Source organism: Aeromonas sp. R10-2 (genome assembly GCF_040908445.1).
GTDB lineage: Bacteria > Pseudomonadota > Gammaproteobacteria > Enterobacterales > Aeromonadaceae > Aeromonas > Aeromonas veronii.
In genome coordinates this window covers 45,310-93,188 of sequence record NZ_JBFODS010000028.1, presented here as the reverse complement: position 1 = coordinate 93,188, position 47,879 = coordinate 45,310, and the positions used below count along the sequence as shown (strand labels likewise).

General features: G+C 58.7%; 46 protein-coding genes and 4 tRNA genes. 20 read left to right on the top strand and 30 right to left on the bottom strand.

Annotation, left to right across the window (positions count from 1 at the left end; translation table 11 throughout):
• Window positions 1-4: 4 nt before the first annotated feature.
• The 17 genes from AB5Y97_RS06535 to ruvA form a co-directional block, all read right to left on the bottom strand.
• Window positions 5-80, bottom strand: a tRNA-Val gene (locus AB5Y97_RS06535).
• Window positions 81-97: 17 nt separating this feature from the next.
• Window positions 98-173: transfer RNA gene (locus AB5Y97_RS06530), tRNA-Lys, on the bottom strand.
• A gap of 36 nt (window positions 174-209) precedes the next feature.
• A tRNA-Val gene (locus AB5Y97_RS06525) sits at window positions 210-285 on the bottom strand.
• 31 nt (window positions 286-316) lie between these two features.
• Window positions 317-392 (bottom strand) — tRNA-Lys (locus AB5Y97_RS06520).
• A gap of 174 nt (window positions 393-566) precedes the next feature.
• Entirely contained in the window at window positions 567-1,367 is an 801-nt protein-coding gene (ybgF, locus tag AB5Y97_RS06515) for a tol-pal system protein YbgF (RefSeq protein WP_064339412.1), read from the bottom strand.
• Between the two features lie 158 nt (window positions 1,368-1,525).
• Entirely contained in the window at window positions 1,526-2,050 is a 525-nt protein-coding gene (gene pal / locus AB5Y97_RS06510; RefSeq protein WP_005313284.1) for a peptidoglycan-associated lipoprotein Pal, read from the bottom strand.
• Between the two features lie 49 nt (window positions 2,051-2,099).
• A complete protein-coding gene (tolB, locus tag AB5Y97_RS06505; protein ID WP_005335728.1) occupies window positions 2,100-3,425 on the bottom strand; it encodes a Tol-Pal system beta propeller repeat protein TolB in 1,326 nt (441 codons plus the stop codon).
• 95 nt (window positions 3,426-3,520) lie between these two features.
• Complete coding sequence (tolA, locus tag AB5Y97_RS06500; RefSeq protein ID WP_013723471.1) at window positions 3,521-4,654, bottom strand: cell envelope integrity protein TolA; 1,134 nt, start codon at window positions 4,652-4,654, stop codon at window positions 3,521-3,523.
• Between the two features lie 5 nt (window positions 4,655-4,659).
• Window positions 4,660-5,106 carry a protein TolR gene (gene tolR, locus AB5Y97_RS06495; protein WP_005335733.1) on the bottom strand — a complete coding sequence of 149 codons (447 nt, stop codon included), beginning with the start codon at window positions 5,104-5,106 and terminating at the stop codon, window positions 4,660-4,662.
• Window positions 5,106-5,795 carry a protein TolQ gene (tolQ, locus tag AB5Y97_RS06490; RefSeq protein WP_005335735.1) on the bottom strand — a complete coding sequence of 230 codons (690 nt, stop codon included), beginning with the start codon at window positions 5,793-5,795 and terminating at the stop codon, window positions 5,106-5,108. The genes tolR and tolQ overlap by 1 nt, the downstream gene beginning before the upstream one ends.
• Window positions 5,785-6,192: a tol-pal system-associated acyl-CoA thioesterase gene (ybgC, locus tag AB5Y97_RS06485; protein ID WP_005335737.1), complete on the bottom strand. Its 408-nt coding sequence runs from the start codon at window positions 6,190-6,192 to the stop codon at window positions 5,785-5,787. The genes tolQ and ybgC overlap by 11 nt, the downstream gene beginning before the upstream one ends.
• Before the next feature lie 105 nt (window positions 6,193-6,297).
• Window positions 6,298-6,609, bottom strand: a complete 312-nt coding sequence (locus AB5Y97_RS06480) for a cyd operon YbgE family protein (RefSeq protein WP_041202810.1) — start codon at window positions 6,607-6,609, stop codon at window positions 6,298-6,300.
• Window positions 6,596-6,712 (bottom strand): cytochrome bd-I oxidase subunit CydX, encoded by a 117-nt coding sequence (gene cydX / locus AB5Y97_RS06475; protein ID WP_005304933.1) that lies wholly within the window; start codon window positions 6,710-6,712, stop codon window positions 6,596-6,598. The genes AB5Y97_RS06480 and cydX overlap by 14 nt, the downstream gene beginning before the upstream one ends.
• 14 nt (window positions 6,713-6,726) lie before the next feature.
• On the bottom strand, window positions 6,727-7,863 hold the full coding sequence (gene cydB, locus AB5Y97_RS06470; RefSeq protein WP_005335741.1) for a cytochrome d ubiquinol oxidase subunit II: 1,137 nt from the start codon (window positions 7,861-7,863) through the stop codon (window positions 6,727-6,729).
• A gap of 11 nt (window positions 7,864-7,874) precedes the next feature.
• On the bottom strand, window positions 7,875-9,431 hold the full coding sequence (locus tag AB5Y97_RS06465; RefSeq protein WP_005335743.1) for a cytochrome ubiquinol oxidase subunit I: 1,557 nt from the start codon (window positions 9,429-9,431) through the stop codon (window positions 7,875-7,877).
• A gap of 934 nt (window positions 9,432-10,365) precedes the next feature.
• On the bottom strand, window positions 10,366-11,376 hold the full coding sequence (gene ruvB, locus AB5Y97_RS06460) for a Holliday junction branch migration DNA helicase RuvB (protein WP_005335744.1): 1,011 nt from the start codon (window positions 11,374-11,376) through the stop codon (window positions 10,366-10,368).
• Window positions 11,377-11,384: 8 nt separating this feature from the next.
• The gene (gene ruvA, locus AB5Y97_RS06455; RefSeq protein WP_150995693.1) at window positions 11,385-11,999 is read right to left on the bottom strand and encodes a Holliday junction branch migration protein RuvA; all 615 of its coding nucleotides are present in this window, start codon (window positions 11,997-11,999) and stop codon (window positions 11,385-11,387) included.
• A 260-nt stretch (window positions 12,000-12,259) separates the two neighbouring features.
• Between ruvA and AB5Y97_RS06450 the strand changes: the two genes are divergently transcribed.
• Window positions 12,260-14,269, top strand: a complete 2,010-nt coding sequence (locus AB5Y97_RS06450) for a methyl-accepting chemotaxis protein (protein ID WP_368157384.1) — start codon at window positions 12,260-12,262, stop codon at window positions 14,267-14,269.
• Between the two features lie 81 nt (window positions 14,270-14,350).
• On the opposite strand, the gene lysE is transcribed toward AB5Y97_RS06450, so the two are convergent.
• Window positions 14,351-14,959 (bottom strand): L-lysine exporter, encoded by a 609-nt coding sequence (gene lysE, locus AB5Y97_RS06445; protein WP_201946779.1) that lies wholly within the window; start codon window positions 14,957-14,959, stop codon window positions 14,351-14,353.
• Between the two features lie 206 nt (window positions 14,960-15,165).
• A complete protein-coding gene (locus AB5Y97_RS06440) occupies window positions 15,166-15,948 on the bottom strand; it encodes a LuxR family transcriptional regulator (RefSeq protein ID WP_005335753.1) in 783 nt (260 codons plus the stop codon).
• A 62-nt stretch (window positions 15,949-16,010) separates the two neighbouring features.
• Between AB5Y97_RS06440 and AB5Y97_RS06435 the strand changes: the two genes are divergently transcribed.
• From AB5Y97_RS06435 to AB5Y97_RS06410, 6 genes are all read left to right on the top strand, one after another.
• Window positions 16,011-16,661: an acyl-homoserine-lactone synthase gene (locus AB5Y97_RS06435; RefSeq protein ID WP_201946706.1), complete on the top strand. Its 651-nt coding sequence runs from the start codon at window positions 16,011-16,013 to the stop codon at window positions 16,659-16,661.
• Between the two features lie 201 nt (window positions 16,662-16,862).
• Window positions 16,863-17,762: a LysR family transcriptional regulator ArgP gene (locus AB5Y97_RS06430; RefSeq protein ID WP_201946708.1), complete on the top strand. Its 900-nt coding sequence runs from the start codon at window positions 16,863-16,865 to the stop codon at window positions 17,760-17,762.
• A 99-nt stretch (window positions 17,763-17,861) separates the two neighbouring features.
• On the top strand, window positions 17,862-19,898 hold the full coding sequence (locus AB5Y97_RS06425; RefSeq protein ID WP_201946709.1) for an exoribonuclease II: 2,037 nt from the start codon (window positions 17,862-17,864) through the stop codon (window positions 19,896-19,898).
• Between the two features lie 254 nt (window positions 19,899-20,152).
• Window positions 20,153-21,793 (top strand): sensor domain-containing diguanylate cyclase, encoded by a 1,641-nt coding sequence (locus AB5Y97_RS06420; RefSeq protein ID WP_127006090.1) that lies wholly within the window; start codon window positions 20,153-20,155, stop codon window positions 21,791-21,793.
• 4 nt (window positions 21,794-21,797) lie between these two features.
• Window positions 21,798-22,901 carry an EAL and HDOD domain-containing protein gene (locus AB5Y97_RS06415; protein WP_139741704.1) on the top strand — a complete coding sequence of 368 codons (1,104 nt, stop codon included), beginning with the start codon at window positions 21,798-21,800 and terminating at the stop codon, window positions 22,899-22,901.
• A 65-nt stretch (window positions 22,902-22,966) separates the two neighbouring features.
• On the top strand, window positions 22,967-23,557 hold the full coding sequence (locus AB5Y97_RS06410; RefSeq protein WP_005335771.1) for an HAD family phosphatase: 591 nt from the start codon (window positions 22,967-22,969) through the stop codon (window positions 23,555-23,557).
• A 132-nt stretch (window positions 23,558-23,689) separates the two neighbouring features.
• Here the strand turns inward: AB5Y97_RS06410 and hfq are convergent, their stop codons facing one another.
• Window positions 23,690-24,049 carry an RNA chaperone Hfq gene (hfq, locus tag AB5Y97_RS06405; protein WP_005335772.1) on the bottom strand — a complete coding sequence of 120 codons (360 nt, stop codon included), beginning with the start codon at window positions 24,047-24,049 and terminating at the stop codon, window positions 23,690-23,692.
• A 176-nt stretch (window positions 24,050-24,225) separates the two neighbouring features.
• Between hfq and AB5Y97_RS06400 the strand changes: the two genes are divergently transcribed.
• Genes AB5Y97_RS06400 through AB5Y97_RS06390 form a run of 3 tightly spaced genes read left to right on the top strand, consistent with a single transcriptional unit; the run spans window position 24,226 to window position 27,705 of the window.
• On the top strand, window positions 24,226-25,497 hold the full coding sequence (locus AB5Y97_RS06400; protein WP_201946711.1) for a paraquat-inducible protein A: 1,272 nt from the start codon (window positions 24,226-24,228) through the stop codon (window positions 25,495-25,497).
• Window positions 25,490-27,139, top strand: a complete 1,650-nt coding sequence (gene pqiB, locus AB5Y97_RS06395; RefSeq protein ID WP_005335774.1) for an intermembrane transport protein PqiB — start codon at window positions 25,490-25,492, stop codon at window positions 27,137-27,139. The genes AB5Y97_RS06400 and pqiB overlap by 8 nt, the downstream gene beginning before the upstream one ends.
• Entirely contained in the window at window positions 27,136-27,705 is a 570-nt protein-coding gene (locus AB5Y97_RS06390; protein WP_201946712.1) for a membrane integrity-associated transporter subunit PqiC, read from the top strand. The genes pqiB and AB5Y97_RS06390 overlap by 4 nt, the downstream gene beginning before the upstream one ends.
• Before the next feature lie 79 nt (window positions 27,706-27,784).
• On the opposite strand, the gene rlmD is transcribed toward AB5Y97_RS06390, so the two are convergent.
• Window positions 27,785-29,137 carry a 23S rRNA (uracil(1939)-C(5))-methyltransferase RlmD gene (gene rlmD, locus AB5Y97_RS06385; protein ID WP_042081561.1) on the bottom strand — a complete coding sequence of 451 codons (1,353 nt, stop codon included), beginning with the start codon at window positions 29,135-29,137 and terminating at the stop codon, window positions 27,785-27,787.
• Between the two features lie 274 nt (window positions 29,138-29,411).
• On the opposite strand from rlmD, the gene AB5Y97_RS06380 reads away from it, so the two are divergent.
• Window positions 29,412-31,136 carry a proline--tRNA ligase gene (locus AB5Y97_RS06380; protein ID WP_368157383.1) on the top strand — a complete coding sequence of 575 codons (1,725 nt, stop codon included), beginning with the start codon at window positions 29,412-29,414 and terminating at the stop codon, window positions 31,134-31,136.
• 92 nt (window positions 31,137-31,228) lie between these two features.
• Here the strand turns inward: AB5Y97_RS06380 and AB5Y97_RS06375 are convergent, their stop codons facing one another.
• The 3 genes from AB5Y97_RS06375 to AB5Y97_RS06365 all read right to left on the bottom strand — a co-directional run bounded on the left by AB5Y97_RS06375 (window position 31,229) and on the right by AB5Y97_RS06365 (window position 33,215).
• Window positions 31,229-31,909 (bottom strand): SDR family oxidoreductase, encoded by a 681-nt coding sequence (locus tag AB5Y97_RS06375; RefSeq protein ID WP_265773488.1) that lies wholly within the window; start codon window positions 31,907-31,909, stop codon window positions 31,229-31,231.
• A 128-nt stretch (window positions 31,910-32,037) separates the two neighbouring features.
• Window positions 32,038-32,670, bottom strand: a complete 633-nt coding sequence (locus AB5Y97_RS06370) for a TIGR04219 family outer membrane beta-barrel protein (protein ID WP_005354809.1) — start codon at window positions 32,668-32,670, stop codon at window positions 32,038-32,040.
• Between the two features lie 95 nt (window positions 32,671-32,765).
• Window positions 32,766-33,215, bottom strand: a complete 450-nt coding sequence (locus AB5Y97_RS06365) for a copper chaperone PCu(A)C (protein WP_368157382.1) — start codon at window positions 33,213-33,215, stop codon at window positions 32,766-32,768.
• A gap of 90 nt (window positions 33,216-33,305) precedes the next feature.
• Between AB5Y97_RS06365 and AB5Y97_RS06360 the strand changes: the two genes are divergently transcribed.
• Window positions 33,306-34,055: an enoyl-CoA hydratase-related protein gene (locus AB5Y97_RS06360; protein WP_368157381.1), complete on the top strand. Its 750-nt coding sequence runs from the start codon at window positions 33,306-33,308 to the stop codon at window positions 34,053-34,055.
• Between the two features lie 17 nt (window positions 34,056-34,072).
• On the opposite strand, the gene AB5Y97_RS06355 is transcribed toward AB5Y97_RS06360, so the two are convergent.
• On the bottom strand, window positions 34,073-34,501 hold the full coding sequence (locus tag AB5Y97_RS06355; RefSeq protein ID WP_005335785.1) for a DUF2753 family protein: 429 nt from the start codon (window positions 34,499-34,501) through the stop codon (window positions 34,073-34,075).
• 286 nt (window positions 34,502-34,787) lie between these two features.
• Between AB5Y97_RS06355 and AB5Y97_RS06350 the strand changes: the two genes are divergently transcribed.
• Entirely contained in the window at window positions 34,788-35,447 is a 660-nt protein-coding gene (locus AB5Y97_RS06350; RefSeq protein WP_368157380.1) for a CatB-related O-acetyltransferase, read from the top strand.
• Window positions 35,448-35,541: 94 nt separating this feature from the next.
• Here AB5Y97_RS06350 and AB5Y97_RS06345 read toward each other — a convergent pair whose 3' ends face one another.
• The gene (locus AB5Y97_RS06345; RefSeq protein ID WP_075115998.1) at window positions 35,542-36,249 is read right to left on the bottom strand and encodes a ParB-like protein; all 708 of its coding nucleotides are present in this window, start codon (window positions 36,247-36,249) and stop codon (window positions 35,542-35,544) included.
• A 184-nt stretch (window positions 36,250-36,433) separates the two neighbouring features.
• Here AB5Y97_RS06345 and AB5Y97_RS06340 point away from each other — a divergent pair, with 184 nt between their 5' ends.
• From AB5Y97_RS06340 to AB5Y97_RS06330, 3 genes are all read left to right on the top strand, one after another.
• On the top strand, window positions 36,434-38,038 hold the full coding sequence (locus AB5Y97_RS06340) for an ABC transporter substrate-binding protein (protein ID WP_368157379.1): 1,605 nt from the start codon (window positions 36,434-36,436) through the stop codon (window positions 38,036-38,038).
• 118 nt (window positions 38,039-38,156) lie between these two features.
• Complete coding sequence (locus tag AB5Y97_RS06335; RefSeq protein ID WP_013723462.1) at window positions 38,157-38,456, top strand: hypothetical protein; 300 nt, start codon at window positions 38,157-38,159, stop codon at window positions 38,454-38,456.
• A gap of 137 nt (window positions 38,457-38,593) precedes the next feature.
• Complete coding sequence (locus tag AB5Y97_RS06330) at window positions 38,594-40,153, top strand: methyl-accepting chemotaxis protein (RefSeq protein ID WP_368157378.1); 1,560 nt, start codon at window positions 38,594-38,596, stop codon at window positions 40,151-40,153.
• Window positions 40,154-40,216: 63 nt separating this feature from the next.
• Here the strand turns inward: AB5Y97_RS06330 and dusA are convergent, their stop codons facing one another.
• The gene (gene dusA / locus AB5Y97_RS06325) at window positions 40,217-41,203 is read right to left on the bottom strand and encodes a tRNA dihydrouridine(20/20a) synthase DusA (RefSeq protein WP_019445726.1); all 987 of its coding nucleotides are present in this window, start codon (window positions 41,201-41,203) and stop codon (window positions 40,217-40,219) included.
• Window positions 41,204-41,340: 137 nt separating this feature from the next.
• Here dusA and zur point away from each other — a divergent pair, with 137 nt between their 5' ends.
• Genes zur through AB5Y97_RS06310 form a run of 3 tightly spaced genes read left to right on the top strand, consistent with a single transcriptional unit; the run spans window position 41,341 to window position 42,485 of the window.
• Window positions 41,341-41,799, top strand: a complete 459-nt coding sequence (gene zur / locus AB5Y97_RS06320; RefSeq protein ID WP_330125467.1) for a zinc uptake transcriptional repressor Zur — start codon at window positions 41,341-41,343, stop codon at window positions 41,797-41,799.
• Window positions 41,789-42,250: a chemotaxis protein CheX gene (locus tag AB5Y97_RS06315; protein WP_005335807.1), complete on the top strand. Its 462-nt coding sequence runs from the start codon at window positions 41,789-41,791 to the stop codon at window positions 42,248-42,250. Before zur ends, AB5Y97_RS06315 begins: the two co-directional genes overlap by 11 nt.
• A 4-nt stretch (window positions 42,251-42,254) precedes the next feature.
• A complete protein-coding gene (locus AB5Y97_RS06310) occupies window positions 42,255-42,485 on the top strand; it encodes a hypothetical protein (protein WP_040066994.1) in 231 nt (76 codons plus the stop codon).
• Window positions 42,486-42,558: 73 nt separating this feature from the next.
• On the opposite strand, the gene brnQ (AB5Y97_RS06305) is transcribed toward AB5Y97_RS06310, so the two are convergent.
• The 3 genes from brnQ (AB5Y97_RS06305) to AB5Y97_RS06295 all read right to left on the bottom strand — a co-directional run bounded on the left by brnQ (AB5Y97_RS06305) (window position 42,559) and on the right by AB5Y97_RS06295 (window position 46,491).
• The gene (gene brnQ, locus AB5Y97_RS06305) at window positions 42,559-43,836 is read right to left on the bottom strand and encodes a branched-chain amino acid transport system II carrier protein (RefSeq protein WP_274161131.1); all 1,278 of its coding nucleotides are present in this window, start codon (window positions 43,834-43,836) and stop codon (window positions 42,559-42,561) included.
• A 448-nt stretch (window positions 43,837-44,284) separates the two neighbouring features.
• Window positions 44,285-45,589: a branched-chain amino acid transport system II carrier protein gene (gene brnQ, locus AB5Y97_RS06300; RefSeq protein ID WP_040067130.1), complete on the bottom strand. Its 1,305-nt coding sequence runs from the start codon at window positions 45,587-45,589 to the stop codon at window positions 44,285-44,287.
• Between the two features lie 191 nt (window positions 45,590-45,780).
• Window positions 45,781-46,491 carry a tRNA1(Val) (adenine(37)-N6)-methyltransferase gene (locus AB5Y97_RS06295; RefSeq protein ID WP_274161121.1) on the bottom strand — a complete coding sequence of 237 codons (711 nt, stop codon included), beginning with the start codon at window positions 46,489-46,491 and terminating at the stop codon, window positions 45,781-45,783.
• A 119-nt stretch (window positions 46,492-46,610) separates the two neighbouring features.
• Here AB5Y97_RS06295 and srmB point away from each other — a divergent pair, with 119 nt between their 5' ends.
• Window positions 46,611-47,834, top strand: coding sequence for an ATP-dependent RNA helicase SrmB (gene srmB, locus AB5Y97_RS06290; protein ID WP_005335816.1), 1,224 nt, complete (start codon window positions 46,611-46,613; stop codon window positions 47,832-47,834).
• Window positions 47,835-47,879 lie beyond the last annotated feature (45 nt).

Here is a 47,879-nt window from a genome sequence, read left to right as displayed (position 1 = left end):
AAACTGGTGGTCGTTACTGGGATCGAACCAGTGACCCCCTCCTTGTAAGGGAGGTGCTCTCCCAGCTGAGCTAAACGACCTGGGATTCTTGAAATGATGGTGGGTCGTGCTGGATTCGAACCAGCGACCAATTGATTAAAAGTCAACTGCTCTACCGACTGAGCTAACGACCCATCTAAATCATTTTTTTAAACTTTTTACTGCAAATATGGTGGTCGTTACTGGGATCGAACCAGTGACCCCCTCCTTGTAAGGGAGGTGCTCTCCCAGCTGAGCTAAACGACCTGGGAATTCTGTCTCCACCGAGTGGAGAAAATGGTGGGTCGTGCTGGATTCGAACCAGCGACCAATTGATTAAAAGTCAACTGCTCTACCGACTGAGCTAACGACCCTCACCACGACCAGTTCCGACTGCATTACTGCTTCGGCTCTGACGGCGGCCTATATTACGGATTTAAATTTCCGGTGCAACAGAAAATTCGTAATTTAAATCCGTTTGCTCACTGTGCGTACAAATGCAGGCTGTTTTTACAGTAGCGTTACGAAAACAGTGACATACAGCAATGTTACAGCTTGGCCAGACTCTGTTTGGCCAACTGGGCCGGCGAGGTGTTGGGATAGCCCTTGATCACCTGCTCATAGAAGGATTTGGCTTCCGCCTTCTTGCCATCCAGCTGCGCCAGCATACCCAGCTTCAGCAGCGCATCGGCTCGCTTGGGGGATTTGCTGTATTTGTTGGCCACGGTCGAAAACTGGGCCGAGGCACCGGCTCTGTCACCCTTATTGAACAGCAACTGGCCGAGCCAGTAGTGTGCATTGGGAACATAGCCCGAATTGGGGTACTGCTTGATGAAGCCCTGGAAAGCCGGAATGGCTTTGTCATAGTTCTTCTCTTTGAGCACCATGTTGACCGCTGCGTCGTAAGCCTGATTCTCATCCTGATTGGTTGAGTAATTGGCGGCAGCAGCCGGTGTGGCAGCAGCAGGGGCCGGGGCGGCTGGAGCAGCTTGCTGGCTGCTGGCAACCTTGTCGAGCTCCTGGTAGAGCTGACGCTGGCGCTCTTGCGACTGTTCCATCTGGTAGGTCTGCTGCTCCAGCTGACCACGCAGCTCGGAGACCTCCCCTTGCAGGGAGTCGACCTGTTGCTGCAATTCAGCTTGCAGTCGCAGACGGGCATTGAGGGTGCGCTCCAGCAGGGCAACCCGATCTTCCAGGCTACCGGTGGGCACGATGGCGCCGTTGTTGCCGCTAAGGACAACCCCACCACTTGAGTCACCGCCCAGATCGCTGACCGGTGCCGCAGCTTGCGCATTCAGAGCAACCATTACGGCCAGCGCAACGACAGCTTGCTTGTACACAGATTTCATTCGGATCAAACCTTAGCGTTTAGTACAGATAAAACGGCCAGCGCCATCGTCGCTCGCATATACAGATTTCATTCGGATCAAACCTTGGCGTTTAGTGCAAATAAAACGGCCATCGAAATGGCCGCTTGCATATAAACGAACTTCGTTCGGTTTAAACCTTAGTAAACCAGAACCGCGCGGCGGTTTTTGGCAAAGGCATCCTCGGTGTGGGACAGATCCAGCGGCTTCTCTTCGCCATAGCTGACGATGGAGAGCTGCTCGGCCTGCACACCCAGGGTTTGCAGATACTTGGCAACAGCCTTGGCACGACGCTCGCCCAGGGCGATGTTGTACTCCGGAGTACCGCGCTCATCGGCGTGACCTTCGATCAGGACTTTAACGCTCGGGCGCTCGCGCAGGTAGCTGGCGTGGGCATCCAGCAGATCAGCGTACTGACCCTGGATATCGTAACCGTCGAACGGGAAGTAGATCACGTTGTCACGCTGCAGTGCTTCGAACTTCTGACGCATCTGCTCTTCCGGGGACAACATGCCGTTGGCGCCGCCGGTTTGTACACCGCCCATGCCGTCGGTCATACCTGATTCAGCGCCAGCGGCGTCGGAATCAGAAGAAGAACTACAAGCGGCCAGGGTGAACAGTGGCAGTGCGATGGCCAAACCCTTGAGCAGTTTATTGAGTTGCATGCTATTTCCTTAAACCTTTATAACAAAACAAAAAACAATTGGATTTTTATCAATTCAAGAAGGGCGACCAAGCTGGTGCACGAATTTCACCGCTACTGGTCGGAAGCACAGCCTTGAAGCGACCATCAGTCGACACCAACGCGAGACTCTTACGACCCTGATAGATGGTGGCATAAATGATCATGCTGCCATTGGGAGCCACACTTGGCGACTCATCCAGAGCACTCTGGGTAAGGACCAACAGGGCATTGTTTTCCATGTCCTGACGGGCAATACGATACTGTCCCTGAACACGGGTCACCATCACCATGATTTTGCCATCAGGAGTAATGGATGCACCCTGGTTGGATTCACCTTCCCAAGTCATCCGGCGAGTCATACCAGTCGCCAAATTTACGCTATAAATCTGGGGTTTGCCACCACGTTCAGAGGTGAACAACAAATTTTGCCCATCCGGCATCCAGGAGGGTTCGGTGTCGATCACACGGCTGGTTGTGACGCGGGTCAGCTGCTTGCTAGCGACATCAACCACATAGAGGTTTGGTGAACCATCTTTGGAGAGAACGATAGCCAGACGACGACCATCCGGAGACCACTCCGGCGCCCCGTTGATACCGCGGAAACTGGTGATCAGGCTGCGCTGCTGGGTGTAGATATCCTGCACGTAGATTTCGGACTTCTGGTTCTCGAAGCTCACGTAAGCCAGCTTGCTGCCATCCGGCGACCAGGCTGGAGACATCAAGGGCTCGCGGGAGCGCAGCAGGGTCTTCTCGTTGTAACCGTCGTAGTCAGAAATACGCAGCTGATACGGGAACTGGGTACCCTGCTGTACGGAGACGTAAGCCAGACGGGTCAGGAAGGCACCGCGCTCGCCAGTCAGACGCTCATAGACGATGTCGGAGATACGGTGGGCAAACTGGCGCATCTGGGCACCCGGGATGGTCGCCATACGGCTATCCAGGATGTAACCGTTGCTCTCGCCACCTTGTGCCTTGGCCAGCTGGCCTTTCAGCACATCGACCAGCTCGAAGTTGACCTTGTAGGTGCCGTCACCGACTGCCGAAATGGAACCTACCACCACGGCTTCAACCCCTTGGGAGGCCCAGGGAGCGAAGTTGATCTCGCTGCTGCTGCTCGGGGTCTGCGGCATCTGGCCACGGGCCAGCGGCTTGAACTTGCCGCTGCGCATCAGGTCGTTGGAGACCACTTCCGCGATGTCCTGCGGCAACTGCCCGTTACCTTCCCACTTGAAGGGGGCGACAGCGATGGGGCGTGCGCTATCAATACCGCCGGTGATGACGATGTCCAGGGCCGCCTGGGCACTCTGGCCCAGCAACAAACAGCCAACCAAAGCAAAAAATACTTTTCTGATCATGGCTTAAATACTCGGTTCCAATATAGATGAGAGGTTAAATTCCTTTCTCGGCGAGAGGTTGCCAACCGGAGGCAAGCAACCTCGTTTTATCACGCTTAGATACTCGGTTCTAACTTCAGGTTAAATTCCTTCAACATCTCGAATGCCGCAGGATCCTTGGGCACAGGCAGTTGATTGGCTTTCAGAACAGCCGCCTTACCGGAACGACAAACCGCCGGGTCACCCTGGCCGTTATCTACCGATATGACAAAGCCACTGCTCGCAAGACGTACGCCGATAGTACATGTTTTACCCCGCATGGTGGGATCCAAAATCATATACCGCTCAACAGTGGCCTTGATGAGCGCCGCATATTTGTCGACTTCGCCCTGGGCTGCTGCAGATGCCGCCTGACTGCGGGCATTGGCCTCAGCCGACAGCTGCTGCTGCATCATCTCTTCCATCTCTTTTTGCAGCTTGGCCTGCTCGGCGGCTTTACGCTTGCGCTCAGCCGCGATCTTGGCCTGCTTTTCGGCCTCGGCCTTGGCTTTCTTCTCTGCGTCAGCTTTTGCCTTTTTCTCAGCCTCTTCCTTGGCCTTCTTCTCGGCCTCGGCTTTGGCTTTTTTCTCTGCTTCTGCCTTGGCTTTCTTCTCGGCTTCAGCTTTGGCCTTCTTGTCAGCTTCCGCTTTCTTGGCCTTGGCTTCTGCCGCCTTGGCCTTCTCTTCGGCCTCTTTCTTCTCTTGTTCCTTTTTCTTCTTCAGCGCCAACGCCTTGCTCTCGGCTTCCGCCGCTTTACGCTCGGCTTCGGCCTTCTTGGCCTTCTGCTCTTCCAGCTTGCGGGCTTCCTCGGCTTTTTGGGCCTTCTCTTCCGCCTGCTTCTGCTCGGCAACCTTCTTCTGCTTCTCGGCCTCGGCCTTGCGAGTCGCCTCTTCGGCCTGCTTGCGCTTGGTCTCGGCGATGCGAAGCTGCTCCTGTTTCTGAGCCAGCTCGCGCTTGGCGAGATCCGTGTCTTCCTTATCCTTCTCTTTCTCTACCTTTTGTGGCTTGGGCTGAGATTTCTGCTGCTGGATCTGCTTGGCCTGTTCGTTGAGGAAGTTCTCATCGAGCATGACGGCATTGACGATCTGCCCCTTCGATTCGGGCCGTTTCGGTTTGCTGAAATCGAGCCCGACAAACAGGATGATGCCGATGATCAGGTGCAGCAGAAACGACGCGATGAGATAACCGGAAATACCACGCTTCACATCCATCTCCGTTAGTTCACCGGATCTGTCATCAGGCCAACCTGAGGCACACCCGCATTCTTGAGGGCCACCATCAATAGGATCACCTCTTCGTAGCGCACGGCCTTGTCACCCGCGACCACCACGGGGGCATTCTGGTTGATCGCCAGATAGCCCATGGCTTTTTCGGTGATGTATTGCTGCATCGCCTCTGGCGTGCCACTTGGCACCGGCTCGTCATCGGCTTCGCCAGCCTTGATAACATACTCGCCTTCGGTATTGACGCTGACGATGAAGGGCGGCTTGGCATCTTCCGGCAACTGCTCGGACTCAGCCTGTGGCAGATCCACTTTGACCCCTTGCGTGATCACCGGCGTGACCGCCATAAAGATGATAAGCAGCACCAGCATGACGTCGATATAGGGAACCACGTTGATCTCGGCCACCTTTTTGCGCCGGATCCGCTGATAGGTTTGCATTACTGATCACCCTGCTGCTGTGCAATTTGACGGTTCAGAATGGTGGTGAACTCGTCCATGAAGTTGGCGTAGGCGTTCTCCAGCCGCTCTACCTTGTTGGAGAAGCGGTTGTAGAAGATAACCGCCGGGATAGCGGCAAACAGACCCATGGCGGTAGCGATCAGCGCTTCCGCGATACCCGGTGCCACCATCTGCAGGGTGGCCTGCTGCACCTGACCCAGGGCGATAAAGGCGTTCATGATCCCCCATACGGTACCGAACAGACCGATATAGGGGCTGATGGAGCCGATGGTCGCCAGCACCGGCAGATTGGATTCCAGATCATCCACCGCGCGGGAGAGGGAAACGCGCATGGCGCGGTAGGTACCATCCATCACCGCATCCTGACCACGGGCACCGGCCTTGAGCAAGCGGGCATACTCCTTGAAGCCGGAGTAGAAGATATCTTCCATGCCTTCGATATCATCGCGGCGGGAAGAGGACTCCTGATAGAGGCGATTGAGATCGACCCCTGACCAGAAGCGATCTTCAAACTGTTCCGATGCAAGATTGGCCGCCTTGATCGCCTTTGAACGCTGGATAATCAGCGCCCACGAGACAATAGACATGCTCATCAGGGTCATCATGACCAGTTTTACCAACAGGCTGGCTTGCCAAAACAGGCCAATAAACGAAATTTCAGCGTGCACTTAACAGCACTCCCTTGATTTTTTCAGGTATAGCTACAGGTTTCATTTGCGGATGACTGACACAGGCTATCTGTACCATGGCCTGGGTGATCAGTCGTCCATCAGCCGCCAGGATCTGCTGCGAAAAGCGCAGGGATGCGCGTTTCACTTCAATCACTTGCGTTAATACATTCAATAGTTCATTAAAACGGGCCGCCGAGCGGAAATCGATCTCAGTTCGGCTCACCACGAAGGCATATCCCTCCTGCAGCCAGACGTCCTGTTCGACCCCTTTGGCACGAAGAAACTCGGTGCGAGCACGTTCCATAAACTTGAGATAATTGGCGTTGTAGACGATGCCCCCGGCGTCGGTGTCTTCGTAGTAGACACGCACCGGAAACTCAAAGACTTCCCCCATAACAATCTGTGATCCATTCGACAGTCAGATGGGGGGCTATCATAGCGCAGGGCTGAATAGGAAAGAAGCAGGGGGAGACAGGGAAATCCTGCCTCCCCCCGTTTTTTATGAAAGGAAATATGAATGTGTCAGCCAGAGGCCATACAACAAACTGGGCCAGGCGAGCCAGGGGTTGAACAGCACACGTCCGGGCAGGCTTTTCAGATGAAAGCCAAGCCCGTTAAGTACGCCACAACAGACGGCCCACATCAGCCAGGGAGCAAGCCAGAGACCATGCTCGCTGGTGTTGGCCGCGATCAGATTGGGGGCCTGTAAAATAGCGACGGCCAACAAGGCCGCCGCGAGTAACATCAACCCCTGCCACGGCTGCCGCTCCAGTGGAGCGGCCAGCCTGGCGAGTCGATCACTTGTTTTCATCGATCTGACGATCCATGTTCTCGGTGTGTTCCAGCCACAGCGCATTGATGATGCCAAATGCACAGGCCAGCAACAGTCCCAGGATCCAGGTGAAATACCACATTGTCAGCGCACCTCTTAATAGAGAGATTGTTGGTTATCTTCGATGTGCTTGTTGGTTACCCGGCCAAACATCTTGATGTAAGTCCAGATGGTGTAACCCAGCACAATCGGTACGAAGATCGCTGCGGCCACAGTCATCACCTGCAAGGTGTTGAAAGAGGCGGTAGCATCCCACATGGTCAGGCTCAGTGACGGCTCAAGGCTTGAGGGCATCACGAACGGGAACATGGAGAAACCGGCAGTGAGGATGACCCCGGCAATCGCCAGCGAGGAGCTGGTAAACGCCAGCCAGCCGATGTTCATGCGGGCAAACAGCGCAGTCAGCAGGCTCATGGCCAGGCCCAGTACAGGGGCAGCCACCATCCACGGATAGAGGGTGTAGTTGTTCATCCAGGCACCAGCCTGCAGGACAACTTCCTTGTTCATCGGGTTGGATACTGCGTCAGTCGCGGCAGCCTTGACGATGACATACCCTTCCATACCGCTTACCCACCAACCCGCGGCAGCAAACAGCACCAGAGTCAGCAGTGAGCAGATCATGGCGGCAGTGCGGGAACGCGCCAGCACTTCACCGTCGGTCTTCATCATCAACCAGGTTGCGCCCTGGGTGAGCAGCATGAACAGGCTCACCAGACCAGCCAGAATGCCGAACGGGTTAAGCAGACCAAAGAAGTTGCCGTGATAGGTCAACATCATGAACTGGTTAAACTCGAACGGAACGCCTTGCAGCAGGTTGCCAAAGGCCACACCAAAGACGATGGGCGGTACGGCGCTGCCGGCGAACAAGGCCCAGTCCCAGTTGCTGCGCCATTTGGCATCAGCACGCAGGGAGCGGTACTTGAAACCGACCGGACGCAGGAACAGCGCCATCAAGGTCAGGATCATCGCGATGTAGAAGCCAGAGAAGGTCGCGGCATACACCATCGGCCAAGCGGCGAACAAGGCGCCACCGGCAGTGACCAGCCACACCTGGTTTCCTTCCCAGTGCGGCCCCATGGTGTTGAGCATCACACGGCGCTCGACATCTTTCTTGCCGACGAACGGGAGCAGTGCGCCTACCCCCATGTCGAAGCCGTCAGTGATGGCAAAACCGATCAGCAGCACGCCGACCAGAGCCCACCAGATGACACGCAGAGTTTCGTAATCAAACATGGTCGCTCTCCTTATGCCTTGATCTGTTCAAAGTGATACTTGCCAGTCTTCAGGCTGCTGGGGCCAAGACGGGCATACTTGAACATCAGGTACATCTCGATAACCAGAAGTACGGTATAGAACAGGCAGATACCGATCAGAGAGAACCAGATCTCGGCTGCAGGCAAATTGGATGCAGAGAGGGAAGTCGGCAACACCTCTGCAATGGTCCACGGTTGGCGACCATATTCAGCAACAAACCAGCCAGCTTCGATAGCGATCCACGGCAGCGGGATACCCCACAGTAGACCCTTGAGCAGCCACTTGCGCTTGCCGATCTGGTGACGGGCACTGTCATAGAAGGCCATACCAATCAACACCAGCATCAGCATGCCGACGGCAACCATGATGCGGAAGGCGAAGAACAGCGGCAGTACCTGCGGGATGGAGTCATCCACGGCGGCCTTAATCTGCTCGTCGGTAGCATCGGTCACGTTGCTGGTGTAGCGCTTGAGCAGCAGACCGTAGCCCAGATCCTGCTTCACTTCGTCGAAACGAGCGCGGGTCTCGTCAGACTTGTCACCGGATTGCAGCTTGGTCAGCAGGTCGTAAGCGGTCATACCGTTACGAACGCGCAGTTCGTGCTCGCTCTTCAGATCCTTCAGACCGGTGACCTGACCGTCCAGAGAACGGGTCGCGATAATGCCCAGCGCATAGGGGATCTTGATGGCGTAGTCGGTGCGCATCTCTTCCTGATTCGGAATACCGAATAGGGTAAAGGCAGCCGGAGCAGGTTCAGTCTCCCACTCAGCTTCGATAGCGGCCAGTTTCACCTTCTGCACTTCACCTGTCTCGTAACCGGATTCATCACCGAGGATCAGCACGGACACGATGGAAGCCATACCGAACGCAGCGGCAATGGCGAAGGAGCGACGGGCAAACGCCACATCACGATTCTTCAGCAGGTAGTAGGAGGAGATACCCAGCACAAACATGGCGCCACAGGTATAACCAGCCGCCACAGTGTGGACGAACTTGACCTGAGCAACCGGGTTGAGCACCACGTCAGCGAAGCTCATCATCTCCATCCGCATGGATTCGAAGTTGAACTCGGCACCGACCGGGTTCTGCATCCAGCCGTTGGCGACCAGGATCCAGAGGGCGGAGAGGTTGGTACCCAGCGCCATCAACCAGGTGGCAGCCAGATGCTGATGCTTGCTCAGACGATCCCAACCAAAGAAGAACATACCGACGAAGGTGGACTCCAGGAAGAAGGCCATCAGCCCTTCGATAGCCAGCGGGGCCCCGAAGATATCGCCGACATAATGGGAGTAGTAAGCCCAGTTAGTCCCGAACTGGAACTCCATGGCCAGACCTGTGGTGACCCCCAAGGCAAAGTTGATACCAAACAACTTACCCCAGAATTTGGTCATGTCCCGGTAGATGGTGTTGTTGGTCATCACATAGACGGATTCCATGATCGCCAGGAGAAAGGCCATTCCCAGCGTCAGGGGTACAAACAAAAAGTGATAAAGGGCCGTCGCAGCGAACTGGAACCGCGATAGGTCTACCACATGCTCAGCAATCATGATGTTTCCTCACCGATTATTGGCACGGCTATTTTAAGTTTTAAGCACAAAGCTTCCGTTGGAGGTTATCGAATGAGCCTTATTGGGACGTGTCACAACAAAACGCGTTCAGTAACCACTGGCATTAACAACAAGGCAATACGAGAACACAAATAAAGCTAATGTTTAACAATTCCAAAACAATCAGCCTAAATTTATTCTCGCCCATGATGACCGGGTTTTTATATCACCTTTATTTGATTGAAATCAATGTAAAAGGACCCGCCATACATGGCTTTGAAAGGCATTTTTAATCTATTTCACGATTATTGACGCGAGCCAGATCACAAAACACGATAAAGCGTAAAACATTGATTTAAATCAATTTAAGAATTTAACATCCCGCCGCTCGGTTTAATTTGAAAAGCGTGAATGACGCGCCTTTTTCCATGTTATCCGAGTCAGGCAATCTGATTCGAAAACTCAATTTAAAATTGCAAAGAATGCATACTCATGCGAACCAATTTCATCAATAAAGACATTAGATAAACTAATTTGAAGAGTGCAATTTTTCTTGTTTGCCGGGGTCGATTCGAACTCCTACAATGCGCCTCGCAGTGAGGGCATACCCTTGGATACAGGCCGGTTAATCCGGGTTCACGGTACGTATTCGACGATCAATTTGAACCTGTCTATTGGAATCGAAGATGAAAAAGTTTGTTGCTAAAACCATCCGTTACTACAAGCTTTCCTTTGTTCAGCTCTATCAACTGAACCGACTCTGAGAGCTCGCGACGGCTCACCTGTTTATTTTCCGGTCTGTGTCCAGACGCACTCACTGTCTGTGAACATCCATCCTGAATTGTCTTTGCCCACCGCATCCGCCGTGGGCTTTTTTTTGCCCGGATAATAAAAAACCGCCTTTGACGGCGGTTTCATGTTCAAACGACTGTTTTTACTTCTCATCTGGTCGCTGAAGACCGAAATGAGCGTAGGCTCGTGTGGTCGCAATCCGTCCTCTGGGTGTACGTTGCAGATACCCTTGCTGGATCAGATAAGGCTCCAACACATCTTCGATAGTATCTTTCTCTTCCCCGATCGCGGCGGCCAGATTATCGAGACCCACCGGGCCCCCCATAAACTTGTCTATCACAGCCAACAATAACTTGCGGTCCATGAAGTCGAAGCCTTCATTATCGACATCCAGCATGTCCATGGCGCGGGCAGCAATGGGGCCGTCGATCCGGCCATCGGATTTCACTTGGGCAAAGTCGCGCACCCGCCTTAACAAACGGTTAGCAATCCGCGGCGTGCCGCGAGAGCGACGGGCGACCTCAATGGCACCATCTTCCGTCATGTCTAGCCCCAGACAACGGGCGCTGCGGGAGACGATATCGGTCAGGTCTTTGACGTTGTAGAACTCCAGGCGCTGGACGATGCCAAAACGATCCCGCAGCGGGCTGGTGAGTGAACCTGCCCGGGTGGTGGCGCCAATCAGGGTGAAGGGAGGCAGATCCAGCTTGATGGAGCGAGCTGCGGGTCCCTCCCCGATCATGATGTCGAGCTGGTAATCCTCCATCGCCGGATAGAGCACCTCTTCCACCACCGGGCTGAGACGGTGGATCTCGTCGATGAACAACACATCGTTCGGTTCAAGGTTGGTGAGCAGCGCCGCCAGATCCCCCGCTTTCTCCAGCACCGGGCCGGAGGTGGTCTTGATATTGACCCCCATCTCGTTGGCGACGATGTTGGCGAGGGTGGTCTTGCCCAAGCCCGGCGGGCCGAAGATCAGCAGGTGATCGAGCGCTTCGCCCCGCTGACGGGCCGCTTCGATAAAGATCTCCATCTGTTCGCAGACGGTATCCTGACCGGTGTAGTCAGCCAGCTTCTTGGGGCGGATCGCCCGGTCAATAATGTCATCCTCACGGGCAGCACTGGCCGAGATGAGGCGGTCTGCTTCAATCATCAACTACCTCATACCAGGCTACGCAGGGATTCACGGATGATATCTTCCACCGACATCCCCTCTTTGGCGATCTTGCTGACAATCTGACTCGCCTGCTGCGGCTTGTAACCGAGGGCCACCAGCGCACTGGCCGCCTCCTCGGTCACATCCGGTGCCCGCAATTCGGGCTCACTGGCTGGCAAGGTGACCATGGCCGGGGAGAAGAGGTCGTGACTGACCCAGCCTTTGAGGCGATCCTTCATCTCCACCACCAGCCGCTCGGCGGTCTTCTTGCCGACTCCCGGCAGTTTGACCAAAGAGCTTATCTCTTCACGTTCGACACTCAGCACAAACTGGGTAGCTGTCATGCCGGAGAGAATAGCCAGCGCCAGCTTGGGGCCGACTCCGTTGGTTTTGATCAGCTCGCGGAACAGTGCCCGCTCCTGTTTGTGGTTGAAACCATAGAGCAAATGGGCATCTTCCCGCACCACGAAGTGAGTATGGATGGTCGCTTCCTTGCCGATCTCCGGCAAATCATAGAAGCAGCTCATCGGCATCTGCACCTCATAGCCAACCCCGCCCACTTCCAGCAGGACCTCGGGGGGCTGCTTTTCAATGACAATGCCTCTCAAGCGACCAATCACGGCTCTCTCCTCACCAATACAACTATTCGTAAATTGGCTCATAGCATAAAGAATAACTGGATAAGTATCCAGCATAGGGCAGCAACACCCGCGTAGTCAGAGAGGCTTTTTATCCAATTTTCCACCATGCTTGATCGGGTGCAGCCAGTGCACGGGATGTTTCAGCGCCGCACCGGCCCCCGAGCGAGGGATAAACCACTACACTAAACCCGTTCGGAACCGAAACTGGTGCCAATGTCGATACCAAGGAAGGCCATCACATGAAAATTGTTACCACCTCCAATCTGGGTCTTGCCATATTGCTAGGCTGTACGCTGGGCATGGGGGTCGTTGGCTGGTATGGCAGCCAGCGGCTAGCCAATCTGCTCTCCTACGTACTGGGCGCCGCCTGGCAGACCGCCGACGGTGCCATGGAGTGCTCCATAGAGCTGGGCAACCAACAGCTACAGATTCAGAAGATGCAAAACGGAACCCCGCTCAATCGCGCCGAACTCGATGCTGCCAAGGCGGCGACCGATGACGCGCTGGCCCGGGTCAGCCAGGGGCAGCTCATTGATGGTGCAGCCCTTGCCACCATGGAACAGCACAAGCAGGATTATCAACAGCAACAAGAGAAACTGCTGGCGCTCTATCACGCCTATACCGAGGTGGATCAGGCACTGCATCACAACGCCGATCTGATGGCCCGCCTCTCGACCCAGCTGGAGGTGGTCGGCGATGGGGCAGTCGAGGCGCTGACCCAATCCCCCGACCAGACCATTAGCTGGAACAGCGGCCTCTCCACTCGCTGGGAAGCGGCCGACGGGGGTATGGAGTCCAACATAGGCTTTTTGCGCCAACTCTATGCGCTGGAGAAGATGCGCAGACAAGGAGTCACAGAGGCGATCCAAGCCGAGTTAAAAGAGGCGACCGATTTCTACCACGAAGCGGTCGACAGCATGCTCGGCACCGGGCTGTTCGATATCGAGGGAACCGGCGAATTTGCCGGCAAGACACTGTCGGCAGAGTATCGCGCTCTGTTGGCCCGGCATCAGCAACTGATGGGACAGTGGGTCGATGCGCTCGGCAGCTATCAGGCCCAGCAGTCCGCCTATGAGGTCAGTGCCGATGAGCTGCGACAACAGCTGGTTGCCATCGAGGAGAGTGGCGATGCCACCGTCGAGGATCAGGTGGCCCAGCTCAACGGCATCATCAGCCAGATCCGAATCCTGCTGCTGGGTGGCCTGTTGCTGAGCCTGATCATGGTCACCCTCTGCGGCTTCTGGCTGACCCGCAAACTGGTAACCCCGCTGCTGCAAGTGGACAAACGAATGCAGGATATCGCCGCCGGCGAGGGGGACCTCAACGCCCGCATCAACCTGCAACGGGATGATGAGATAGGCTCGCTGGCCAACAGCGTGGATCGTTTCATCGAGAAATTGCAGAAGATGATCAGCTCCACCATGGACAACAACCAGCACATCAGCGAACACGTTCACACCTCGGTCAACCGGGTGGAGGCAATCAGCCAAAGCAGCCGCCAGACCGCCGAACATGCGCTGGCCCTGCACCACGACAGTGAGCAGATGGTGCAAGTCGCCACCGGTATCTCGGACAACTGCAGCATGGCGGCCCACAATGCCAACGAGGTGCGCCAGCTGACCACCGAGAGCAGCCAGTATGTCGCCTCCGCCAGCGCGGGCATGCAACGGGTGGTACAGGAGGTGAGCGAGTGTGCCATCGCCATCAACTCCCTCAAGGAGCAGGCGGGTCAGATTGGCCAGATCATCTCCACCATCAGCGGCATCTCGGAGCAGACCAACCTGCTTGCCCTCAATGCGGCCATCGAAGCGGCCCGCGCGGGGGAGATGGGGCGTGGCTTTGCGGTGGTTGCGGACGAGGTGCGCACCCTGGCCAATCGCACCGCAACATCAAGCGCCGAAATTAGCCAGGTGATCAGCAGTATCCAGCAGCAGACCGAGACCGCCTATCTGATGATGCAACGCAACCTCAAGACGGTGGAGTCCGGCATGCAGGACTCCGAGAACACCAAGCAGATCCTGTTCAAGGTGGAAGGCGCCATCGACCAGCTGGCCGACATGGTGCAGCAGGTAGCCGTGGCTACCGGGCAACTGTCACACACCCTGAGCCACTCCTCTGACAAGGTCTCCGGTATCAGTCTGCAAGCCAGAACCGGCGAACAGGAGGCACAGGAGTGCCTGCAGCTCGCCTCCTCGCTCCATCAAGCCAGCCTGCTGCAACAGCGCCTGCTCTCCCAGTTCAGGGTCTGACCCCTTTCAATAGCAAAGATGCCACTCATGTGAGTGGCATCTTTTTGTTACCGGTCGCTCATTCCTGCCGCCTTAACTTCCTCAACGTCCTATGGCCAGTTGAACAGCCAGGCTCAGCATGATGATGCCAACCAGCAGATCGATCCCCTGCTGCACCCGGCCGCGGGCCAACCAGGGCGCCAGTGCCGCAGCCCCCAGCGCCAGCGAGTAGAACCACACCAGCGAGGCCAGCATGGCCCCCGCAGCAAAGGCCGGACGCAGGGACTCGCTCACCTGACTGCCAAGGGAGCCGAGCAGCATCAGGGTATCGAGATAGACGTGGGGATTGAGCAGCGTAACTCCCAGCGTCATCGCCAGCACGCTTTTGGCCCCCATCTGCTGAGCAGAATCGGCAAGTCCATCCCCCTTACCGCGCCAGGCACTGAGCAGGGAACGGCCACCAAACCAGCCGAGAAACAGCACGCCACCCCAGGTGAGTAGCGCCATGCCGAGGGGGCTGGCGGCCAGCACATTGGCTCCGCCAAATACGCCGATAGCAATCAGGGTGAGATCGCAGAAACTGCAGAGCGTGGCCGTCAGCAGATGGTGATTGCGATGGATGCCCCGGCTCAGCACAAAGGCATTCTGGGCGCCGATGGGGATGATCATGGCCAGACCGATGGTGAAGCCTTGCAGTGTCGTTGCGAGCATCATGGAGAGCACCGTTCGAAATGATGAATGAGCGGCACTATAGCGATGGAGGTTCCTTCTTAGAAATTCATTGATTTACTGATTGATTCATTTTGCTAATAAAAACCGGCATACCCGCTGCTGTTCCAGCCCTTGTCAATTACCGGATCTGACAATTGTGACCCTCAGAGTGCGGCAGGAGAATCTGTTGCGCCTGCGGGCTCAGCCTACTGCAGCAATCTGGGGAAGTTGGTAACCACGACTTGCTCCAGATTGGGCAGCAACAGCCCCGTACTAACCCCTTTGGCAATGGCCTGATAGCGGTTCATGGAGCCGGTTTTGCGGGTGACCTGATTGAGATGGTAATTGACCGTGCGCTCCGTGATCCCGAGGATGCAGGCGATCTCGCTAGAGGTCTTCCCTTCGCTGGCCCAGAACAGGCACTCAGTCTCGCGCTCGGTCAAGGGGTCTTTCCCCGCACTGTCCATCATGCTGAAACGCACCACCCGAATGGCCGCCTCGAAGATGTAATTGGACATCCAGGAGAGGATCGGCGAGGACTCCAGCAGCAGGTCGCTCGAGGCCCGCTCGGAGGTGATGAAGGAGAGGATCCCGTTCTCCCCGGCAGCGCCGTGCAGAGGGAAGGAGATGCCGTTACGCAAACCGAACTCGGCTGCCAACCCCATCACGTCCATGGTTCCCTCCTGCAGAAAACTGGCCCGCTCATCGAGGCGGTTCCAGTAAATGGGCAGCGTCTGCTTGCGTGCCAGCCGGATCACCGGATCGCACGCCAGCATGTTGTTTTCGGTATAGGCCTGAACCCAGGAATCGGGGCACTGGTTGAACAGCACCACCTTGGGCCTTTGCATCGACATCGGCAGGATCAGGGCGAAGCGATAGTAGTCATAGCCCATCCCGAGCGTAAAGCGACCGATCAGTTCGGCCAGACGATTGCCGTCCGTCACCGAAGTGAAATGTTCGAGGTACTCAAGCAGTTGGTCTCTGTTCATATGAAAGCCCCCTTGGCCAGACATGTGATTATAACGGCGAATAGCAAGATAGAGGGTCCATAATGTTGGTTTTTAAAGGAAAATTGAGAGAACATCCACGAAACGAGGTGGAGAATGAACTCTATCGCTTTCGAAATCGCGTCTTTTCCGACCGGCTAGGCTGGGATGTCGAGTCTCATCGGGGCCTGGAGCGTGACAGCTTCGACACGCCAGACACCCATTGGGTTCTGATCGAGGACGAACAAGGGCTGTGTGGCTGTATTCGTCTGCTCAACTGTGCCGATGCCTATATGCTGCCCACCATCTTCCCCACCGCCCTTGCCGGTGAAAGCGCGCCACGCACCCCCGATGTCTGGGAACTCACCCGTCTGGCTATCGATGCCCAGCGCGCACCGCGCATGAGCAATGGCGTCAGTGAACTCACTTGTGTCATCTTCCGCGAGGTCTATGCCTTCGCCCATGCCCACGGGATCCGCGAGCTGGTCGCCGTCGTCAGCCTGCCGGTGGAGCGCATCTTCCGCCGACTTGGCCTACCCATCGAGCGGCTCGGTCATCGTCAGGCGGTCGATCTGGGGGCGGTAAGGGGCGTTGGCATCCGCTTCCATCTGGATGAGCGCTTCGCGCAGGCGGTCTCCCAACCTCTGCTGGGCCATTATCAAACCAGCCATTATCCACAGCAGCAACCGTCACCAGTGTTGGCAGTTCACTCATAAAAAATCCCGGGAAAACAGACCCGGGATAAAGATGTCGCTACGATCTGCGCAGGGCTACCCCATGCGGCACCAGAGAGTATCCTCCCTCAATGGCCTGACCACTACTGTCAAAGATCACAGCGCAACGCCCCTTCCACCGCCCATTGTTGTCCCCTGCCGAGTGACGTAGAGTCAGCCCTTGGGCAACGGAAGGGGGAGAAGATGAAAGAGCTGGATTACAAACTGCTGCGGGCGCTGGATGCGGTACTGCAAGAGCAGAACTTCGATCGGGCGGCCAAGTCGCTCCATATCACCCAGTCGGCCATCTCCCAGCGGATCAAGCAGCTGGAACAGCAGTTTGCCGAGCCGCTACTCATTCGCAGCCAGCCGCTGCAGGCCACGCCACTCGGCCAGAAACTGCTGGCCCACTATCGGCAGGTACACCAGCTCGAACTCGAACTGGCGGGGGAGCTGACTCCCGATGAGCCGCAGGGGCCAATCCGGATCAGCATCGCAGTCAACGCCGACAGCCTGGCCACCTGGTTTTTGCCCGCCATTGCCCCCTTGTTGAAACAGCACCCCATCGAACTCAACCTGCAGGTCGATGACGAGAGCCGCACCCTCGACAAGGTCCGCGAGGGTCAGGCCTTTGGCGCGGTCAGCCTGCATCCCCAGCCGCTGGCGGGTTGCTGCGTCGACGAGCTCGGTGAGATGAACTATCTGCTTACCGCCAGCCCCGCCTTCGTAGCCCGCCACTTCCCTCGCGGCCTGACTCGTGAGGCGCTGGCCAAGGCACCGGCGGTGGCGTTCGATCAGCGCGATGACATGCATGTGAGCTTTATGAGGGAGCACTTCGGGCTGGAGCCGGGCGGTTACCCCTGCCATACGGTCCACTCGTCAGAGGCCTTCGTCGCCATGGCCGAGCAGGGGTTGGCCTACTGTCTCATTCCCGAATTGCAGATAAGAGGCCAGCTCGCAGGCGGGTCACTGCTCAACCTCAGTCCCGACCACGTCCTGACGGAACGCCTCTACTGGCACCGCTGGGTACTGGAAAAAGGGGTTCACAAGCAGCTCTCCCAACGCCTTATCGACCATGCCAGATCGCAGTTGAAACCACGCTGAGCAGGCCATTCACCTTGGCTTTGCAGGGCTAAAAACGTATAGTGCTGGGCGATCCTTCATCAGGTCTCCACCCAGGTTTTCACTTCAGGTTCCTCACTTATGTTCCAAGACAATCCGCTGCTGGCCCAGCTCAAGCAACAAATCCGCGAAAACATCCCGAAGAAAGAGGGTGTGATCCGCGCCTCGGACCGGGGCTTCGGCTTTCTGGAAGTCGATGAGAAGACCAGCTATTTCGTGCCGCCTCCCTACATGAAGAAGGTGATGCACGGTGACCGGGTGACCGCCCTGATCCGCACCGAAAAAGAGAAGGAAGTGGCCGAGCCGGATACCCTGCTGGAGCAGTCCGTCACCCGCTTCGTGGCCCGGGTCAAGATGTTCCGCGACCGCCTCAACGTGGTCGCCGACCATCCGCTGATCAAGGATGCCATCAAGGCCCGCGTCAAGAAGGGCCTGGATGAGAAAGAGTTCAAGGAAGGTGACTGGGTGGTGGCTACCCTCAAGCGCCACGCGCTGGTCGATGGCAACTTCTCGGCCGAGATCATCCAGAAGATCGCCGCCCAGGAAGATCACAATGTGCCCTGGTGGGTGGTGCTGGCACGCCACAATCTGGCCCAGGTCGAGCCAGCTGATTTGCCGGAGTGGAAGGTGATCGAAGAGGAAGAGCTGCCCCGTCGCGATCTGACCGCAGTCCCCTTCTTCACCATCGACGGTGCCAAGACCAAGGATATGGACGATGCGCTGGCCATCACCAAGCTGGACAACGGCTGGGAGCTGCTGGTCGCCATCGCTGACCCGACCGCCTATGTGGCCGAAGGGAGCGAGCTGGACAAGGAAGCCGCCCAGCGCGCCTTTACCGTCTACATGCCGGGCCGCAACGTGCCGATGATCCCGCGCACCCTCTCCGACGAGCTTTGCTCCCTGAAAGAGGGCGAGGAGCGCAACACCCTGTGCGCCCGTCTGCTCATCGCCGAAGATGGTCTGCTACTGGAGGAGACCGAGTTCTTCGCCGCCCGCATCTGCTCCCACGCCCGTCTCAACTATGACGACGTCTCCGACTGGGCCGAGCATGGCAAAGAGCTGTCTATCGACGCAGGCGTACTGGCCCAGCTGCCGCTGATGAAGGCGATGACCGAAGCACGCATCGCGTGGCGCACCGAACATGCGCTGGTATTCCCGGATCGTCCCGACTACGACTTCGAGCTGGGCGAAAATGGCGAAGTGTTGGCCATCCACGTCGAGCCACGCCGCATCGCCAACCGCATGGTGGAAGAGTCGATGATCGCCGCCAACATCTGCGCCGGTCGCGTGCTGGGCAAGAGCGTCGGTTACGGCATCTTCAACGTTCACACCGGCTTTGACGAAGAGTCCCTCGACGGCGCCATCGACCTGCTGAAGAGTGCCGAAGCCCCGTTCGAGCGCGACGAGATCGCCAGCCTCTCCGGCTTCTGCGCCCTGCGCCGCTGGATCGACAACCTCGACACCCGCTGGCTGGATGGCAAGATCCGCCGCTTCCAGAGCTATGCGCTGATGTCCTCCGAGCCGGGCGCCCATTACGGTCTGGGTCTGGATGCTTACGCCACCTGGACCTCCCCGATCCGTAAATACGGCGACATGGTCAACCATCGTCTGCTCAAAGCCGTCATCGCCGGCAAGACCCCGGGTGAGCGCCCGAGCACCGAGCTTACAGAGCATCTGACCGCCTGCCGCCGTCTGCACCGCATGGTGGAGCGCGACATCGGCGACTGGCTCTATGTTCGCTACCTCAAGGCCGATGCTGGCACCGACAAGGTGTTCAACGCCGAGATCATCGACGTGATGCGTGCCGGTCTCAAGCTGCGTCTGCAGGAGAACGGCGCCGTGGTCTTCCTGCCTGCTCGCCATATTCTCGACAACAAGGATCGACTGGAGTGCAACTGGGACAACGGCCGCGTCTATCTGGACAAGACCGAAGTGGTCTATGAACTTGGCCAGATCATCGAGGTAAAGCTGACCGAAGCGGTGGAAGAGACCCGTTCTCTCATCGCCAAACCGGCGGTAGATCTGGTACCGGGTCCGGCACCGGAAGCCCCGGCGACCGAGAGTGCGCCAGCCGATAGCAGTGAAACGACCGCTGAGGCTGCCCCCAAGGCAGAATAAGCCGCGCAGAATCATCTGATCTGCCCGAGAGCCCGCCATCGTGCGGGCTCTTTTTTGCCCGGCATCCCGCCCTACAAGCTGCCATAGATACCGTTATGGCACACAGTTCTAGCCACGATTGGCAGAGAACGCAGTGAATGTCTCCACCAGCAGGGCTGAAAGCAACGGTTATGTGCGCCGCCTCTCCTTTCTGACATATTAATCAAGGAGAAATATGTCTATACTCGCTTGGGTACAATCCAAGGGATATTGGTATGCAGGAATGGGACCCGGAACACTTCACCAACTTCGCTCAGTTATGCGAAGTGAGCCTCGCCACCATCCGTGAAAAGACCGATGCCGAACGCCTCTACCTCTGGCTAAAAGCCCCCGAACCGCAGCTCTACAGCTTTCAGCTCGATCAGGGGCTGACCACGCTTGATCTCGCCCATCTCGGCCAACTGACCCTGCCCCACCACCTGATCGACAAGGCGATGGAGAAGGGACAACTGGTGATCGAGCAGCTCCCACCACCGCCTGATCCCGGCGAAAATGTGGAGCCGGCCCAGCCGCAGTTACGCGCCTGTTTCCCTCTCAAGCGTCACATGAAACTGGAAGGGGTCATCTATCTGGAGACCCGCCGCCGCATCGATCGCCTCTCCTCCCACCAGCGTCAGGGCATCCAGCTCCTTATCCACTATCTGACTGCCGAGCTCAGCAATCACCTGCTCTCCAGCCAGGTCAATCAGGAGCGGGACCAGCGGCTCCATACCCAGACAGATCTGGTACAGAGTCAGGCACTGCAAGGCTCCTTCCTCACCATGTTGCAGGCGCTGCACATGGTCAGCGTCACCCTCTCCCGCAGTCGCAGCGAGAACGATCTGCTGCGGGATGCCGTGCTGCTGGCCCGCAAGGAGCTGCAATTCGATCGGGTTGCCATCTTCCTGATCGAACCCGATGGCAAGACCATGCGCGGCACCTGGGGCACCAGCGAAGAGGGCGAGCTGATGGATGAACACAACTTCATCAGCCCCATTCCTGATCACCCCACGGTGCAAGAGGCGCTCAGGCGCAAGGATTACGTGCTGGTGATGGAAGATACCCCCCTCTACTACGAGAAGCAGCAAGTGGGCCGTGGCTGGAACGCCATGGTATCGCTGTGGGATGGCACCACCCCCATCGGCTGGATCGCCGCCGACAACCTGCTCTGGCACCGTCCGCTCAAAGCCTATCAGAGCGAGATCTTCAAACAGTACGCCGCCATTCTGTCACAACTGCTGATCCGCCAGCGCACTCAGGAGCAGCTGGAAACCCTCAACCGCCAGCTGGAGGCCCGGGTCGCCGAGCGCACCATGCAGCTGGCCGAGACCAACCGTGCGCTGGAGGAGGCCAATCACCGCCTCTCCCTGCTGTCGCTGGAAGATCCCCTCACCGGCATCGCCAACCGGCGCCAGTGGGACATCACCATGCAGCGGGAGTGGGAGTGGGCACGGCGCACCCAGAACCTGCTGGCGGTATTGATGATCGACGTCGACGAGTTCAAGGCCTACAACGACCACTTCGGCCATGCCAAAGGGGATCTCTGCCTGCAACAAGTGGCCCATGTGCTGCGGGATGCAGAGCGGCGCTGCACCAATCTGGTCGCCCGTTACGGCGGGGAGGAGTTCGTCATTCTGCTCTGCGCCCCCCAACCCGGTGAGGCCGAACAGCTGGCCGGGCGGATCCACGATGGTCTTGCCCGCTTGAAAATGCCCCATCCCGCCTCGCGGGTTGCTGATTTCATTACGGTTAGCATAGGCTTTAGCTATCTGGTTCCCTCCCTGGACGGAGCATGGCAGACACTGACCGAACAGGCTGACCAGGCGCTCTACCACGCCAAGTCACAAGGGAGGGCCCGCACTCTGGCCTATCGGTGATCCCATGCTGTTGCGTCGCTACCCCATCTTCAATCGTCGCCTGGCTCTGGTGGCCTACGGCATCGACTATCAGCTCAGTTCACCGGCCGAATGGCCTTCACTGGCGCAACATAGCCGCCTGCTGGCGCAGGGGCGTCAATATCTGGTGCCCTTCACCCACGAACAGCTCGATGAACAGCGTCCCCTGCTGCTGGATCAGGACGCGATCCCGCTGGTTGAAGCCTCCAGCGAACGCCAGCCCAACTCGTTCCCGGTGCTGGAGCAGTGGCGCGACAGTCGGCGCAGACTGGCGGTACATGGCGCCAACCGGGATCCGCGCTGGCTCGGCGCCAGCCGCCTGCTGGTGTACTGGATGGGGGAAGAGGGGATCTGCCAGCCCACCGAACACAAGCGGATGGCGCTGAACATCGAAACCTGGGCGGATTTTCTCCCGCTGCGGGAGGCGGGGGTCGACTTCTTTGCCGGCGGCTTTCTCGCCCGTCCCGAGCTGGTTAATCAGCGGGCCAACCAGCCCGATATGGCGCTGGTACAGCAGATCCTTCAGCTCATCTGCCACGAAGAGTTCTCCTTCGCCCAGGTAGCCCGCCTGCTGGAGCAGGATGCCTGGCTGCCCGGCCTGCTGCTCACCTACGTCAACGCCCCCGGCTTCGATCATGCCGCCCCCATCACCTCGGTACCCCGCGCCCTCTCCTATCTGGGGGAGCAGGAGATCCGCAAGTTCGTGCTGATCAACGGTCTGGCCCGGGTGAGCCAGCACATGCCGGAGGCCTGCACCCGCATGGCCATCGCCCGCGGCCGCTTCTGCGAGTTGATTGCCCTCACCGCCCTCGGTAAAGCGGAGGCAAGCTGGGCCTTTCTGGTGGGACTGGTGCTCGATGGCTCCCTGCTGTCGGAGCCGTTGATGGCCCACCTGCCCAAGAGCGTGCAGCGCGCCATCGAACTGCACGAAGGGCCACTCTTTCATCTGTTTCAGCTGGTCAGCACCTATGAACAGGGCAACTGGGCCCTGCTGGAACAGCTTGCCCCCAAATATCAGCTCGATCCGGCACAGCTCACCCCCGTCTATTTTCAGTCACAAATGTGGGGGCAAGCGTTTCTCACCAGCTAGGTGATGGCGAGGCGGGGAGCCACTGGCTAGAATGGGCTCCCTTTTTTCAGAGACTGACCCGTACCATGACCCTTTCCGGATTCCAAGGCCTGGTCTTTGACCTTGATGGCACCCTGGTCGACTCCATGCCGCTGCACCTCGCCGCCTGGGAACACACTGCCCGCGAGTTTGGCTTTCACTTCGACGCCGACTGGTTCTATGAGCTGGGGGGCATGCCGAGCCGCAAGATAGCCCTGCTGGTCGCACAGGAGCAGCAGATCCCCCTCGATCCGCTCGAAGTCACCCGCTGCAAGACAGCCCACTATGTGGCCAACCTGCACAAGGCGACCGTCTTTCCGGCCATGCAGGCGCTGGTCGAGCGCTATCATGGCGTCATCCCGATGGGGATTGGCACCGGCTCGCCCCGCGTCAACGCCGAAGCGGTGCTGCGCAACACCGGGCTGGATCGCTACTTCTCTGTGGTGGTCACCGCAGACGATGTGGAGCTGCACAAGCCCAATCCGGACACCTTCCTGCTGGTCGCCAGCAAGCTGGGGGTCGAGCCATCAGGCTGTCTGGTGTTTGAAGATACCGGTATCGGGGTACAGGCCGGAGAAGCGGCGGGTATGCAGACCTGCATGGTCAAAGAGGGTCAACCGGTTGGCATAACCGCGTAGTGCGGAAAAAAATATCGCCCAGCAAGGGGCGATAACCGGAACCAGCTCTCATACGGGACATGAATGAAAATGAGAGCAGGTTCCGTCAGCCGCTGACGCAGAGCGCGTCAACGGGGCGCGCGGGGCAGACGATTACTCGTTGTTGCCGCCGCCCTGATTGTCGTCATAACGACCCGGCGCACCGTGGGGGCGCGGCGCCATGGAGACACGTGGCTTGCGAGCACGCTGGATATTCACCTGCGGACGGCCGGTGTGCATGGCGATGGTGGAGATCTTGGCCTTGTAGACCAGCTGCTGGTTACCATGAGCATCGGTCAGCAGCACGCTGTACTGGTCGAACCCACTGATGGTGCCTTCCAGCTTGATGCCGCTCACCAGAAAAATAGCGACCTGACTGCGGTTCTTGCGCAACCAGTTGAGGGCAGAATCTTGCCCGTTCCCAAGGGAGAAGGCTTGCTCAATCGTGGAGTAGCTGGGGGATTCAGTTGTCATAAATTATTGTCCCGCGGAAAAAAAGTGGCGTTTGATTGTGCTAAATGGGCACTGGCTTGTCAAAGTCATTCTCACTCCCGCCAGCAATAGCGGCCTCCGGGGGCTGGTCGCTGACCAGCACAACTGCGATAATCGCCAGCTCTGGCTCTACCACGGGCCTTATCTGGGGTTTTATCTTGCATCCGGTTTCACACCAACACCACACCACCTATGTCCATGATGCCACTGCCTGCGAAGAGTGTGACCTGCTGATACCGGCCACACCGCTCGAGGTGGGACAGGCCAGCTGCTGCCCCCGTTGCGGACACACCCTGAGTCGCCACCTGCCACAGCAGGAGTTGCGGCCGATCTCCTACGGGTTCGCGGCACTCATCATGTTCGTGCTCGCCAATGCCTTTACCTTTATGTCCTTCTCGGCCAAAGGGGTGGGCCAGGAGATGACCTTTTTGCAGAGCATCACCACCCTGGTGGATGAGGGCTATCTGTTTCTCGGCGCGGTACTGAGCCTGACCCTGATCGGCCTGCCGCTGGTCTATATGGGATCCATCATGCTGGTGCTGTGGCGGGTCGATAAAGATCTGCACAGCAATGCCCTGCGCTCCCTCGGCCGTCTGCTCTGCCGGATCAAACCCTGGCTGATGGTGGATGTCTTTCTGGTGGGGGTGCTCATCTCGCTGGTCAAGCTGATGGGGATGGCCGACATCAAGATGGGGCTGTCATTCTGGGCTTTCGTCGGTTACACCGTGCTGCTCATCAAGATGATCTCCTCGCTTGACCAGATGTGGCTGTGGCAGCGGCTGTTCGGCCCGACCGAGGCGCGGGATATCGACCCGGAAGCGGGCGCGCTGGAATCCGGTCTGGTGGGTTGCCATATCTGTGGCGCCCTGAGCGAGGCGGGTAGCCACAGCTGCTCCCGCTGCGGCGGCAAGCTGCATACCCGCAAGCCGGGCGGCCTGAACCGTACCTGGGCGCTGCTGTTTACCTCCGCCATTCTCTACATTCCGGCCAACGTCTATCCCATCATGGATACGGTGTTTCTCGGTGATGACAGCCCCTCCACCATCCTAGGCGGTGTGGTGCTGCTCTGGGCCATGGGCTCCTACCCCATAGCGGCGGTGATTTTTTTCGCCAGCGTGGTGGTGCCGCTGGTGAAAATACTGGCGCTATTCTGGCTTTGCTATATGGTGCAGCGCGGCAATGTCACCTCCCCCCTCGGCAAGCTCAAACTCTATCGCATGACCGAATTTGTCGGACGCTGGTCGATGATCGACGTCTTCGTGGTGGCCATTCTGGCGGGCCTGATCCGGCTCGACAATCTGATGGCCATCTACCCCGGCCCTGCGGCCGTCGCATTTGCAGGTGTGGTACTGATCACCATGGTCGCCGCCATGAGTTTCGACTCCCGCCTGATCTGGGATTTACAACAAGGAGAACGCGAACGTGAGTGAGCGTAAAAAAAGGTGGAAACCGGGCTCTGACTTTCTGAGCTCTGCCGCCGCAATCTGGATGGTGCCCCTGCTGGCACTGTTCATCGGTCTCTGGATGCTGTTCCAGCACTGGTACTCCCAGGGCCCGAGTTTCACCCTGACAGTCGCCACTGCCGAGGGCATAGTCGCTGGCAAGACGGTGATCCGTTCCCGCGAAGTGGACGTCGGCCGCATCGAGGCCGTCGAGCTGAGCGATGACTACAGCCATGCCGTACTGAAAGGACGGCTGACCAATGCGGCCTCCGGCATGCTGCGCGGTGACAGCCAGTTCTGGGTGGTCAAGCCCAGAGTGGGCCGTGAAGGAGTATCGGGTCTGAGCACCCTGCTCTCCGGCGCCTATATCGAGCTCGCCCCCGGCAAGAAAGGTCGGGCGCGGGACGAATACGCCATGCTGGACAAACCGCCGCTCGCCTCCCTCGATGCCAAGGGGCTGCGTCTCACCCTCAGTAGTCGCGACACCCGCGCGCTGGGGGAAGGCTCCCCCATCAACTATCAGGGCTTCACCATAGGTCAGGTAGAAGAGGCGAAGTTCCTGCCCGAGAAGAGCGAGATGCAGTATCAAATCTTCATCCACGCCCCCTATGACATTCTGGTGAGCAGCAACTCCCGCTTCTGGATGACCCCGGGCTTCGAGGTCTCCATGAGCAGCGAGGGGATGAAGGTGAAGATGGATTCGCTGGAGAGCCTGATCGATGGCGGCATCACCATGGGTCTGCCACCCGGCTGGGCCCCTGGCGAACCGGTCAAACAGATGGAAGGGTTCACCCTGTTCCAGGATGAGGCGAGCGTGCTGGCCGGTAGTCTGGATCAGTTCATCGACTACGTCTTCCTGTTCGATGACAACGTGGGTGGCCTGCACCCGGGCGCGGCGGTGCAGTATCGCGGCATTCGGGTCGGTACCGTCATCTCCGCCCCCTACCTCATCGAGGACAAGGGCGTGCAGATCTTCAAGAGCCGCCAGATCCCGGTGCTGGCTCGCATCGAGGTACAGCGCCTCTCCCACCGCTATGCCAAGGCGGAGAAGGATCAATGGCGCGCCCTGTTCGGCAAGCAGTTCAAGGAGGGGTTGCGTGCCAGCCTCAAGACCTCGAGCCTGCTGACCGGCGGCAAGATCATCGACCTCAACTTCTATCCGGACGCGCCACGTTTCGAACAGGCCAAGCTGGCCGGTTATCAGGTCTTCCCCACCGTGCAGGGCGGGCTGGATCAGATCGAGCGCAAGGTGAACCTCATCCTCGACAAGTTTGTCGACATGGACATGGCAACCACCCTGACCAAGGTCAACGGGTCACTCACCACCCTGGATGGCACCCTGAAGAACATCAGTGCAGTCAGCGCCAACCTGAACAAGCTCACTGCCAAGGATTCCACCCAGCAGCTGCCCGCCTCGCTCAACGAGAGCCTCAAGCAGTTGCAGGAGACCTTGCAGGCCTATGATGCCCAGTCGCAGACCAATCAGGATCTGCGTCAGTCGGTGCAGACCCTCAATCAGTTGATGCGCGAACTGCAGCCGCTGGTGCACTCCCTCAACGAACAGCCCAGCTCGCTGATCTTCGATCGCGCGCATCCATCGGACCCTGAGCCCAAGCGAGGCAAACAATGAAAAAAGAGATCCTGACGCTGGCCCTGCTGGGCCTGCTGGCGGGTTGCAGCAGCCAACCAAGCCTGCACTACTACTCGCTCGATGCCGATAGTCAGCAACCCGTGACGGCCCCGGCCCAACCGCAGCACCAGCTGGTGCTGCGCCCGGTGGCGCTGGCCAGCCAGCTCGACCGGATCAGCCTGGTCTATCAGCTGGAAGGGCAAGAGCTGCACTTCACCGAGTACCATCGCTGGGCGGGTGCGCTGGACGATCAACTCAACCAGCTCACCCTCAATGGCCTCTCCAACCGCCTGCCGGGCTGGGTGGTGCGGCAGGATGGCGCCCGCAAGGGGCCGGTGCTGACCATTCTGGTGGAGCGCTTTCAGGGCCGTCATGACGGCAGCGCCGTGCTGAGCGGCCGCTGGCGCCTGCTGGCGGAAGATGGCACCGTGCTGCGCGATGCCCCCTTCCGTCAGGAGCGGGTACTGCCGGCCGATGGCTATAACGCGCTGGTGAACGAGCTGGGTCAGGGCTGGCAACAGCTGCTCGACCAGATCGCCGCCGAGGTGCGCCAGAGCGCCAGCTAATCGCCCATCCGCCGATTGCAGAGATAAAAAAACGACGCCAGCTGGCGTCGTTTTTTTATGGGCAAGAGTCGGGGGCGACTTATGCCTTGGCGGGCAAGCTCAGGCGGGCAACCGCTTCCACATGCATGGAGTGCGGGAACATATCGACCGGTTGCACCTCATCCAGCACGAAGCCCTGCTTGACCAGCCAGGCGAGATCGCGGGCCAGGGTCTGCGGGTTGCAGGAGACATAGACCAGACGACGAGGCGCCATGGCGACCAGGGTCTGCAGCACCGCCTTGTCACAGCCTTTGCGCGGCGGATCCATTACCACCACGTCAGCGGTCACGCCTTGGGCGTGCAATTCGGGCATCAGCTGCTCTGCCTTGCCGACGTGGAATTCGGTGTGCTCGATGCCGTTGAGGGCGGCGTTGCGACGGGCATCGCTGATGGCGCTCTCCACCGACTCGATCCCGACGACCTTGGCGGCCTTGCCAGCCAGGAACAGGGAGATGGTGCCGATACCGCAATAGATATCGAACACCGTCTCGTTGCCGGTCAGCTCGGCATACTCGAGGGCGCTGGAGTAGAGCACATCGGTCTGGGTCGGGTTGTTCTGGAAGAAGGAGAGCGGCGAGATCTCGAACTCGAGCTCATGGATCTTGTCGCGGATCACCCCTTCGCCGAGCAGCACCCGGTTGGTGGCACCCAGAATGCGGTTGGTGCGCTCATCGTTGATGTTCTGCACCAGGGTAGTGACCGGCAGATCGCTCAGGGCGGCCAGCAGCTCGGCTTCGAACGGCAGCTCCTCGCCCAGGGTCACCAGCACCACCATCAGCTCGCCGCTCTTGAAGCCCTTGCGGGTCATCAGGTTGCGCACGCAGCCGCTGTGGTTTACTTCGTCATAGGCGGCGATGTCGTGCTCGCGCATCCAGTTGCGCACCCGGGCGTTGAGCTCGACGTGCAGCGGATCCTGCACCGCACAGTCATCGGCGGTGATGAGATCGTGGGAGTGCTTGCGATAAAAACCGATCTCGGCACCGGCATCGCAGCCACGCACCGCATATTGCGCCTTGTTGCGATAGGCGAACGGGCTTTCCATGCCAAGGATATCCTTGACCGGGGTGTCACCCAGCCCGACCTGCTCCAGTGCGCTCTGCACCAGTGCTTGCTTGAGCTTGAGCTGGGCCGGATAGGCCAGCGGACGTACCTGACAGCCACCACACTCGGTGTTGGGGCAGAAATCGGCAACCCGATCGGCAGAGGGCTGGAGCAGCTCGGCAACCTTGCCGTGCAGATAGTTCGGCTTGACCTCGGTCAGCTCCACCAGCGCCTGCTCACCGGGCAGCAGACCTTCGACAAACAGGGGGCGATCGAACAGGCGTCCTTTGCCATCTCCTTTGTCGGTCAGTTCCAGGATCTCGATCTGGTGTTGATGTCCCACTAACGGCATGAGCGGCTCCAAAAGTACTAAAAATGGGGGGTGATGAACGCAGCAAAGCCATGCCCATCGAGAAAAGGTGGCAGAGTTTAGCGGAGATCCGGCCAAATTGCAGGCATAAAAAGCCTGCTTGTTGCAATGGTCATTGCCCCTGGCCATCTGCCGGGCGTTGTCACCTTTCGGGTTGCGGCAAATTTAGCCCTTGGGCCGCAACGCCCAGCCTGTTAAAATTCCGCCCTTGAAATTATCCTGGGCCCCGCGCCCGTTCTAGCTAAGGTCTACCGCGATGCGTACCAGCCAATATCTGCTTTCCACTCTCAAGGAAACCCCCTCCGACGCTGAAGTTGTCAGCCACCAGCTGATGCTGCGCGCCGGGATGATCCGTAAACTGGCCTCCGGCATGTATGCCTGGTTGCCAACCGGTCTGCGGGTACTGAAGAAAATCGAGAACATTGTTCGCGAAGAGATGAACAATGCTGGTGCCGTCGAAGTCTCCATGCCGGTGGTTCAGCCTGCCGAGCTGTGGCAGGAGTCCGGCCGCTGGGATGACTACGGTCCCGAGCTGTGCCGTCTGACCGACCGTCACAACCGTCCCTTCGTACTGGGCCCGACCCACGAAGAGGTGATCACTGCGCTGGTGCGTTACGAAGTGAACAGCTATAAGCAGCTGCCGCTCAACCTCTACCAGATCCAGACCAAGTTCCGCGACGAAGTGCGCCCCCGTTTCGGCGTGATGCGCGGCCGCGAATTCCTGATGAAGGATGCCTACTCCTTCCACATCGACAAAGAGTCTCTGGTCGATACCTACGAGAAGATGCACGCCGCCTACTGCAAGGCGTTCACCCGCATGGGCCTGAACTTCCGTCCGGTGCAGGCCGATACCGGTTCCATCGGTGGTACCGGTTCCCACGAATTCCAGGTGCTGGCCGAGAGCGGTGAAGACTTGATCGCCTTCTCCGACAGCTCCGATTACGCCGCCAACATCGAGATGGCCGAAGCGCTGGCACCGGCTGGTGAGCGCGCTGCCGCCACCGCAGCCCTGACCAAGGTTGCCACCCCGAACGTCCACACCATCGACGAAGTGGCCGCTTTCCTGAACGTGGCACCGACCACCATCGCCAAGACCCTGCTGGTACTGGCAGAGGAAGATGAGCACGGCAAGCAGGCCGTCATCGCGCTGGTACTGCGTGGCGACCACGAACTGAACGAAATCAAGGCCGAGAAACTGGCTGGCGTGGCCAACCCGCTGACCTTCGCCAACGACGAGCAGATTAAAGCTGCCGCCGGTTGCGATGCAGGCTCCATCGGCCCGGTCGGCTTTGCCGGTCGCATCATCGTCGATCGCAGCGCCGCACATCTGGCGGACTTCGTCTGCGGCGCCAACGAGACCGGCTTCCACCTGACCGGTGCCAACTGGGATCGTGACATCGCTACCTACGAAGTTGCCGACCTGCGCAACGTGGTGGAAGGCGACCCGAGCCCGTGCGGCCAGGGCAAGCTGCTGCTCAAGCGCGGTATCGAAGTGGGCCACATCTTCCAGCTGGGTACCAAGTACTCCGAAGCGATGAAGGCGAGCGTGCTGAACGAAGCTGGCAAATCCGTCACCATGGAGATGGGTTGCTACGGTATCGGGGTTTCCCGTCTGGTGGCTGCCGCCATCGAGCAGAACAACGACCAGTACGGCATCATCTGGCCGGACGCCATAGCCCCGTTCGAAGTGGCCATCGTGCCGATGAACATGCACAAGTCCGAGCGCGTGGCCGAGCAGGCACAGCAGTTCTACGCCGAGCTGAAAGCCGCCGGTGTGGACGTGCTGTTCGACGACCGTAAAGAGCGCCCGGGCGTGATGTTCGCCGACATGGAGCTGCTGGGCATCCCGCACGCCATCGTCATCGGCGATCGCGGTCTGGACAACGGCGTGGTGGAGTACAAGTGCCGCCGCACCGGCGAGAAGCAGGAAGTGGCCATCAGCGACATCGTCGCCATGATCAAGGCCAAGCTCGGCCGTTAATTCCGCCCTCTTCCCGATATAAAAAAGCGCGCCATTTGGCGCGCTTTTTGTTTCTGTGTGCTGACGACGGCAACCGGATGGCGGGCTTCGCCTCAGGGATTGCGACCGATAAAGAGGTCAGTCACGTGGCAACTGCTTCTGGCTTCCAGCGCGTCGAGCATATAGGCCGCCGCATCTTCCGGGGTCATGAAGCCACTCGGGTCCACGTGATCCGAGTTGTCCCAGAATTCGCTGCGGATCCCACTCGGGTAGAGGTTGACCAGCCGCAGTGGCGAGCCTTTCAGCTCGGCGCGCAAGGATTCGAGAAAGCCGCGCATCCCCCATTTGGAGGCACAGTAGAGGCTCTCGTTAGCCTTGCCCACCTGAGCGGCGGAGGAGAGCACATTGGCCAACACTCCGCCTTTCTCACCGATAAGCCGCACCGTCTGCTGAGCCACCAGAATGGTGGAGATAAGGTTGCTCTCCACCACCCGGCGGATCTGCTCGGCGGTATAGACACCGACCGGGCCAAACTCGCCCACCCCGGCGCAGTGGATCACCATGTCGGGCAGGCCACCCCACTCCACCGCAGCGGCGAAGGCGATGTCGACCTCTTCATGGTGCGCCAGATCGGCAGCGATACCGATCACCGTGCTGCCGAGCAGTTGTTCCTGCTCCTGCAGTCGCTGATAACGGCGCCCCATCATGGAGACCTGATGGCCCCGCTCAACCAGACCTATGGTCAGCGCCCGGCCGAGACCAGAACCGGCACCTGTCACTATGATGTGGCCCATTATCGCTCCTCGTCGTCAGTCGACGGTCAGATTAGAAAGTGAATTCATCGCCCATGAACCATCCATCGACAGAATGCTCTGATAGATGTTGGCGAAGAATATCACCCCCGTTGTCAGACAACGTCAGATTAGAAAGTGAATTCGCCGCCCATGAACCAGCCATCGACAGACTGGTCGATATTGGCGAAGTCGACCTTGGCTTCACGCCAGCCGGCACGCAGCTTGATCGGCATGGATGAGAACTTGTAGGAACCACCCAGACGGTAGTCATAGTTGTCCGCATCGTGAGTGCGCAGATCGCCGAAGAAGGCGATGCCGGTGCCCGGGATCTTCACTTCGCTGCCGGCATAGGCCATCAAGGTATCTTCGTCATAACCCTTGCGACCGAAGTAGACCTGCTCGCCATCGTAGTGACGGCCGGTCATACCCAGATCGATCTTGAACAGATCGTTGTTGAACAGACGGTAGTAGAGGCTCAGATCGTAGGCAGTCAGATCGTTCTTGAAGTTGCCGCCGGAGGTGCTGAAATCTGAGACTTCAAACTTGGCGTTCGGCAGGAAGATGATGCCGTGTTCCAGTTGCAGATAGCCGTTCCAGTTGTAGCTGTCGTCATAGCTGCCATCAGCACTGGTGCCATAAGCCTGACCACTGCCCTTGGCGGCCCATACGTCGGCACCGGCGGCAAAACGCCAGTCGTCAGCGGCCATGGCACTCTGGCTGCACAGAGCCAGCACAAAACCGGCAATCAGCGTCTTTTTCATTACGTCACTTCCTCTTACATACATGGAAAAGAGCACTATTTTACTCGGTGCAGCCAAAATACCCAGCGTCAATCCTGAACAAACGACGACAAATGTCAGTGCTTCATATGCTTCATCTCTGCCATCGGCTCAATCGGCTTCACCGGCAGTGACAGCTCCAGCTTCTGACCATCATCCATGGTGAGGGTGAGCGGGAAAGGAGTCTGCTCGGAGAGCGTGCCCACCTCGAACAGCATGATGTGCAGGCTGCCCGGTTTCAGCACCGCTTCGCCCCTGGCCGGGATCTCGATATTCTCGACCTGACGCATCTTCATCACGCCATTTTCGTGCAGGTGAGTGTGCAGCTCGGCACGCCCGGCCGCAGCAGAAGCCGCCGCCACCAGCTTGACCGGCTGGTCGGCGTCATTCTTCAGCACCATAAAGGCGGCAGTGTTGGGGGAGCCCGGCGGCAACAGGCGCACATAGCCGTCGACGGCCTCGACCTTGGCCAGTGCTGGCGCAGTCATCCCCAGAACCAGCAGAGAATAAAACGCACGTTTAAACATGGTTGAAATCCTTTTATGATGTTGTTAAACGGCGCCAAGGTTACCCCAGCAGCAACCTTTTTTGCACCTTTCAATAACAAGGATTTAGACATGGCCCCCATTCTCATTGCCGAGCAGCAGGATGGCTTGCTCACCCTGACCCTCAACCGCCCCGACAAACGCAACGCTCTCAATACCGAGCTGTATAAGCAACTGGTGGCAGTGCTGCGAGAGGCGGCTGCCGATGAGGAGGTGCATGTCCTGCTGTTGCAGGGGCAGCAGGATTGCTTTACCGCGGGCAATGATCTGGCCGACTTCATGGGCAAGAGCTCTCTGGAGCCCGACGACCCCATCCTGCAGTTCCTCCACACCCTTGCCGACTTCCCCAAACCCGTGATCGCCGCCGTTGCAGGCCCGGCGGTGGGGATTGGTACCACCATTCTGCTGCACTGCGATCTGGTCTATCTGGCGGATAACGCCCGCTTGCAGCTCCCTTTCGTCGAGCTGGGGCTGGTGCCGGAGTTTGCCTCCAGCCTGCTGCTGCCACGTCTGGTGGGACACCTCAAGGCAGCCGAGCTGTTGCTGCTGGCCGAGGCGATTGATGCCGAGGAAGCGCTACGGCTCGGGTTGGCCAACAAGGTGGTGGCGGCCAATGGAGTGCTCTCCCTTGCCCGCGAGCAGGGACTGAAGCTGGCGGCCAAACCGCCCAGAGCGCTGCAAAAGAGCAAGGCGCTGCTGAAACAGGAGCTTAAACAGGCGGTGCACTTCGTCATTGATCTGGAAGCGCGCGCCTTCGCCCAGGCACTGCAAGGGGAAGAGGCGCAGCAGCGCATCGCCCAGAAACTCAAACGGCGGAGCTGAGCCGCGCACAAACCCGTTCAGTTGAGGCGAAAACGGCCGATCAGCTCGCAGCCCTGCACCTTGTCCTGCAGCTGGATCAGCCGGGCAATTTCCGGATTGGGGTGGCGCTTGAGAAACGCGAGCAGGGCGCCGCGACAGCAACCCAGCTCGCTGATCAGTGCCTCGCACTCCCGGTTGGGGCACTGCGGCACCAGCGCAGTCACCAGCTCGGAGGCAAGCTTCAGGTAGCGCAGCTCGTAAGTTGGCTCATCCATCGCCCGCCAGAAGTCGGCCAGCCGGTGACAGGTGGCGACCCGCATGGTGGCCAGCTCGGTCAACTCGACCTGGGTCATCTCGTAAACATCCCCCAGCGCCTGCTGATAAAAGCAGATCGCTGCCCCCAGCGAACCGGCCTGCCAGGCACGCTCCGCCTCCAGCATGTATCGTTGCCAACTTTGCGGTGTCATCTCGCTCTCCCGAGTCCGTCATGGTGGGAGTGTTATCATGGCTAATTGAGAATAAATATCAACCAGAGGGTTAGTGCAGGATCTCTGCGCAACCTTGGCAAACCCGGCACCCGACCTTATGATCGCGCCCCTCCCCCCCTTCTTTGGAGCCCTCCACTATGCGACCACGCCTCCCGCAGATGCTGGGCTGCTCCCTGCTCTGCGTGCCCCGCATGCTGGTCTGGATCTATTAGCTGCGCTCACGCGAACGCAACCCATCCGATCCATTCAGCAAAGGAGTACCAGCATGAACACCTGCCAACACTGGTCGCAGGTCGAATACCTGCACCTGACGGTGACCAACACCAATATCTGCCTAAAGGGGCAGCACAGCTACTACTCGGGCGCCTGGGATGGCCCCTTCGAAGAGGTGGCGGTGCGCTACCTCCATGGCGATCCCTTCAGCCGCAGCCCGGAAACTGGCTGGGAGCCGCTGTGGCATATCGACCGGCTCCATATCGGCGACTATGTGCAGATTGCCGCCGGGGTAAAGATCATCATGGGGGGCAACCACACCCACAACACGGCCTTCATCAACACCTATCCGTTCGCCGATCTGGCGGCGCTCCAGCGCAGCTACCGCCCCGCTGGCGATACCCGCATCGGCAACGATGTCTGGATCGGCATGGAGGCGATGATCATGCCCGGCGTCACCATCGGCAACGGCGCCATCATCGCCGCCCGTTCGCTGGTCAATCAGGATGTGCCGCCCTATGCCATGGTGGCGGGCACCCCGGCCAAGGTGGTGCGGATGCGCTTTGGCGAGGAGGAGATTGCCCGGCTACAGGCCCTCGCCTGGTGGGATTGGCCGGATCAACAGGTCAACGATCTGCTACCGCTGATCCAGCAAGGTGACGTCGCCCTGCTTGAACAGGCGGCTGCCCACTGGGCGGAGTGCCATGAGTGACCACCGCTAACCAGTAGCTGACAGCATAAGGGCGACCCTAGGGTCGCCCTCTGTTATCTCCGGCATGCTCTGGATGCCGCCATCGCACATCCACTCATTGCGCGCTTTTGGACTGGTTGAGGCTGCACTGCTTGCCGGGATAACCGGGTAGATCCTTGGCATCGCTGCCGCAGGCGAGCCGTTTGGCCTGTTGCAGGCGGGCCGCCAGATTGGCGCTGTCCACCGGCATCCACTGCATCTGCTTACCGAGCCAGCTGGCCCAGGCAAACTCGACGAAATAGACCTGTTTGTCCTTGCGAAAGTAGCCCGCATTCTGCAGCAGTCCGGCGAGGGTGCGATAGGGGTAATCAGGCAGCTTGTCGATACTGGTCGGCAACTGCTCCGGGGTCAGCGGCTGTCCCTTCTCATCCTTGAGCCAGGCCCAGTGGTTGTTCTGCATCTGGCTCCAGAAGTTGGCCTTGTCCTGCAGGCGGCCAATCACCTTGACCCGCGCATCCTTGACGCCCTGCTGCCACAACGCCTTGGTGAGATGGTGTCTGTCCACCAGCCAGTAGCTGCCATCCGGCGCAATCACCACGGGGATCTCTTTCTTTTTCATCAACTTGTCGAGCTGCTTTGCGCTCATGCCCGCCAATGTGGCCTGGGTCTCATCGACCTGGATCTGGCCGACGCCCCCCTGAGTCGGGTGCAAGGCATCGATGCCGATCTCGCACCAGTTGCCCACCGCCGTGTCGCTCTGGCACGGGGCCAACGCCCAGGCACCCTGGCTCAACACACAGGCCAGCAATAACCATGCTTTCATCGTTTGACACTCCTCACCACATTGAACTGCACAGACGCCGGGAACGCTCTTCTACCCCGATTGGGAGTGAGAGTCGAATGCTGGCGGTCAGACCAGCAAACGGGATATCATGATTTCCCATCTGTCGGCGATATTTTCTCGCCGAGTTTTCTCCCCGCTTCACACTATTTGAAGGATCCGACCCATGAAAGGATGGAGCCCCTTGCTGGCCCTGCTGGGCTGTGCTGCTGTCCAGGCTGCCGATTTTCCCGCCGGAACACAACTCGCCGCCGAGCAGATTGTCGTTCGCCACCTCAAGGATGAACCTGCGAGCCTGAGCCCGCTCAAGCTGGTCGGTCTGCCGGAGTTGCAGGTACTGCGGGATCTGTTCGAGGGGCTGCTGACCCAGGGGCCGGATGGCAAACCGGTTGCCGGGGTGGCGGCCAGCTGGGAGAACAAAGGCAACCAGTTCTTTACCTTCCATCTGCGCCCGGATGCGCGCTGGTCCAACGGCGATCCGGTCAAGGCCGGCGACTTCGTTTACGGCTGGCGCAAGCTGGTCGACCCGAAAGAGGCGGCCACCTTCGCTTGGTTTGCTCAACTGGCCCGTTTCGACAAGGTGGACGAGATCGTGGCTGGCAAATTGCCTGCCAGCGAGCTGGGGGTCAAGGCCCTCGATGACCACACCCTGCAGGTGACCCTCTCCCAGCCGGTGCCCTACTTCCTGAACCTGCTGAGCCACCCCAGCCTGTCGCCGCTCCATCAGGCCAGCATCGAGCAGTACGGCAACCTGTGGACCCAACCCGGCAAACTGGTGGGCAACGGTGCCTTTGTGCTGAACAACCGGGTGGTCAACGAGAAGCTGGAGCTGACCCCCAATCCTTATTACTGGGATCGGGCCCATACCGTATTGACCAAGGTGATCTTCATGCCGATCAATCAGGAGAGCGCAGCGACCAACCGCTATCTGGCGGGCGATCTGCATATCACCGAATCCTTCCCCAAGGAGCAGTACGACAAGCTGAAGCAGCAGATCCCGAATGAGGTCTATACCCCGGATCAGCTCGGCACCTACTACTACGCTTTCAATACCCGTCAGGCACCACTGAACGATGTGCGGGTACGCAAGGCGCTCTCCTACACCATCGATCGCGCCCTGATCGCCGACAAGGTGCTCGGCACCGGCGAGAAACCGGCTTATCACTTCACTCCGGATGTGACCGCCAGCTTTACCCCGGCCGCCAACCTGCTCTCCACCAGCAGCCAGCCGGAGCTGGACAGCAAGGCCAAGTCCCTGCTCAAGGAGGCCGGTTACGGCCCGGACAAGCCGCTCAAGCTGACTCTGCTCTACAACACCGCGGAAATTCACAAGAAGATGGCGCTGGCCATCGCCAGCATGTGGAAACAGAAGCTGGGCGCAGAGGTCGAACTGACCAATCAGGAGTGGAAAACCTATCTCGACAGTCGCCAGAGCGTTCAGTTCGAGGTGATCCGCTCCTCCTGGGTCGCAGATTACAACGACCCGTCAGCGTTCCTCGGCCTGTGGGGCTCCCGTCACAGCGGCAATATGGCAGGCTTTGCCAATGCCCGTTATGACCAACTGTTGGCAGAGGCGGCCAGCACTCAGGATGCCGCCAGCCGCAGCAAGCTGTTTGGCGAGGCGGAGACGATCCTGCTGGATCAGGCCCCCATCGCCCCCATCTACCAGTACACCAATGCCCGACTCATCAAGCCATGGCTCAAGGGCTACCCCATCAACAACCCGGAAGATGTGGCCTACAGCCGCCAACTCTACCTCGTCAAACACTGACACCGGCCACAACGATGCGAGGCCCCGCCGGGCCTCGCTATTGACACTGTTCACACCACGATTTCCAGCCTAAAATGCCGCCCCTTCTGTTCAATTAATCTTCAATACCCAGTCAGACATGCGTTATTTGATACTGCTCTCGTTGTTGTGGACCCTGCCCGCGCAGGCCAATAGCGAATCCCAATGCCAGCAAGAGTTTGTCGGCTGGATGCTGCACCAGCAGCAACAGTTCAGCGATCGCAAGTCTGACAAGATGGAGCGGCGCCGGGCCGAGCGGGCCATCGAGTTGGCTCGTCAGGAGTACGACAAACAAGCCAGCTTCTGCAAAACCATGCAGCTTGTACATGAGTACAAAGATGATGATCCTCGCCTCGCCCCAAGAAAGGGCGAAGTTCACGATTTCACCCCGGCCAGCTGACCCTCACTTCATCAATTCATTGTGTTGATTAATTGACCCAAGCCAAGTTCGGGTCACTGAAGAGCCTTAGAATGATTAACTGAGAACGACAATAAAAAACATAGTTATCAGTTATTTGGCTTTTTCAGGAACGACACATGACCAAACTCCATCAGGAGGGGGAGATACACTTCCCCGACAACATCGCACTCATCTCGACCACGGATCCCGCCAGTCATATTACCTATGCCAACCAGCACTTCTGTGATGTGGCCGGGTACGGTGCTGCCGAAATGGAAGGAGTACCCCACAATCTGGTGCGACACCCCGACATGCCCAAAGCGGCCTTCGCCGACATGTGGCAGCGGCTGCGACAGGGCAAAAGCTGGATGGGGCTGGTCAAGAACCGCGCCAAAAGCGGCCAGTTCTATTGGGTAAACGCTTACGTCACCCCGATCCTCAATGCGCAGAAGGAGATCGTCGAGTTCCAGTCGGTGCGCACCAAACCCGCCGCCAGCGATGTGGCCTGGGCCGAGCAGCTCTATGGCCTGCTGCGCAGCGGCAAGGCGCTTCCCTGGCTGAGCCGCTTTCACATTGAACCGGGTCGGCTGACCCTCTGGCTCTCCGTTTCTGCCTTGTTCACCACCCTTGCTACCTTTGCCACCGGCAACCTGTTATGGCTGCTGCCCACCGCCTTGTTGCTGCTGGCACAGGCAACCCACGGTTGGCACTTGCAGCAACGGCTGGCTCATCTGCTCACCCTTGCCGATCAAGACAAGGGAACCTGCCTCTGTCAGGTGCTCTACACCCGACGGCGCGATACCCTGGCGGCCGTCGAACTGGCCCTGCGGATGAAGCAGGCCGAGCTCAAGGCCGTGGTCGGGCGCAGCGCCGACACCAACCAGCAGATCCTGCAGGCAGCCGAAGATGACCGGGGCAATATCCAGACCATTGATACTCATCTGCAGCAGCAGCGCGCCCATAGCGAGCAGCTGGCGACCGCCATCACCGAGCTGAGCCACTCCATTCGGGATGTGGCCCACAGTGCCCATGAGGCGAGCAATCTGGTCATAGAGGTACAGCAGGTTTCCGACGAGGGGCTGCAAGCATTGGCGACCACCCGATCTGCCGTCAACCAACTCCATCAGGAGCTGGATGCCAACCACGCCGTGCTGGCCCAGCTCACCAGCGACAGCCAGAAGATCAGCAGTATTCTGGAGGTGATCAGTCAAATCGCCGACCAGACCAACCTGCTCGCCCTCAATGCGGCCATCGAGGCTGCCCGGGCGGGCGAACAGGGGCGCGGTTTTGCCGTGGTGGCGGATGAAGTGAGGGCGCTGGCTCAGAAGACCCGTGCCTCGACCAGCGAGATCCACGAGATGATCCAGGCGCTGCAACAGACTACACGACAGCTGTCGGACGGGATGACGCAAGGGGCGCAGACCTCGGTGCGCTGCCAGCAGCACGCGGGCACCACCGCCGATGTGCTCACCCAAATAAACCAAATGTTGGGGCAGGTAACCCGCACCAGCGACGAGATCGCCCAGGCGGTGAGTCAGCAGGCCGACGTCACGGCGACCCTCGATGAAGGGGTACACCAGATCCACCAGCTGGCCAGCCACACCGCCGACAACAGCAGGCAGGCCCTCGATGGCATCACCCTGCTGGTAGAGCGGCTGCAGGATCTCTCGCGGCTGATCAACCAGTTCAGATATTGAAGCGACAGCGATCAAAAAAGCGCGTCACAAGACGCGCTTTTTTCGCTTTGCCTGACAGGAGAGTTATTCGCCCTGCTCGCTGGCGGCAAACTCCGGCACCTTGGCCATGGCATCCAGCACCACCTGAATATCCGCCCCCGGTTTGCAGGCGTTCTCGCTCAGGTGACGGCGCCAGGCGCGAGCCCCCTGCATGTTCTGGAACAGCCCCAGCATGTGGCGGGTCATGTGGGAGAGGTAGTTGCCCTTGGCCAGCTCCTGCTCGATATAGGGCAGCATCATCCGCACCACCTCGTGGCGGCTCGGCACGGCGTTGTTCTGGCCGAACACCAGATTATCCACCTGCGCCAGAATGTAGGGGTTCTGATAGGCTTCACGCCCCATCATGACGCCATCGACGTGTTGCAGGTGCTCAAGGGTCTGCTCCATGGAGGTGACGCCGCCGTTGAGGGCGATGGTCAGCTCCGGGTAATCCTGCTTGACCCGATAGACGCGGGGATAATCGAGGGGCGGGATCTCGCGGTTCTCCTTGGGGCTCAGGCCACTCAGCCACGCCTTGCGGGCATGGACGATAAAGGTGTCGCAACCAGCATCGCGCACCTGTTCGATAAAGGCCTGCAAAAACTCGTAAGAGTCCTGATCGTCGATACCGATACGGGTCTTCACCGTCACCGGAATATCGACCACATCGCGCATCGCCTTGACGCAGTCCGCCACCAGCGCCGGTTCACCCATCAGGCAGGCACCAAAGCGGCCGTTTTGCACCCGATCGGAGGGGCAGCCGACGTTGATGTTCACCTCGTCATAGCCGCGCTCCTCGGCCAGCTTGGCACAGCGCGCCAGATCGGCCGGATTGCTGCCACCCAGCTGCAGGGAGATGGGGTGCTCCTGCTCGCTGTAACCCAGATAATCCCCCTTACCGTGGATGATGGCACCGGTGGTCACCATTTCGGTATAGAGCAAGGTCTGGCGGCTCATCAGTCGATGAAAGTAACGGCAATGCCGATCAGTCCAGTCCAGCATGGGGGCGATGGAAAAACGCTGCGCCTGCATAAAAATCATCCGGGTTGGCTAAAGAAAGGGGCGGATTTTATCACAACGTGAAGCAGCCCCAGAAAATGAATTTTGTCGCCGCGCCATGCGAGGCCCTGTGATAGTATCCGGCTAATAGAAAGGGTATCTGCGCGATCATGAATCAAGACCAACTTTTACAACGAGCCGAGCGACTCTGTATACAGCGAGGGATCCGCTTCACCCCGACCCGACGTCAGGTATTTCGCCTGCTGGCGGCACACGGCAACGCCATCAGCGCCTATGATTTGTTGGCCCAGTTGCAACAAACCGAAGCCAATGCCAAGCCGCCAACCGTCTATCGGGCACTCGATTTTTTGCTCGAACAGGGCTTTGCTCACAAGGTGGAATCTCTCAACGCGTTTATCTTATGCTGCCACTTCGATCACGCTCACCCGATGCAGTTGCTGATCTGCGACGAGTGCGGGGATGTGGTCGAGCTTCACGATACGGCGATCGATAGCGCGTTTTCCGAGCAGGCCCACTTGCATGGTTTTACTATTACCAATAAGACGATAGAGGCACATGGCCAATGTGCCCGTTGTACGCCCACTGTAGGAAGTCATCATGAAGGCTGATTTTGTAAATCCGTTCCTGCTATCCCTGCTCAATGTGCTCTCGACCATGGCACAGCTGGAACTCAAACCGGGCAAACCGAAACGCAAGATGGATGAGCTGGCGCGCGGCGACGTCTCCGGCCTGATCGGCATGGTCGGCCCGCAGACCCGTGGTTCCCTCTCCATCAGCTTCGAGAAGGGACTGGCACTGGAGATCATGCGCCGCATGCTGGGGGAAGCGCCCGCCAACATCAACGAAGAGGTGACCGACATGGTCGGTGAAATCACCAACATGGTGACCGGCGGTGCCAAGCGGATGCTGGGCGAGAAGGGCTACGAGTTTGACATGGCGACCCCCATCATCGTCTCCGGCCCCAACCACACCATTACCCACCGTGCCGATGGCACCAAGATCATGATGCCGTTCGAATCGGATTTCGGTCGCGCCACTATCGAAATCTGCTTCGAGTAACCCTATGTGGAAAGCATTGAAATGGATTTTCATCTGCTGGGCCCTGCTGTTGATCCTGTCGGACATTCAGATCAGCACCTCCCTCTACAAGTACGAAGATAACCGGGTGCTCATCAACTTCCCGCGCTGGGAAGCCAAGCAGCCCTGGGGCACCTTCGAGTGGCATGCCGGACGGGTAGAAACCCACTGGTATGGTCTGGAGGGCAAACCCAAGCCGTCAGGCCCGCAAATCTGATCCGGTAACGGATCCGGCAGAAACAGAAGAGGCCAGCAGTTGCTGGCCTCTTTGCTATCTCGTTGTTTCTGAATCAAGCCGCTTCGGCCGCCAACTTCCCGCTTGGTCGCACCAGGATGCCGACGATGCAGGCCAGCAGAGTCGGCAGCAGCCAGGCAAGCCCCTTGTCGAACAGCGGCAGGAAGGCAAAGCCCTCCATCGCCATCCCGGCAGCCCCCAGCCCATCGAGGCAACCAAACAGAAAGGCGACCGTCAGCACGCCGCGAAACGCCAGCCGTGGCTGGGCAAACCATCCCTTGAGGAAGGTCACCAGCACCAGCGCGATGGCAACCGGATAGATGGCCACCAGCACCGGAATCGAGAGGCCGATCAGCTCGCTCAGCCCCACATTGGCCACTACTGCACAGAGCGCCCCCAGCAGCATCACCCAGTTGCGATAGGCCCAACCTGTCAGGCCATGGAAGTAGTCGGCACCGGCACAGAGCAGGCCGACCGCACTGGTAAAACAGGCCAGGGTGATGATGGCAGCCAGAATAAACTGACCCGGTTGACCAAACAGACTCAGGACGTAAGCATTGACGATGGCGCCGCCGTTGCTGATATCGCTTGCGACCCCACCGGCGCTGTTGCCCAGCTGAAAGAGCGAGACATACACCGCCGACAGCCCGACTGCCGAGATCAAGCCTGCGATGGTCAGATATTTGAACTGGCTGCGATAATCCTCGATCCCCTTCTGGCGCAGCAACCCGATGATCAGGGCACCAAACATCAGGGAGGCCAGGGTATCCATGGTGTTGTACCCCTCCAGCATTCCTTTGGTAAGAGCCGCATCTATGTACTCACCGCTGGCATCAGGCATGGTGCCCTGCGGCGTCATAAAGACCCCGACCGCCAGAATAAGCAGCATTGCCATCAGGGCTGGGGTCAGATACTTGCCGACCGCATCAAGCAGCTTGCCCCGATCAAGCGCCACCAGGATCACCAGCGCAAAGAAACTCAGGGTGTAGATCAGCAGCCCCGCATGACCGGTATCGCCAAGCCAGGGCTTGAGCCCCATCTCGTAGGCGACCAGACCGGTGCGGGGAATGGCAAAGGCGGGCCCCATGATGATATAGATGGCGATGGCCAGCGCCGTCGCCGCCCCGGCGGGCAGATAGCGGGTCATTCCGGTCCAGCCACTCGCGCCGCCCCCCGAACTCCCCTTGGCCACCGCAATCAGGGTGATCAGCGGCAAACCCACCGCCGTTAGCAAAAAGCCGCACATGGCGGCCAGCAGATGCTCACCAGCCATAAAACCGGCCAGCGGCGGAAAAATGATATTGCCAGCCCCCAGATAGAAGGCAAACGTCATAAACCCCAATCCGAATACGTCGGACAACTTCAATGATTTCGTCAAACTCAACCTCATCTGCCTTATCAGCTTGTTATTGATTGCACCCACTGCCTGGCAGATAACCGGTAACAATACCTCTCGCCCCCACACGGCCCGCGGACCGGATGAGGCGCACCACCTTTAGCATAAAGAAGAGGAGTTCGATCTCAATCACCAATTAATATCTTGAAACAATTTACCGCTGTGGAATTAATCGCCGAACAACTCAGCGCACCATAAAGAGGTGTCACACGTAGGTATGGAAGGCAAGAAGAGGGGAGTGGGTTATAGCGGCAAAATACGGCTGCTCAGATGCTATCTGCGTACGGTGACAATTACGGCAGCAAAGCGAGGTGAAATGCGAGGTTCACAGAAAACAAAAGAGCCTGCACGGGGCAGGCTCTTGGCAATATCAGATCGGGTGTGATCAGGCAGCTTCGGCAGCCATCTCGGTCGGACGCACCATCACGCCAACTACGCAGGCCAGCAGGGTCGGCATCAGCCAGGCGAGGCCCTTGTCGAACAGCGGCAGGAAGGCAAACGCATCCATCTTCATACCGGCAGCACCCAGACCATCCAGGCAACCGAACAGGAAGGCAACCATCAACACCCCACGGAACACCAGACGGGGACGACCGAAGTAACCCTTCAGGAAGGTGACCAGTACCAGCGCCACGGCAACCGGATAGATGGCAACCAGCACCGGAATGGAGAGGCTGATCAGCTGGCTCAGGCCCACGTTGGCCACCACGGCACAGATAACGCCCAGCAACACCACCAGCTTTTTGTAAGCCATGCCGGTCAGATTGTGGAAGAAATCGGAACAGGCGGAGATCAGACCGACTGCAGTGGTAAAGCACGCCAGAGTGATGATGGCCGCCAGAATGAACTGACCCGGCTGACCAAACAGGCTCAGTACGTAGGCGTTGACGATGGCGCCACCGTTGCTGACATCGGTCGCCACACCGGCGGCCGTGTTACCCAGCTGGAACAGGGAGACGTACACCACGCTCAGACCAACGGCAGAGATAAGGCCGGCAATGGCCAGATACTTGAACTGGCTCTTGTAATCGTTGATGCCTTTCTGGCGCAGTAGATCGACGATCAGGGCGCCAAACATCAGGGACGCCAGGGTGTCCATGGTGTTGTAGCCTTCCAGGATACCTTTGACGAAGGGGCTGTTCTGATAGTCACCGGACGCATCAGGCATGGAGCCTTGCGGCGCGACAAATACCCCGATAGCCAGAGTCAGCAGCAGCAGCATCAGTACCGGAGTCAGGTATTTGCCGATGGCGTCCATCAGCTTGCCCTGGTTCATGGAGACCAGAATGGCCACACCAAAGAAGATCACGGTATAGGCAGCCAGACCAACCTGACCCATGTCACCGATGAACGGCTTGAGGCCCATCTCGTAGGCAACCAGACCGGTACGGGGCGCGGCAAAGGCTGGGCCTATGATGATATAGATGGCAACGGCCAGCGCAGTCGCGACACCGGCAGGCAGCAGTTTGGTCATGCCAGCCCAACCGTTACCGGCTTTCGCCACGGCCAGAATGGTTACCAGAGGCAGGCCCACGGCAGTGACCAGGAAGCCAAACATCGCCAGGGAGAGGTGCTCACCAGCCATGTAACCGGCCAACGGCGGGAAAATGATGTTACCGGCGCCCAGGTAGAAGGCGAAGGTCATAAACCCTAATCCGAGTACATCGGACAATGTGAGTGATTTCGTCAAGTTCAACCTCGTCTGTCTTGTAAATTATTGCTTGTTATAGTTTTTATCGGTCGCTGACCGAGTGTGTTCAGGGGGTATAAAAAAAGAGCCCCGCATGTTTTTTCATCGCAACCAGTGGTTTTAGCTGGTCTGGAGCGGGCGCTCGATCTGGAACCAGCATAATGGCGTGAAAAAATAGTTCAAGACGAAATTTACATCTTCAAATAGAAGGGCTTGGTCAGTTGGATATATCTGTCGGAATAGGCCCCATCAGCAGAATGGATCACAATTTCACCCCTCTCACACCTGTTTAATCCTCTGCCAAGTAGCAATAAAACACGATTTGCCTCTTTACCCTGTCTGGTGATAACAGCTGTATAACAAATGCCATGCAGATCATAATTCGCCGAAATGCATAAAATTTCATCGGCCATCGCCGTCGGCAGCACCAGCGCCACCTGCCCGTTCGGGCTCAGCAAACGATCGCAGGCCGCCAGTAATGCGTGGCTGTCGAGGGCGCCGGTATGGCGGGCCAACGCCCGCGCCGGATCGCTAAATGACTGGCCTGCCACGAAATAGGGAGGGTTGGAGACGACAAGATCATAAGGGTCGGCCTGATAATCCTGAATAGCGCTCTCTATGACGGTCACCCGATCGGCCCAGGGAGAAGCAGCCGCATTCTCCCGCGCCTGACTGGCCGCATTAATATCCAGCTCGACCGCATCAAGACGGCAGTCAGATCTGCTGCGCTGGGCCAGCATCAGGGCGATCAGGCCGCTGCCGGTGCCGATATCGAGCACTCGACGCGCCTGTTCGACCGGCGCCCAGGCACCGAGCAAAATGCCATCGGTACCCACCTTCATGGCGCAGCGATCGTGATTGATATGGAACTGTTTGAAGGTAAATCCGCGACTACGTCCCATCTGGCCCCCGTCATCTGCAAAAATGGTGGGCGATTATAGCGGCTAAGACACACTCACCAATAGGAGCCGACGAGATAATCGCCTATAATCTGCCGTTTCCTTAATGACCGAGTATTGCCATGAGCCAGTCCTTTGATGATTTCGACCTGCACCCCGCCCTCAACCGGGCCTTGGCCGAGATGGGATTCACCCGCCCCACCACCATCCAGCAGATGGTGCTGGAGCCAGCCTTGGACGGCCGCGATATTCTGGCATCCGCACCGACCGGTACCGGCAAGACCGCCTCTTTCCTGCTGCCGGCACTCCAGCACCTGCTGGACTTCCCGCGCCGCAAGCCGGGCCCCTGCCGCATGCTGATCCTGACCCCGACCCGTGAGCTGGCGCTGCAGGTGACCGCCCACGCCAAGGCGCTGGCGGCTCACACCAACCTCAGCATCGAGACCATCATCGGCGGCGTCAGCCATGAAGAGCAGCTGCCTGCCCTGACCAAAACCACCGACATCGTGGTGGCCACCCCGGGCCGTCTGCTCGAGTACATCGAGAAAGAGGAGTTCGAGAGCCACGACATCGAAGTGCTGGTGCTGGATGAAGCGGACCGCATGCTGGACATGGGCTTTATCAAGGATGTGAACCGCATCGTGGAAGAGGCGCGCTACCGCAAGCACACCATGCTCTTCTCCGCCACCCTGGAAGGGGCTGGTCTCGAGAAGTTCGCCAACGAGATCCTCAAGGATCCGGTGGAGCTGCACGCCGAACCGCCCCGCAGCGAACGTCGACCCATTACCCAGTGGATCCATCTGGCTGATGACGCCGCCCACAAGCTGGCGCTGCTGACCCATATCCTGAAAGATCCGGAAACCCAGAAAGCCATCATCTTCGTCAAGACTCGCGAGCGTCTGGCGGAGCTCTCCGGCCAGCTGCAGGCGGCAGGTATCTCCTGCGCCTGGATCCGTGGCGAGATGGAGCAGAGCAAGCGTATCGAGTCGATCCGCAAGTTCCACGAAGGGGAAGTGCCCTTCCTGATCGCCACCGACGTCGCCGCCCGCGGCATCGACCTGCCGAACGTCAGCCATGTCATCAACTACGACATGCCCTACGGCGCCGATGTCTACGTCCACCGGATTGGCCGTACCGGCCGCGCTGGCAACCGTGGCTGTGCCATCAGCCTGGTGGAAGCCCACGACATGGCGATGGTCGCCAAGATCGAACGCTACACCGAGGAGCGCCTCAAGCGCCGGGTGATCGACGAGCTGCGCCCGAAACACAAGGAAGCGCGGGTACCGGTGAAGAAGAAAAAGCCGGTCGACAAGAAGAAGTCCGCCAAGAAGAAAAAGAAGAAGTGATCGCCTGGCGATAAAGAGAAGGGCCATCCCGCGGGATGGCCCTTC

Coding starts and splice junctions, on each gene's coding strand:
- hfq (WP_005335772.1), bottom strand. CDS start 24,049: ATGACAACTGAATCCCCCAGCTACTCCACGATTGAGCAAGCCTTCTCC.
- ruvB (WP_005335744.1), bottom strand. CDS start 11,376: ATGATTGAAGCAGACCGCCTCATCTCGGCCAGTGCTGCCCGTGAGGAT.
- AB5Y97_RS06330 (WP_368157378.1), top strand. CDS start 38,594: ATGACCAAACTCCATCAGGAGGGGGAGATACACTTCCCCGACAACATC.
- AB5Y97_RS06355 (WP_005335785.1), bottom strand. CDS start 34,501: ATGACACCGCAAAGTTGGCAACGATACATGCTGGAGGCGGAGCGTGCC.
- srmB (WP_005335816.1), top strand. CDS start 46,611: ATGAGCCAGTCCTTTGATGATTTCGACCTGCACCCCGCCCTCAACCGG.
- cydB (WP_005335741.1), bottom strand. CDS start 7,863: ATGTTTGATTACGAAACTCTGCGTGTCATCTGGTGGGCTCTGGTCGGC.
- tolA (WP_013723471.1), bottom strand. CDS start 4,654: ATGGATGTGAAGCGTGGTATTTCCGGTTATCTCATCGCGTCGTTTCTG.
- AB5Y97_RS06345 (WP_075115998.1), bottom strand. CDS start 36,249: ATGAAAGCATGGTTATTGCTGGCCTGTGTGTTGAGCCAGGGTGCCTGG.
- AB5Y97_RS06370 (WP_005354809.1), bottom strand. CDS start 32,670: ATGAAAAAGACGCTGATTGCCGGTTTTGTGCTGGCTCTGTGCAGCCAG.
- AB5Y97_RS06360 (WP_368157381.1), top strand. CDS start 33,306: ATGGCCCCCATTCTCATTGCCGAGCAGCAGGATGGCTTGCTCACCCTG.
- AB5Y97_RS06380 (WP_368157383.1), top strand. CDS start 29,412: ATGCGTACCAGCCAATATCTGCTTTCCACTCTCAAGGAAACCCCCTCC.
- ybgC (WP_005335737.1), bottom strand. CDS start 6,192: ATGGGGGAAGTCTTTGAGTTTCCGGTGCGTGTCTACTACGAAGACACC.
- AB5Y97_RS06410 (WP_005335771.1), top strand. CDS start 22,967: ATGACCCTTTCCGGATTCCAAGGCCTGGTCTTTGACCTTGATGGCACC.
- zur (WP_330125467.1), top strand. CDS start 41,341: ATGAATCAAGACCAACTTTTACAACGAGCCGAGCGACTCTGTATACAG.
- AB5Y97_RS06295 (WP_274161121.1), bottom strand. CDS start 46,491: ATGGGACGTAGTCGCGGATTTACCTTCAAACAGTTCCATATCAATCAC.
- AB5Y97_RS06390 (WP_201946712.1), top strand. CDS start 27,136: ATGAAAAAAGAGATCCTGACGCTGGCCCTGCTGGGCCTGCTGGCGGGT.
- cydX (WP_005304933.1), bottom strand. CDS start 6,712: ATGTGGTATTTCACCTGGATCCTGGGACTGTTGCTGGCCTGTGCATTT.
- AB5Y97_RS06315 (WP_005335807.1), top strand. CDS start 41,789: ATGAAGGCTGATTTTGTAAATCCGTTCCTGCTATCCCTGCTCAATGTG.
- rlmD (WP_042081561.1), bottom strand. CDS start 29,137: ATGCCGTTAGTGGGACATCAACACCAGATCGAGATCCTGGAACTGACC.
- AB5Y97_RS06435 (WP_201946706.1), top strand. CDS start 16,011: ATGTTGGTTTTTAAAGGAAAATTGAGAGAACATCCACGAAACGAGGTG.
- AB5Y97_RS06420 (WP_127006090.1), top strand. CDS start 20,153: ATGCAGGAATGGGACCCGGAACACTTCACCAACTTCGCTCAGTTATGC.
- tolB (WP_005335728.1), bottom strand. CDS start 3,425: ATGATCAGAAAAGTATTTTTTGCTTTGGTTGGCTGTTTGTTGCTGGGC.
- brnQ (WP_274161131.1), bottom strand. CDS start 43,836: ATGACGTTTGCCTTCTATCTGGGGGCTGGCAATATCATTTTTCCGCCG.
- AB5Y97_RS06340 (WP_368157379.1), top strand. CDS start 36,434: ATGAAAGGATGGAGCCCCTTGCTGGCCCTGCTGGGCTGTGCTGCTGTC.
- AB5Y97_RS06440 (WP_005335753.1), bottom strand. CDS start 15,948: ATGAACAGAGACCAACTGCTTGAGTACCTCGAACATTTCACTTCGGTG.
- tolR (WP_005335733.1), bottom strand. CDS start 5,106: ATGCAAACCTATCAGCGGATCCGGCGCAAAAAGGTGGCCGAGATCAAC.
- AB5Y97_RS06430 (WP_201946708.1), top strand. CDS start 16,863: ATGAAAGAGCTGGATTACAAACTGCTGCGGGCGCTGGATGCGGTACTG.
- pal (WP_005313284.1), bottom strand. CDS start 2,050: ATGCAACTCAATAAACTGCTCAAGGGTTTGGCCATCGCACTGCCACTG.
- ybgF (WP_064339412.1), bottom strand. CDS start 1,367: ATGAAATCTGTGTACAAGCAAGCTGTCGTTGCGCTGGCCGTAATGGTT.
- AB5Y97_RS06365 (WP_368157382.1), bottom strand. CDS start 33,215: ATGTTTAAACGTGCGTTTTATTCTCTGCTGGTTCTGGGGATGACTGCG.
- AB5Y97_RS06415 (WP_139741704.1), top strand. CDS start 21,798: ATGCTGTTGCGTCGCTACCCCATCTTCAATCGTCGCCTGGCTCTGGTG.
- AB5Y97_RS06335 (WP_013723462.1), top strand. CDS start 38,157: ATGCGTTATTTGATACTGCTCTCGTTGTTGTGGACCCTGCCCGCGCAG.
- AB5Y97_RS06350 (WP_368157380.1), top strand. CDS start 34,788: ATGAACACCTGCCAACACTGGTCGCAGGTCGAATACCTGCACCTGACG.
- AB5Y97_RS06465 (WP_005335743.1), bottom strand. CDS start 9,431: ATGATTGCTGAGCATGTGGTAGACCTATCGCGGTTCCAGTTCGCTGCG.
- AB5Y97_RS06375 (WP_265773488.1), bottom strand. CDS start 31,909: ATGGGCCACATCATAGTGACAGGTGCCGGTTCTGGTCTCGGCCGGGCG.
- lysE (WP_201946779.1), bottom strand. CDS start 14,959: ATGCTCGCAACGACACTGCAAGGCTTCACCATCGGTCTGGCCATGATC.
- AB5Y97_RS06425 (WP_201946709.1), top strand. CDS start 17,862: ATGTTCCAAGACAATCCGCTGCTGGCCCAGCTCAAGCAACAAATCCGC.
- AB5Y97_RS06310 (WP_040066994.1), top strand. CDS start 42,255: ATGTGGAAAGCATTGAAATGGATTTTCATCTGCTGGGCCCTGCTGTTG.
- dusA (WP_019445726.1), bottom strand. CDS start 41,203: ATGCAGGCGCAGCGTTTTTCCATCGCCCCCATGCTGGACTGGACTGAT.
- AB5Y97_RS06480 (WP_041202810.1), bottom strand. CDS start 6,609: ATGAAAACAAGTGATCGACTCGCCAGGCTGGCCGCTCCACTGGAGCGG.
- AB5Y97_RS06450 (WP_368157384.1), top strand. CDS start 12,260: ATGAAAATTGTTACCACCTCCAATCTGGGTCTTGCCATATTGCTAGGC.